Raw genomic sequence first — 54955 nt, forward strand, 5'->3', positions numbered from 1 at the left:
ACTACCAATTTGGATAGATCAGAAGGCGAGGATTTGGCCTCCCTAGCAAGACGTTAAGGTTGCGCTACAATGAAGCTTCCGCGCTATTGCAGGCAAAAGTCATTGAAAAATGGTCGACGCGGATATTTCTTCGAGCCACCAACGTGGGCTCGCAATGAAGGTTGCCCTGTCAGAGCTGAAGCACTGGGAGAAGACTATGCAACCGCTCTCAACAGAACCAAGAATATTCTGCTGCCTGCCTTCGACAGCTGGCGTTCGGGCGGATTGACCGACATGGTCCCGGCGTCTCCTGTGCCCGGCACTTTTGATTGGCTTGTTGGCGTTTTCAAAGCCAACCACCGATGGCGTGAAATCGATTTCAAGACCCAACGCTCATACGACCAAGGCCTGGCGCTATTCGCCAACCACGAATTGAACGACGGTAGCCGCGCGGGCTCGAAACAGATTGCTGATTTTTCCAAAGCATTTGTTGATGCGGTTTATGCAAATCTGCTCGTCGTTCAATACAAGGACGCGGATGGAAACATCGTCAAGCGCGAGCGTCGGCGTTTCGCAAACGCTGCCATGACCGCATGCAGGCGCGCCTGGTTCGTTGGTCAGCGCGCCCAGGAAACGAAAGTGCCAGCCATCAACCCATTCTCGCGGATGGGCTTAAAATCGCGCGCCCCTGGTCAGGCCCTGCGAGAGACGCCTACCGCAACCTGGGAAGAGCTTGTCGCCTTCAGGCAAGCCGCAGAGAGACTGGGGTACCACTCGATCGCAACCGCTGCATTGCTGACCTGGGAATGGCTGCAGCGCGAGGAACATATATTCGGAGTCTTCGAAATCGAGCACTATCGACCGAAAGAACGCCCCAACAGCGTGAGGATTATGCACCCAAAGAATGGCGAAGAAGCCTGGTGGCCTTTGGTCGATGAGAACAGTGTGCTGCTCTTCCCCGAGTTGATGGCGGAGCTTGATGCTCTCAAAGACTCAGTCGCTTCAGGACTGGCGTTTCGCCGCGATCATGCTCATCGCAGGTCGCCTACTCCTCTCCCGTGGATCACCGAGCGCAAGGATCTGCGCTACCTTCGGCATGTCGTTAAAAAGATAATCATAGCAGCGGGACTTCGGAACGAGCTCTCATTTACGTCCTTTCGCCACGGCGGCTTCACCGAAGGCGCAGACAGCGATCTTACGGACGCTGAACTGCGTGCCGCCGGCCGCCATCGCTCGAGACTACAACTGCCCACCTATGCCAAACGCACGCGGAAGCAATTGATCGTGGCCGCCAAGAAGCGCCGCGAGGAGCGAGCCAGGACGACCCTCTTGTCAGAAGGCGTGCTCGCGCCTCATTCTTCAATCGTTTCGAGCAATCGACACGCTTGATTTTCATGATTCACGCCGGCGCGAGATACCGGGCGGAAGACCAGGATTGGGTTTCCACCTAGCGCCCGGTCCAAGTCGGTTTGCGCTTCTCGCCGAAGGCCTTGAGGCCTTCCTTGGCGTCCTCGGTCATCGCGAGCAGCGCGATCTGGCTTTCGGTGTAGGCGATGCTTTCATCGAATGACATCGAGGCGATCGCCCGCATCGCGTATTTGCCGCGACGGATCGCCGTCGGCGACTTGTCGACGATGCGCCCGATCAGCCAATCGACCTTGGCATCGAGCTCGGCTGCCGGCACAACGTAGTTGAGAAGACCCGCAGCCTTGGCCGTCGCGGCGTCGAACGGCTCGCCGGTCAGCGCCCATTCGTTGACGAGGCGCGGCGGGGCGATCGATTGCAGCAGGCTCAGCACCTGCATCGGAAACACGCCGACCTTCACCTCGGGCAGGCCGAAGATCACCTGATCGCCGGCGACCGCCATGTCGGTCATGCACAGCAGTCCCATGCCGCCGGCCATGCAGACGCCACCGACTCGCGCGATCGCGGGCTTGGTCGCATTCTGCGACAGCCGCAACAAATCGGCGTAATCGACATTGGGACGCGAGAAATCCATCGAGAAGGCCGCGCCGCTGTTCTGCAGATCGGCACCGGCGCAGAACGCCTTGTCGCCCGCCCCCGTCAGCACGATGACGCGGACGTCTTTGTCGTCATGCGCCTCGCGATAGCCCTTCGCGATGCCGGCGATCACACCGGCATTGAGCGCGTTGCGCTTGTCCGGGCGGTTGATGGTGATCCAGAACGCCTGCCCGCGCTTTTCGAGAAGAACGCTGTTGTCGGTCATGTTTCCTGCCTGTTTTCTTGGCCAATGTGCCGGTGTCAGCCGACATTTGCGGCAGGATCGGCGCCGACTGCAAGCAGGATTTATGCGGCCACCTATGCCTTCCGGATCCAGACCTTGTTATCGTGGAACGCGGCGCCGCCGAGCGGTGCAACGGCCTCCGCCCCGGTCAGCATGTTGATGCCGCGCCCGCCGATATGGGACTTGTTCGGATGGATCGACTCGGCGATCAGCACGCCACGGCGAACGCCATCGAACAGTTTTGCGGTCAGCGTGGTCTCGCCACGCATGTTGCCGAGCGTCACCGTATCGCCATCGGCGATCGAAAGACTAGCCGCATCCTCGGGGTGAATCATCACGGTCGGCACGCCCTCGCGGGCCTGCGACGACGGCGTTTCGTTGAAGCTGGTGTTCAGGAAGCTGCGCGAGGGTGACGTCGCGAGCCGGAACGGATGCTGTGCGTCCGCCTCCTCGATGATGGTCCAGTGGTCGGGCAGCGAGGGCATCTTGTCCCACGCCCCCATCAGCCCGCCGGTGCCGACGGGCACCTTGCCCCAATCGACCTTGAAGTGGAACTTCTTGTCGGCATGGGCAAAGCCGTCGAGATAATGCGAGGTGCGGAAATCAGGCTGCAGGTCGCGCCACAGCTCGGCTTCGAGCGTCTCGATATCGCCATGCCCGCTCTTCTTCAACGTCGCATCGATCAGCTGGCGCGGCGTCATGTCGAAGCCGGGATGCACGGCATTGAGCCGGCGGCCCAGCCCCTGCATCACCTCGTGATTGGAACGGCACTCGCCTGGCGGATCAATCAGCTTCGGGCCGACCGAAATGTGCTGATGACCGCCACCGTAATAAAGGTCGTCGTGCTCCATGAACATCGTCGCCGGCAGCACGATATCGGCCATCTGGGCGGTCTCGGTCATGAACTGCTCGTGCACCGCGACGAACAGATCCTCGCGGGCAAAGCCCTGGCGCACCAGCGCCTGCTCGGGCGCGACCGTCATTGGGTTGGTGTTCTGGATCAGCATCGCCTTGACCGGCCCGCCGCCCCGCAGCGCCTCGGCATCGCCAGTCAGGATGCGGCCGATCTTGGACTGATCTAGCACCCGCGTCGAGCGATCGATCGCGTCGTGGCCTTCGATGATCGACTCGTCGAAGCGCCAGATTCCGGCGTTGTTGAAGAACGCGCCGCCGCCCTCATATTGCCAGGCACCGGTGACCGCGGGGATGCACGAGGCCGCGTGCATCTGAGCGGCACCGTTGCGGCTGCGGGTGAAGCCGTAGCCAAGACGGAAGAACGAGCGCTTGGTCTGTCCGACCAGCCGCGCGAACGCTTCGATTTCCTCGACCGGCACGCCCGAGATCGCCGAGGCCCATTCCGGCGTGCGAGTCTTCAGATGCGCTTCCAGCTCGTCGGGGCAATCGGTATAGCGCGCGAGATATTCGCGATCGGCAAATCCCTCGCGGAAAAGCACATGCATCACGGCGCAGGCGAAGGCACCATCGGTGCCCGGCCGCAGCAGGATCTTGATGTCGGCCTGCTTCATCGTCTCGTTGTTGTAGACGTCGACCGCCGCGATCTTCGCGCCGCGCTCCTTCCGCGCGCGCGATGCATGCGTCATCACATTGACCTGGGTGTTCACCGGATTGGTGCCCCAGATCACGACGAGGTCGGAGACGCCCATCTCGCGGGGATCGACACCAGCGATCTTGCCGGTCCCGGCCGCAAAGCCGATGCGCGCGATGGTTGCGCAGATCGTGCCGTAGAAGCGCGAATACTTCTTCACATGCGACAGCCGGTTGAGGCCGTCGCGCATCACGAGCCCCATGGTGCCGGCGTAGTAAAAGGGCCAGACCGACTCGGCGCCAAACTCCCGCTCCGCCGCGTCGAAGCGCGCCGCGATCTCGTCCAGCGCCTCGTCCCAAGAGATCCGCGCGAACTGGCCGGAGCCCTTCGGCCCGGTCCGGCGCAGCGGGACCATCAGCCGCTCGGCATGATGAATCCGCTCGGCATAACGCGCGACCTTGGCGCAGACCACGCCGGCGGTGTAGGTCTGCTGTTTGGAGCCCCTGACGCGGCCGATCGAGCGTCCCTCGATCACCTCGACGTCGAGCGCACATGCCGACGGGCAATCGTGCGGACAGGTGGAATGGCGGATGTCGACCTTGGCATGCTGGTTCATGGCCAAATTGGTAACATCAAATATCCCCCCCGCCGAGGGGCATTATTGACCCTGTCCGCGCGAAATCCGGGCACGTGCCATGCGGCAGGCGCCCGGACGGGCAGCTATTGGCCTGAGCCGTCCCATCAGACGCGGAAGATGCGGGTGTAGTGCGATTTGATCGATTCCCCTTCCCGCTCCACCGCCACCGGATCGTCCTTCATCGTCTTGATGTCCTTTAGCGGCCTGCGTCCAGCCTTCTCCTTGGCCTGTGCATGGACGGATCTGAGGCCGCCGATCTCGACATTGAGCTGCTGGCCCTCACGCCCGAGCGCGAACGACTGGAACAGCCTGGCGGCATTCGGATGCGGACAGTCCTTGAAGATCCCGTTGGGGCCGACGATGATCGGTGACCCTTCGGTGGCGTAGACCGGCTCGACCGGGCGGCCGGCCTCTTTCATCTGGAAGATGTTGTATTCGTTGCCGTCGGCCATGACAGCACGCTCGCCGAGATCGAGCTTTTTGGGTGGATCCGTCGAGGACTGCACCTGCATGATGTTCTGCTTGGCGAGCTTCTCGAAAAAGCTCCATCCGAGGTCGCGCTGCATCTGATAGGTCGCGGTCATGATGGTGCCGCTATAGCCGGGATGCGCCTTGACGATCTTGCCCTTCCATTTCGGATCGAGCAGATCGGCAAAGCTCTGGGGCGCCTCCTCGGCCTTCACGAGATTGGTGTTGTAGGCAATGATCGACAGCCAGACCCGGAAGCTTGCGAATTGCCCGTCCGCGTCGCGATGCTCGTCGGGGTAGTATTTTGCGACCTCCTCCGGAACATAGGGCGCGAGAATGCCGTCGCGCTTCCACACGATGAAATGCGCGGCATCGGAGGAATTGACGACGTCGACGGCATGAATGTTGCTGGAATATTCCTGGCCGACCCGCTGGAACACACGCTCCGCGCCGGTGCGTTCGACACGCACGGTGATATCGGGATATTTCGCTTCAAATGCCCTTGCCAGCTTCTCGGCAACCGGCAGATCGGTCGAGGTGTAATAGACGACCTGCCCCTCTTTCTTCGCCGCTTCGATCAACGTCGGCGTCACTGGTTCGGCTGGCGGCGCGGCGGCCATCACGCGCGTTGAAAGGGCGGCCCCAGCCAGCACCGCGCCCGAGCCCTTCAGCATGTCGCGGCGCGATAGCCCAGGATGTTTCCTCATATGATTCCCCGCACGCGATGGCGAAGTTTGAGTACACCGTCCTCCCGCTCTTATTCCGATGCGCGAAAACGGAGTCTGTCGTCGACAGAGGCTTCAGGTTGCAGCTAGACTTCTGATCAAGAAACAAGACTAAAGTTGGGGGATTCAGTCAATGGCAAGCCTGCGATACGCCTTTGTGTTTGTCGCGGCGTTGCTGACCGTGTCCATGTCAGGCTCATATGCTGACGCCGAAGACTATCCCGCGCGGCCGGTCAGGATCATCGTTCCCTTCGGTCCCGGCGGTCCGGCCGACGTCGTCGCGCGACAGATCGGCAGCATTTTGCAGGAAAGCCTCGGCCAGCCCTTCGTGGTGGAAAACCGCACCGGCGCCGGCGGCGTGATCGGCACGCTCGAGGTCGCAAAGGCACCGGCCGACGGCTACACCCTCCTGATGATGTCGAACACCCAGACCGCGAACGAATCGCTGGTACCGCAGCGCAAATATGAGCTGATGCGCGACCTGACGCCGATCGCGTCGTTGAACACTTCGGATCTCGTGATCGTGGTCCACCCCGCCGTACAGGCAAAGACCTTGCAGGAATTCATCGCCCTGGCAAAGGCCCAGCCCGGAAAGCTGAACTATGCGTCGTCAGGTCAGGGCACGCCGTACCACATGGCGGCCGAGCTGTTCAAAGCCACGGCCGGCATCGACGTCGTGCACGTGCCCTACCGCAATAGCGGCGAGGCCCGCGGCGGCGTCATCGGCGGCCAGGTCCAGATGATGATCGATGCCGTTCCCGCGATGGCGCCGAATGTCGCCGAAAAACAGGTGCGAGCGCTCGCAACGACCGGCAAGACTCGTTCGACGGTGCTGCCCAACGTTCCGACGGTGATCGAGGCGGGCGTGTCCGGCTATGAGGCGACGATCTGGCTCGGCTTGATGGTTCCGGCGGGCACGCCGAAGCCGATCGTCGACAAGCTCAACGCGGCGGTGAACGCGGCGATCAGGCGGCCGGAGGTCGAGAAGCTCTGGGCCGCGCAGGGCGCGGCGCCGATGACCATGACGCCGGAGGCGTTCGACGCATTCCTGCGCGCCGATATCGTGAAGTGGGCAGGCGTCGTCAAAAGGCTGGACAAGTCCCAGTAAGCACGCAGCGGCAGACCGCGAGCGAAGGAACAGTGCGCATGAAGACGTTGAACATCCTGAGCGGCGGGGCGGCGCAGGGCCTGGTGCGCAACCTTGCGCCCGCGTTTGAAGCCGAAACCGGCCTCGGCATTGCCGGCGATTTTGGCGCGGTCGGCGCCATGGCCGACAGATTGCGCGCCGGCGTACCGACCGACATCGTCATCCTGACCGCCGCTCTGATCGCGAAGCTTGCCGGCGAAGGGCTGGTTTTGCGCAGCTCGATCACGGACCTCGGCCGCGTTGAAACCGCCCTTGCCGTTCGGGCCGGCGATCCGTCGGTCAGCGCCGACGACGCGGCTAGCCTGCGCGCGGCATTGCTCGCCGCGGACGCGATCTTCGTGCCGGATACCAAGGCATCGACCGCAGGAATTCATTTTGCCAAGGTGCTCGCGCGGCTCGACATCGCTGATGTCGTCGCCGACCGGTTGAAAATTTTTCCAAACGGCGCGACCGCCATGCGACATCTGGCGGAGTCCAGAGACCGGCGGCCGATCGGTTGCACGCAATCGACCGAGATCATCAGCACCAGGGGTGTCGTGCTGTCGGGCACTTTGCCGCCGGGATGCGGGCTCGCGACAATGTATACGGCTGCGATCCCAACGCATGCATCATCGGCATCGCAGGCACAACGCCTGATCGCACTGCTGACGTCGCCGGAAACGTCTGCGCTACGCAGCCAGGCTGGCTTTGTTTCCGACGCAACCTAGCGCGCCAATTGCGTGAGACCGGTCGGCGGTCCGTCGACCGCGGTCCAGCCGCCATCGACAAACAGCGTGCTGCCGCTGACATAGCTCGCCGCGTCCGATGCAAGGTAGGCGACAGCGGTCGCGACCTCGTCGGCGCTGCTCCATCGATTGAACACGGTATGGCCGGCATAGAGGTTGTAGATATCGGGCCGCTGCTTGAACGGGCCGGTTAATGCGGTCTCCGCGATGCTCGGCGCGATCGCATTGACGCGAACGCCGGATCGCCCGACCTCGGACGCGAAACCCTTGACCAGAAGGCCGATCGCCGCCTTGGTCGATCCATAGACTGCAAGCCCCGGTTCGATGGTGACGGCACGCACCGAGGAACATGCAATCAGGCTGCCGCCCTGTTGCTTGACCATGATGCGGCCGAACGCCTGGAAGAACCAGACCGTGCCCTTGACATTGAGGTTGATGACCCGGTCGAGATCTTCTTCGGTGTAATCGAGGACGGTCTTGCGGATATTCAGTCCCGGCGTCGTCACTGCGATGTCGATGCGCAGAAATTCTGCCAGCGCTTTCCTCGCCAAAGCGTCGACGTCGGCACGATCGGCAGCATCGCAGCTGGTTGATGTTGCAGACCCGCCCTGCAGCCGAATTGCAGCGGCCGTTGCCTCCGCGCCCTCTTGCGCTCGATCTGCGCAGAGCACACGCGCGCCGAGTGACGCCAGCGCTTCGGCCGAGGATTTGCCGATTCCCGAGGCCGCTCCCAGCACGACGGCGGTCTTGCCGGCGAGATCGAATAGCTTGCGATAGTCGGTCACGTGAATCCTCCCTGCGGCGACGCATCCCGGAATGCAACACTTTCCCGATTTGCTTCAGGTTCTGTACCGAGAGCAAGCGGCATCTTGCGCTACACGCGCCTGCATTGCGGACAGAAGCGCGCCTGCGTCAGATCCGCCAAGAAAGGCACCCGTCGTGAAGATCATTGACCTGAGCCGAGAGCTCTCGCACGCCGAGCTATCCCGGCCATCCGCCCATCATGCACGGGATGTGGAAGAACCACGACGAAGCCCTGGTGGGATCGAGAAACGTCTATGGCATGGCATCGATGTTCATCTCGATGCCCGACTACGGAGGAACCCACATCGATGGGCCCCCGGCAGGAGATGTTGCGGCCGCCGAATGGCTCGCGGAACAAGGCATCGTCAATTTTGGCATCGATTCGATGCCGGCGAGTCCCGACAGCGACGAGAGGGCTCGCATAGTTCGCTGGCCATCACCGGAACCCTTGGATGCTCCACTATGCCGTGCAGGTCCCCTGAAGTGGTCAGTTTTTGGTCTGATTTTGACTCTGAAGAATATGCATTTCTGCTCGCGCCAAGTGTCGACGAAGTGCGGCAATTGCTTGAAGGCTCACCTCGAAAGCGACGGGGCCCATCTCCTTGGTCTCCAGTCGAATTGCAGCATGTCCGTCGGAACGCAACATCGTCTCCGAACCAGTCACATTCAGGATCACAAGGTTTCGGTCCATTTTCCCTCCCATCGAACCCGTTTCCTCACGAGCACGTTTCCTTGTTGCCTAGACGAGGCAGTGCTAGCGTCGGCTTGGCTTCGGCGTAAGCAGACCCTATTTCCGCCTCGCTTCTTTCATTTTAGCATGAAATCGCCGTTCCGTTCCGCCAACGGAGCAGGCGGCTCCGCCGCACACCGCCGGATCGCGTCGGCTCTTGAGGAAATCCCACTATTCGTCGTTACTAGGAAACTCGTCTTAATTGACCAAACATCTACGCCGCGTTGGCAGCTAGTAAATGCGGTGAAAGCGCAAGGTCAGTGGATCATGAACTAGCGGATGGCGACGGACGGCGGTCTATCGCGGTGGCGGCGCCAATCCGCTCGAAAAGCGCTCGCGAAAGTGGCGATAGTGATCAATGCCGTCACTTGCATGCTGAACGGTGCGGTGCGGTCGTGATATTGGCGTTTGTCGTGTTCGCGGCCTGATCAAAGTCGAGCGAGGGTGACGCATTGCCGATCTGACTGAATACTATCCATTACATGGCGACTTGCCCGCAAACAGCCCGATGGCATGCACAAGCGAATTGCAGACGTAATGCCGCGACATCATCGCAAAGGCGGGGATCAAGCCGGTCTGAGCAGATCAACATTGCGCGACACGCACAGCGTGTGATCTTGCGAGCACTAGCCAGCATCCCTAGGCTCCCGTCCATAACAAAACAACCAGGGAGGCGATCGTCATGACCACAAGGCGGGATTTCCTGAAAGCGGGAGCAACAGCGGCGGCAGGCATCGTGTTCTGCGGCTGCGGGCTCGTCCACAACGCAAATGCGCAGCAATCGCGCCAGCAGTTGCCGGTCACGGTCAACGGCCAACGTGTCAAGACGATCGACATCCACTCGCATTGCCATTTCCGCGAGGCCGGCGCGCTGCTCGGCGCGGACGCCGGAAAATATCAACTGCCGCCGGTCAACGGCGCCGCGGAAGCCTTCATCGAGATCGACAAGCGGTTGGCTGCGATGGACGCGCAGGCCGTCGACATGGAGGTGCTTTCGATCAATCCGTTCTGGTACGACCGCGATCGCGACCTTGCTGCGCAGATCGTGAAAATCCAGAATGAAAAGCTCGCCGAACTCTGTGCCTCGAAGCCCGACCGGTTCGCGGCTTTCGCCTCGCTGACGCTGCAGGCACCGGACCTTGCGGTGCAGGAGCTGGAGACGGCGGTGAAGAAGCAGGGGCTGAAGGGTGCGGCGATCGGCGGTGTCGTCGACGGCGCCGAATTCTCAAATCCGAAGTTTCATCCGGTATGGGCCAAGGCCGAGGAACTCAGCGTTCCCCTGTTCATCCATCCGCAGGGCGTGCCCGAGCTCAACAAGCGGCTCTCCGGCAATGGGTGGCTTGGCAACACGATCGGCAATCCGCTCGAGACGACGATCGCACTCTCCCATTTGATCTTCGAGGGCACGCTCGATCGCTTCCCAGGACTGAAAATCATCGCTGCACATGGCGGCGGTTATCTCGGCTCGTACGCCGACCGCTCGGACCATGCCTGTCTGGTTGGACCCAAGGGATGCAAACCGGAGATCAAGCTCCAGAAAACGCCGGCTGAGTACCTCAAACAGATCTACTTCGACTCTCTGATCTTCACGCCTGAGGCGATCAGGCACCTCGCCGCCCAGGTTGGCGCCGGCCAGATCGTGCTCGGAAGCGACTATCCCTATCCATGGCAACTGGCACCGGTCGACCACATCTTCGCCTCGTCGTCGCTAAGCGACGATGACAAGGCCAATATTCTCGGGCGGACCGCAGCAAAGCTGCTTGGAGTAGCCGCGTGAGGACGGCTTGCTGCTAGAAAAGCGGCTGTCGTCGCGCCTTGCCGCGCGACGACGGCATCAACGATCAGTAGGTCTTCACCGTCCGGATCTCGCTGCCCGGCCGAACCGTTGGTGCCACTTGCGCGATATTGGGTATCGGATCAGTGTAGACGGTGTCGGTTCCGACGAACTCCGCTTGCGCCGCGTCCGATATCCATCTGACTGCCGCCGGATGACTGACCAGCATCCCGATCAAGGCAACGACAACAAGCAGCGGCAACGCGACAAGCTTGATGCTGAAGCTCTGGTAATTGTGCTGTGGGTCCTGCCGCCGCATGCACGCGTCACTTACCGCAGCGCACGCAAGGCCGATGTGAATGGCTTCACAGGCCTGTCCAGCTCACCGTTTCGTGAAATGCGCGACCGACCGGGCAGCCGGCGCGACTATTCGCCGTCGTTCGCCCCGGCGTCGACCAGCTCCTGGAGCGTCTCGGGCTTCAGCACGACGATCGCGCCATGCTCGAGTCTGACCCAACCGCGTATCGCCCACGCGCGGAGCTGCTTGTTGATGCTCTCGCGCGTCATCCCGACCATCTCGCTGATCTCCTGCTGGGTGATCGAGATGGTGCGCCCCTGCGGCTTGTGCTTGTCGCTCAGGCGCAGTAGCGCGCTGGCCAAACGGCCGGGCAAGTTCTGCAGAATGACCTGCTCGACCTGATCGCTGGTCCGGCGAAGTCTTTCGCAAAGCAGCTCGATGAACTTCATCGCAAGCGTCGGCTGACTGCGCACGAACGGAATGAACTCGCGCCGGTCAATGACGAACAGCTCGCAATTGGTGTTGGCGGTGGCATCGGCCGTCCGCGACAAGCCGTCGAGCAGCGCGATCTCACCGAAGATCTCGCCGGCCTCGATCAGGTTCAAAATCGCGTTGCGACCATCCGGCGACGAGATGCTGATCTTGACCGTGCCCGAGATCACCGCAATCAGGCTGGTGCCCGGATCACCCTTGGAAAAGATCGTCGTGCCCCGCTTCAGCGTGGTGTGCTTGGCGTAGCGGCAGAGCTGATCGAATGCTTCGGGCTCGAGATCGGCGAAATAGGGATGCTTGCGCAACACCGACAGCTTGTTGTTCGAAAACAACGGCGCGCCGGAAGTTCGTTCTATGGGCGACGCCCCGGTCATCGTGATCCAGACTGATTGTGTTGCGTTCAATCGGCCCGCCAGCACAGCGGACGCCGACAAAGCCATCGATCAATGAAAGCAGACAGAAGTATAGCCCCCCCGGGGCCCTACAGCAACAAAGGTCCGAGCCGGCGCAGTTGGGGTGGAAGGTATCCAAGGTACAATTTGGAATAAATCTGCGTCGATGCAACGCTCAATTGCGGGCTGCGGGCTGCCCTTGATCTGACATGCCCGGCCCATCCGCGACAATCTCGCCTGGCAAAATCCCGTCGGTGCGAGGGGTCAACGCGGCCGGCTCACAGCAGCTTGCCGTCTGGCCCGAAGAACGGATGCGGCCCGTCAAATTGACCGATCGGGACCTGGTGCGTGACCAACTGTCCAAAATCCGGCCCGGGAAACCACGTGTGCAGGTGAAATGCCGGCGGTTCCACCTTGAACGATGGTTCGCGGAGCTGTCCGAGGTCCAGGTCGACCGCATGGTTCGGCGCGGGGCACAATGTCACGGGAATCCCAGCGAAGGAGGTCAGCATGGCACGATGGACGTGCCCGCAGCCGATCAAACGCACCCGCGGGTGACACCTGACGATTGCTGCCAGTTCTGCGGCATTGAAAAGGTCCTGGCGGTCCATGTGCCAGATGCCGCCCTTGAACGGCGGGTGATGCAGGAAAAGCAGCGCGGGCCGGTCGACTGCTGCCGCCAGTGTCGCGTCCAGCCATTGCAGCGTCGACGGTTCGAGCATGCCATGAGGCTTCCCGGCAACGCTTGAATCAAGCAGCAGCAGATCGAGGCCATTCACCTCGATCTTCTGGTCGAGCGGGCCTGTCGCGTCAACATAGGGTGCGGCAGGAAACGCGGCGCGCATCCACTCACGCGAGTCGTGATTGCCGGGAATTCCGGCAAACGGAACGCGCAGCGGCGCGAGCAGTCGTTTGAGATAGTCGTATTCCTCGACCGACGGCGTATCGACAAGGTCGCCCGAGATGACGACGAAATCGGGCGCCGGCTCGAATCCATTGATCGCCGCCACGCAGCGTTCAAGCGCCTTCGCGGTATCGACCCGGCCATAGGCCAACGCTCCCGGCGGCTTGATGTGGAGGTCGGAAATCTGGGCGATGAGGACCGGTTTCGACGGCATCGATCAATCTCGTGGTTCGGAGGGAAGCAGACGGACAGCGTCGGGCGCAATCGAAAGCCCGACACGATCGCCGATCCTGGCTTGAATCGTGTTGGGAGCGTCGACATTGAGCGGCTTACTCGATGCATCACTCACGACGAGCCGCTGCCGGTCGCCGATGAAGCTGACGGAATCGACGATTCCCGAGAGTATCCCCTCACCCGCCTCCGTCACGCGAATGGTTTCGGGACGGATCATGACGGTCGCGTTCGCGGTCGTCGCGCCACCCTCGATCGGCAGCCGCCCGCCGGGCAGGATCAACACGCCGTTCTCGACCGGAGCCTCCACAATGTTCGCCGCTCCGATGAACTCCGCCACAAACCGGTCCTTCGGAGCGAAGTAGACCTCGCGTGGCGTGCCGATCTGGGCGATTGCGCCTTTCCGCATCACGACAATCCGGTCGCCCAATTCCATGGCTTCGGCCTGATCATGGGTGACATAGATCGTCGTGATCCCAAGCGCGCGCAACAGCCGGTTGAGCTCGCTGCGCAGCCGGTCCCGCAGCGCGGCGTCGAGCGCGGTCAAGGGCTCGTCGAGCAGCAAGATGCCGGGCCGGATCGCGACGGCGCGCGCCAGTGCGACGCGCTGACGCTGGCCGCCCGAAAGCTGGTCGATGCGGCGATTCTCCAATCCCGTGATGTTCGTCAGAGCAACCAGCTCGGCGACGCGCGCGGCACGCTCGTCCCTGGCAACACCGCGGATCTTCAGCCCGTAAGCGATATTGTCCGCCACCGTCATGTTGGGGAACAGGGCGTAGGACTGGAACACCATCCCGACATTGCGCCGCTCGATCGGGACCGAGGTCATGTCCTTGCCGTCGAACAGGACCTTGCCGCCGACATCCGGTAGCTCGAGCCCTGCGATGATGCGCAGCATCGTGGTCTTGCCGCAGCCGGACGGCCCAAGCAGGACCAGCGTCTCGCCGCGCGCAATGTCGAGGGTTGCGGGATCGAGCGCGCGCGTGCCGTCGGCAAAGGTCTTGCCGCACGCCTCGATCCGCACCGCTGCGCCATGCCCGGCCGTACTCATCGCTTGTGATCCCTGTCGGCCAGCAGCTGCATTGCGACCAGCAGCGGAATGATCATCACGAAGAAGATCAGCGTATAGGCCGAGGCCACTTCGAGCCGCATCGAGGCATAGCTGTCGGCGAGCCCGATCGGCAGTGTCTTCGTCAACGGCGTATGCAGCATCCAGGTCAGGTTGAATTCACCGAGCGACAGAGTGACCACCATTAGCGCGCCGGCGAGAATTCCCGGCAGTGCGTTCGGCACGATGACGTCGCGGAAGCGTCGCCATGGCGATGCCCCGAGCGAGGCCGCCCCCTCATCCAGCGTCTTGATGTCCACGGTCGCGAACACCGCCATCACCGACCGCACCATGAACGGCATGGTGAAGATCACGTGGCCGACCAGGATGAACAGCCAGGAACGGCGAAAGTCGCCGAAGCTGCCATACGCGAGCAGCAGTGCAAGCGCAATCGCAAGCCCGGGGATCGCCAAGGGCAGCGTAATGATCTCCTCGACGATGCGCGCAAGCCGCCCTCCCCGCGCATGCAGCGCATAGGCTGCGGGAACGCCGGCGAGCAGCGTGACGGCAAGGGTCGCGAATGCGATCACGAAGGAGAGCAGGATGGTGCCGGCATAGAGCTCCCAGACCTGCGCGACCCATTGCAGGGTCACGCCGGACTGGATGCCCCGGAAGTAGTTCACGGTGACGCCGGCGGAGATCGACAACCCCGCGGGGACGACCAGGAAGGCGGCAACGAGCAGCGTGAAGATGAACTGGCCGGTGAAGATCAAGCGATCACGCATGCATTCACCCGGCCGCCGCGACCGCGCTGCCGCTGAACGAGCGGGCGAGCGCGAGGATGAGCCAGGTGATCAGGCCAAGTCCCACCGACAGCGCGGCCGAGGTCGCGAAATTGGCGGCCAGCGTGAACTCGGTATAGATCAGCATCGGCAGCACATCGATATTCGTCGCCAGCGTAAACGCAGTCCCGAATGCCCCCATCGCGGTCGCAAATGCGATCGCGCCGGACGCAACGAAGGCCGGCGCCAGCGCGGGCAGCACGACGTCACGCTGCACCGCCCAGGGGCTGGCGCCGAGCGAACGCGCGGCTTCTTCCAGACCGACATCGAGCTTTTGCACGGCCGCCATGATGGTCAGGATCACGCGCGGAATCGAGAAGTAGAGATAGCCGAGGAACAACCCGTAGATCGAATAGGCGAACACGAACTTCTCGCCGAAGATCCGGTTCGACAGATCGCCGATCAGCCCCTGCCGCCCCGCCAGCAGAATGATCATGAAGCCGACCACCACGCCGGGAAACGCCAGCGGAAAGGTCAGCATCGCGATCAGCACGGCCCGCCCTGGAAAGCGGTGCCGCTGCAGAAACATTCCGGCTATCGTCGCCACGATCAGCGTGACGACCGTCGTTGCCGCGGCCAGCAACACGGTATTGATCAGCGTCGCGCGATAACGAGCTTCGGTCAGGATGGCGAGATATCCGGCGAGCCCGTGCGGTCCTTCGGCACCCGCAACCACCAGCCGTGCCATCGGCAGCAGGAAGAATGCCGTGGTCACGACCGCGAGCGGCAGCAGGCAGAGCCAAACGAAGGATTTTTGCGACATTGGAAGAATGGTGCCCCGGCGAAGGGCACCATATTGCCTCAGCGAACCTCGGCGAGATAGCGGTCGACGAAGGCTTTTTGCACGTTTTCCATCTCGCCCCAGTCGACGCTCTTGGCGCGGGCATAGTCGCTGTCGGGGAGGAATTTCCCCTTCACGGAAGCCGGCAGCTCTATCGGGCGGGCCGGACGCAGATAGGCATTGGTCCAGATCGCCTGCCCCTTATCGGACAAGAGATAGTCCATCACCTTCTTGGCCTTCTCCTTGTCGGGCGCGTTCTTTACGAGACCAACGACATAGGGAAACACCACCGATCCCTCGCAGGGAATCACAAACTCGAAATTGCCCTTCTCCGAATATTTCGCGCGATAGGCATTGAAGTCGTAGTCGAACAGGATCGGCATCTCACCGGAGACGACGCGGGCATACGACGTCTGCTTGGGTACGATCGGATCGTTCTTGCGCAGCTCCTTGAAGAAGCCGATCGCCGGATCGAAGTTGCCTGGCGAGCCGCCGAGCGCCAGATTGACGGCGACCGCGCCGACATAGCCGACCGCCGCCGACGACGGATCGAGATAGCCGACCATCCCCTTGTAGTCGGGCTTCAGGAGATCCTTCCAGCAGGCCGGCACCGGCTTGCCGCCAAGCGCATCCTTGTTCACGAACAGGCCGAGCGTGCCGGAGTGGATCGTGGTCCAGTAGCCGTCGGGGTCCTTGAGGCCGGCCGGGACCTGATCCCAATGCGCCGGCTTGTAGGGCTCGAGCGCATCCTGGGCCTTGGCCTTCATGCCGAAGGTCACGCCGAAATAGCCGATATCGCCGACCGGATTGCTCTTCTCGGCCAGGATCTGGGCCAGTGCCTGACCCGAATTCTTGTTGTCGTGCGGGATATCGTAGTTGAGGTCCGCCTTGATCGCCTTCAGCATCGAGGCCCAATCCGCCCATTCCGGCGGACAATTGTAGCAGATCACGTCGGCCGCCCTGGCGGATTGCCACGGCGCGATCAGCGTCAGCGCCAGCAACGCAAGGACAAGGCGGACGGTCTTCATGTGAGGCTCCGGTCTGGGAGAGAATGCAAAGAGGATTTCAACATCAACCGGCGACCAAGTATAGGCCGCGTATGAATGTTTTGCGACGCGCTTGCTGCCGTGCAGCAAATGCAACGGCCCCGATGCCGACCATCGGGTGCTCGCGGCAACCACTGGTTTCGCGCTAGGCTGACGGCCGAAAGAGGAAGCCCATGTACCAGCCGCCCGGCGTCAACACATCGCCTGATCTGCCCGTTCCCGGCCTGATGAAGGCCTGGGTCCTTGGTGACCCCGGCCAGCTCCTGCTTCGCGAAAAGCCAACGCCGGTCCCCTCGCGTGCCGAGGTGCTGGTGCGCATCGACGCGGTTGCGATCTGCGCCACCGATCTCGAAATTATCCATGCCGGGTCGCCGGCAAGCATCCAGGGCGGCCTGCCCTTCAACAAGAGCTTTACGCCAGGCCACGAATACATGGGCACGGTCGCCGCACTCGGATCGGACGTTGACGAATTCAGGATCGGTGAGCGAGTCAGCGTCGAGATCCATGCCGGCTGCGGTCAATGCAAACGCTGCCGCCAGGGCATGTACACGTCCTGTCTCAACTATGGAAAGCCGGAGAAGGGCCACCGCGCCAATGGTTTTACGACCGACGGCGGATTCGCGGAGTACGCGGTCAACCACATCAATACGCTGGCGCGCGTACCGGATAGCATGAGCGACGCGGAGGCGACGCTCGTGGTGACCGCGGGCACGTCGATGTACGGCTTGACGGAATTGGGGGGATTGGTGGCCGGCGAGAGCGTCGTGGTGATCGGCCCGGGGCCGATCGGACTTCTCGCAGTTGCTGTGGCCAAGGCGCTTGGCGCAAGTCCGGTGATTCTGACCGGCACGCGCAACAAGCGGCTGGCGATCGGCCAGGAACTGGGGGCCGACCGCGTCATCAACATCAACGACGAAGACGCCGTTGAGGTCGTGAAGCAACTAACAGGGGGAATCGGCGCGGACTATGTCGTCGAATGTGCCGGCACCGAAGCGACACTCAACCAGGCCATTCACATGACCAATCGTGGCGGCAAGATTTGTCTGGCCGCCTTCCCGCACGAGGCCGCGACGCTGGACATCGCGCATCTCGTGCGAAACAACATCTACGCTTACGGGATCCGCGGCGAGGGCCGCAGCGCCACTCGCCGCGCCATGGAATTGATGGCGGCGAAGCGGTTCGACGCGACGAGGATCCACACGCATACGTTTCCGCTGGAAGACCTGCCGACGGCGCTCAGATATGCACGGGATCGCGTGGATGACGCGATCAAGGTCGTCGTCACCACTCGCAAGGCCGACGCGATCGCGCGCGCTGCGGAGTAAGGTCCGTTCGCGCCGGCGGGAGACCGGACAGCCCGCTCATACCGAACAATAGCGTTCCTTGATCTCGTCGTCGGCCAGCAGGGCCTGCGCCGACGCCTGGTGCACCACCGCCCCCTGATCAAGGACGTAGGCACGATCGGCGATGCCAAGCGCGAGCTCGACGTTCTGCTCAACCAGCAGCACCGTCGTTCCCTGCGCCTTCATGTTGCGGAAGAGCTCGAACATCTCGTCGACCAGGACCGGCATGATGCCCTCCGAAGGCTCATCCAGCATGATCAGGTCGGGCTTTGCGATCATCGCCCGCGCGATCGCCAGCATCTGCTGCTCGCCGCCGGACATTGTGACCGCCTCCTGGTCCATGCGCTCGGCCAGCCGTGGGAATATCACCGCGATCTCGTCGATCAGCTCGGCCTCCCGCTTCTTCGCCGGCGACGCCACCAGGCCGAGCCGCAAATTTTCCCGGACCGACAATCCCTGCACAATCCGCCGCTCTTCGGGAACATAGGCAAGTCCCAGCGCGAAGCGCACATGCGCCGGCCGGCTTAGCAGCTCCTTGCCCTTGAAGGTGACCGAGCCGCGCGTTCGTCCCATCAACCCCATGATCGATTTCAGCGTCGTCGTCTTGCCGGCTCCATTGCGACCGATCAGGCAGACGATCTCGCCCTTGGTCACTTCGAGAGTTATGTCCTGCAGCGCGTGACTTGCGCCGTACCAGGCATTGAGCTTGCTGATCTGCAGCATTCGTCAATGCTCCCGCTGGCCGAGATAGACCCGCTTCACCGCCTCGTTCTGCCGGACCTCCTGCGGCGTTCCTTCGGCGAGAAGTTCTCCGTGATGCAGCACGAGGATGCGATCGCTGATCCCGAGCACCAGCTTCATCTTGTGCTCGACGAGGATGACCGTACGCTCCTTTGCGAGCTTCACGATCAGATCCATCATGGTCCGGGTTTCCTCCGGGCTCATGCCGGCCGTCGGCTCGTCCAGCAACAGCAACCGGGGTTGGCTGGCAAGTGCCATGCCGATTTCCAGCGCCCGCTGCTCGCCATGGGCCAGCGTCTTGGCGGCACGTTCGCGAGATTCCCACAATCCGACCAGGGCAAGCAGCTCGTCCGCCCGCTCGACCAGCTCGGTCAGGCGCGCGCGGGGACGCCAGATATCGTATCTCGACACCAGCGCCTGCAGACCGACGCGGATGTTTTCACGCGTCGTGAGCTGCGGAAACACGCTGGTGATCTGAAAGGACTTTGCGATCCCCATATGCGCAAAGCGGTGCTGCGGCAGGCCGGTGACATCCTTCCCCTCGAATTCAACGCTGCCTTTGGTGGGCGCGAACGCGCCGCACAGCAAATTGAAATAGGTGCTCTTACCGGCCCCGTTCGGACCAATAATGGAGGTGACCGCGCCTCGGGAAAACTCCGCCGAGATATTGTTCAGCGCGACAAACTTCCCGAACGTCTTGCCGACGCCCCTGGTGCGCAGAATGATTTCCTTGGTTTGGCCTTCCGCGGCGCTCATCGCCTGCCTCGCGCGATCAGCGTGCCCCAGATGCCGGCGGGGAAGAACAGCACGCAGGCAATGAAAATGGCGCCAACGATCAGTTGCCAGTGAACCGTCCACACGGAGACCACATTCTCCAGGACCAGGAAGACGGCGGCGCCGATCATCGGTCCGAAGAACGTTCCCATACCGCCCAGCAATGCGATCATCACGACCAGGCCCGATGTCTCGTAGTGCAGGATCTCGATCGGAACGATCGACAGATGCAGCGCCTGCAAGGCTCCCGCGAGACCGCAGAAGCCGCCAGACAAGACGAAGGTCAGCAATCGGGTCTTGGTGACGTCATAGCCTGACGCGCGGGCGCGCATCTCATTCTCCCGCACGGCCTCAATGACGGCGCCAAATGGCGAGGCAAGAATGCGCGACATCACGAAAAAAGCGGCAATCACGAAAGCCGCGATGACATAGTAACGGATCATCGGATTGATGAAGTCGAGCCGCAAGCCGAACAGATCGATGGTGCGGACGTTGATGCCACGGAGGCCGTTTTCGCCACCGGTCAGGTCAACCGCCTGATAGAACAGATAGTAGACACATTGCGACAGCGCCATCGTCACCATCGCGAAGTAGATGCCGCGGGTCCTGATCGCGAGCACGCCAATCAATGATGCCATCAACAGGCCGCCGGCGATCCCGGCCGCGATGGCCGCATACCATGGCCAGCCAAAATGCACGATGGCGATGCCACAAAGGTAGGCACCGGTTCCGAACAGCGCCGCGTGACCAAACGACAGCAGACCGAGATAACCAAACACGAGGTTGAAGCCGACGGCGTACAATCCATAGATCAGGATGTTCACCGCGAGGGCGGTGAACGGCATCACCAACGGGAAAATCAGGATCACCGCGGCCACGATGCTGGCGCGATGCCGCGTTGCGAATTCGTACCAACTGCCCGTCGTGGCACGAGACTGTTTGACGGATTCGGTGGCTCCGATCATCCCTGGCTCTCAGCTCATCAGTCCGGCGCGGCCGAAGAAGCCCTGGGGACGGACGATCAGGACGATCGCCATCAGGGCGAAGATCGAAACCTTGGCCATCTCGGGCGCAAACAGCGACGTCATGCTGACCACCACACCAACGAGAAGGCCCGCCAGTACGGCGCCACCGATCGAACCCATGCCTCCTACGACGGTCACCACGAAAGCCTCGGCGAGAATCGTGCCGCCCATCTCGGGAATGACGCCTTGAAGCGGGGCAGCCAACAGCCCGGCAAAGCCAGCAATCGCGGTGCCTATCCCGAACACGATCAACCAGACCCTGGAAACGTCGACCCCGAGGACACGGACGATCTGCGGATCGCGGGCACCGGCGCGGATAATGAGTCCGAAGCTGGTTTTTTCCAGGAACAGCCAGAGCGCTAATAGGACGACGGCCGTCGCGCCGATCACGAACAGGCGGTAGAGCGGAAAATATCCGACACCGATGTTGACGGCCCCCTGCAGCAGCTCGGGCGTATCGAAGGGATAGCCAGTCTTGCCGAAGGCAATGCGCACGCACTCGACCATGACATAACTCAGCCCGAACGTCAGCAGCAGCGGGTAATCGATGCCGCGGCCGTAAAGCGGCCGAATCAGCACGCGCTCGACGGCAAGGCCGAACAGCCCGATCAGAAGCGGTACCGCCAGCAAACAGAGCCAGAAATTGCCGCCGATCGAAATCAGGTACAGCCCGACATAGGCGCCGACCATGTAGAACGCGCCATGGGCGAAGTTGACGACGGTCAACATCCCGAAGATCAGCGAGAGGCCGATCGCAAACAGCACGTAGATCGCGCCGAGCGCCAGCCCGGCGAATAGTTGCAGTGCAATCAGATCAAAGCTCAGGCCCGCCATTTGTCCCCCTCAGCACGACGCGCGCCGCTCCGCGGTGCGCGCCGGCGCATGGCTCAGCTCTTGTGGCCAAGCGTGTCGCAGGTACGCAGGTTCTTCTCGTTGGGCTCTTCGGTCGATAGAACCTCGAACACATCTGACTCGTTCTTCATGTCCTTGGACTTCGACTTGATCACGAGCACCGATTGCACCGATTGGTGATCGCATTTGCGATAGTATTGCGGCCCCTTGTAGTAGTCGTACTTCAGAGCCTCCAATGCCGCGACGACCTTGTCGGTCTCCACGCTGCCCGCGCCCCTGACCGCCTCGAGCACCGTCCGAACACCGCCATAGCCGAGCGCACCGTAGTCGGTAGGCAACTTGCCGTCATACATCTTGCGGAACGCGTCGTTGAACGCCTTGGTCGAGGCGAACTTGTCCTCGATGCCCCAGAAGAACGAGCAACCCCCGACGACGCCTTCGAATGCCTGGGGGCCCGCCGCAACGCGACTGGCATGCGACAGCAGCGGCGCGATGATCTGAATCGATTTCTTGATGCCGAAGTCGGTTGCCTGCTTCAGCGCGATCTGCTGATCGCGGCCGAAATTGCTGATGCAGAGAATATCGGGCTTCAGCGCCTGGAGACGCGGCAGCAGGGTCGAGAAATCAGTCGTTCCAAGCGGATGACGGATGTCACCGAGATTCTCGATGTTGAACTGCTTGCCGATCTCGAGAAAGCCGCGAACCATCTCGTGACCGTAAGCATAGTCCGCCGTGAGAAACGCCACCTTCTTGCCGAATTTGGTGAAGGCGTAGCGACCGACCGCCCCTGACGTCATGTGCGGGTTCAGCGCTTCGTGGAACGTGTATTTGCTGAAATCTGCCGCCTCGTTGATGGCGTCGGACTGGCTAATCGAATTGAAGATGACCCCACGTTCCTTGGTGACGTTGTTGATCGCGAGCTGAACCGCCGCGGACAGACTGCCGACAACGAAATTCACCTTCTCCTTCTCGACCAATTCCAGGGTCCGCGTCGCCGCCTCACCGGGATTCAGCTTGTCGTCACGCACGACGAGCTCGGCCTTGCGGCCGTTGAGACCGCCGGCATCATTGAACTGGGCGACAGCAAGCTGACCCGCCCGCACCTGGTCCTGGGCCTCGGCGCCGTATGGACCGGTTAAAGGAACCGGGAAGCCGATCTTGATCGGCGCTTCCTGGGCCTGAAGCAGATTGATGCGAAAAGGCGAGACGGCGAGAACGGCGCCGGCGCTTGCCGTCGTCAGCAGACGACGCCGTGATATCGATCCAGCTTTGGTGACCTTCTTCGTCATGACTATTCCTCCCCAAGAACTGTCTGCGTTTGCTTATCGTATTATCGTTGCCCGGAACGTCTCCACTCAGATCCGTCCCAAGGCGGTCAGGATAACCTGAGGTGTGAGCGGAATCTCGGTAATTATTGCGCCAAACGGCCGGAGCGCGTCATTGACCGCGTTGGCAACCGCAGCTGCCGCGCCGGCCGTGCCCGCCTCCCCTGCCCCTTTGGCTCCCAGCTCCGATTCCTGCGTCGGAGACACCACGTGGCCGACCTCGATATCGGGCATCTCGCCGGACATCGGGACCAGATAGTCCGCCATATTGGCATTGGTCAGCTGACCGCGTTCGTCGTAGATGCACTTCTCGAACAGCGCCGCGCCGAGCCCCTGCACGACCCCGCCCCGGATCTGCTCGTCGACCAGTTGCGGGTTGATGATGGTGCCGCAGTCTTCGACAACCCAATGCTTCAGCAGCTTAACGAACCCGGTCTCGGTATCGACCTCGAGCCATGAGGCCTGAACGCCGTTGGTGAACGCAAAGGGATATTGGCGCGGAACGAAATGCCGGGTCGCCATCAATTCGGGCTGGATACCGGGCGGCAGGGTGTCCGGTCGAAAATAGACGATCCGCGCAAGCTCGTTCAGTTCGATGCGCGGCGCGCCGTCGGCGGCGTTGACGATACCGTTGTCGACGATATCGAGCTCGGCCGGCGTCGATTGCAGGATGGCCGCGGCAACGTTCAGGATATTCTGTCGCAGGGCCTTGGCTGCCTGCAATGCAGCTTCGCCGCCGATGCCAGCACCGCGCGAGGCCCAGGTGCCACCGCCATAGGGCGTGTGGTCGGTGTCGCCCAGGATGACGCGAACGCGTTCCATCGAAACGCCAAGCACGCTGCCGACGATCTGGGCCGTCAGCGATTCCGACCCTTGCCCCTGTTCCGTGATGCTGGTCTGGCAGATCACCGCCCCTTGCGCGTCGAGCCGGACCGCAACGCCATCCTGCGATGAAATTTTCGCGCCGCCCACGCCGTAAAAGGCAGCGCTGGGATTGGTCACCTCGATGAAGCTCGCGATTCCGATGCCTCGATGGACGTTTCTGGCACGCAGGGCCGCTTGCTCAGCGCGCAACGCGTCGTAATCCATCATCTGAACCAGCTTGGTCAACGAGGCGTGATGCGACAGCTGCTCGAACTTCATGCCCGAGGGTGATGCACACGGATAGGCATCGTCGGCGATCAGATTGCGCCGCCGGATTTCGACGGGGTCCATGCCGATCTTCGCTGCCGCCAGATCGACCAGGCCTTCGGTGACCGAACAGGCGATCGGGTGTCCAACCGCCCGGTACTGGCACATCACGTTCTTGTTCTGGAAGACGACCCGCGCCCGCGCCCGATAGTTCGCCGTGGCATAGGGCCCACCGACCAGATTGACCACCTGATTTGCCTCGATGGCGCTGGTGCGCGGATACATCGAATACGGGCCGATCCCCGTCAGGTCGTCGATCTCGAAGGCTGTGATGGTGCCGTCCGGCCTGACGCCGATCCGCCCCCTGCACCGATGATCGCGGGCGTGGATGTCCGTGTTGAAGCTCTCGACACGGTCCGCCACGAACTTGACCGGCCGGCGCAACAGCTTGGACAGCGCGTAGGTCGCCATTTCGTCGGCGTAGATATGGACCTTGATGCCGAACGAGCCGCCGACATCCTTGCAGACCACCCGGACCTGCGCTTCCCTTAACCCAAGATGCAGCGCTGCGATGTTCTGCACCATGTGGGGCGCCTGCGTGCCCTGATAGATCGTGAGCCGTGCCTCGGCCGCATTCCAATCGGCAACGACGGCCCGCGACTCAAGTGTCACGCCGGTGTGGCGCCCGAATACGAAGTCGGCCTCGACGAGTTCGGACCCCGACAATGCATGATCGACGTCGCCGGCGTCGAGCGTCCGCTCAAAGGCAAGATTGTCGCCAAGCGCAGCATGAATGACGGGAGCTGCCGAATCGAGCGCCGCACGCATGTCCGTGACCGCCTCGAGTTCCTCGTAGTCGACTGAGATGTGCTCCATGGCATCTTCTGCTGCAGCACGGCTGGCAGCCACAATCGCCGCAACGGCCTCGCCCTGCCAGCACACGCGGTCGACCGCGATCGCGTGCTGCGGCGCGGACTTCAGTCCCTTCAGGTGCGAGAGCACCCCGACCCACGGCGTGATGACCGCTTCGAGTTCACGACCCGTGACGATGGAAACGACACCGGGCATGCGCCTTGCCGCGTCGGCGTCGATCGCTGCGATTTTGGCGTGGGCATGTGGCGACCGTAGAAAAACCACATGCGCCATCCGCGGCAATTCGAGATCACTGACATATTGGCCCCGCCCCTGCAGCAACCTGTCGAGGTTCGGCCGCGGTACCGTCTTGCCGATGTAGGAATTCGGGCGATCAAGCACCGAAAGCGTGTCTGCTGGCGCCCGCGTCGCTGTCATGCGCCCCGCTCCGCGCGCGTCATGGCTGTCGCCTCAACCGCATCCACGATGGCCTGATAGCCTGTGCAGCGGCAATAGTTGCCGGAAAGATGCTCGCGGATTGTTCGACGATCAGGCACGGACACGTGCTTCAGCAGGTCCTGCGCCGTGATCAGCATCCCAGGCGTGCAATAGCCACACTGCAATGCATTGCGCTCGCGAAATGCCGCCTGAAGATCGGCTATTTCACCGCTGTCAGACAGCCCCTCGATTGTCTCAACTGACGCGCCCTGCGCCTGGACCGTCAGCACCAGACAGGAGCGAACGATCTCGCCATCGATCCGGACCGTGCAGGCGCCGCAAACGCCGTGCTCGCACCCAATATGGGTTCCGGTCAGCTTGAGATTTTCCCGGAGGAAATCAGCAAGATTGAGCCGCGGCAAGACGAAGGCGTCGATGGGTTCGCTGTTGACCAGAAGCGAGACCGCTACCGGAGCGTTCACTTGCCGACTCCCGTTTCCAGTTCTGGCCGTGCGAGCAATGCTGCCACGCAGCGCCGGAGCAAGACCGTCGCGAGGTGTCGACGCATGGCCGCGGTCGCCTGCTGATCCTCCTGTGGATCGAGCTCATCGGTCAGTGCGGTCGTCGCCTCTGCGAGCAAGGCCGGCGTTACGGTGGCATCGATCAGTTTGCCGGCGGCCGCTGCGAGCAATGGCCGGTCGCCAACAGCGAAGAAGCCGAGCCGAAGAGCTGAGAACCTGCCGGCTGCAACAACAGCACGGGCGGCGAGACCAACGACAGCGTAGTCGCCATGCCGCCGGGCATATTCCTGAAAGAAAAATGTCGAGGCTTGGCCTGCGACCGGCACCTCGACCGCGACAAGCAACTCGTCCGGCAACAGCGCCGTTTCGTAAATTCCCCTGAAAAACTCCGTCGCAGTAATCCGGCGCTCGCCGGCCGAGCCCCGAACAACGATCGTGGCGTCAAGCGCCACAACACAGGCCGGCAGCTCCGACGCAGGATCGGCGTGAGCGAGGCTACCGCCGATCGTTCCGCGATTGCGAATTGCGGGATGGGCAACGTGGGCAACGGCATCGCGCAACAGCCGCGCGTGCAGTGCAACCTCCGGCGATCTGAGCAGATCGACGTGCCGGGTCAGCGCGCCAATGACCAGCAGGTCTCCCCTCACCGTGATGCCGCGCAACTCGGCGAGGCCGCCGATATCGACCAGAATGTCCGGAGACAGGAGCCGCAGGTTCATCGCCGGCATCAGGCTCTGACCACCCGACAGAACCTTCGCCTTGTCGCCGTGCATGGCGAGCAACTCCAGCGCGTTCACGACGCTGGTCGCGCGGGCGTAGGCGAAAGCCGCAGCTTTCATGTGGGCGTGGCCTCCCGGGCCCAATTTTGGTTTGCCCGATTAGAGGGCCGCCCTCTTCAAAGGTCAAGCTTGTTTATCGAGTGATTATTTGTGCGGCGGGGCTTGTCTTCGCCTCGTGAAGGCCGCAGGTTCCTTGCCAACTAAAGTTCAAATCGCGGGGAGGCGGATCATGAAGCTCGGTTTTTTTACGATGCCGATCCATCCTCTCGAGAAGGATTGGCGGCAATCGCTCCGGGAGGATCGCGAGGCTTTTTTGCTCGCGGATGAGCTCGGGTTCACCGAGGCGTATGTCGGCGAGCACGTCACCGACAAGGCCGAGAACATCACCTCCAGCATCGCCTTCATTGCCTGGCTCGCAGCCGCAACCAAGCACATCAAGCTTGGAACCGGCACCATCAACATGCCAAACACCCATCCGGCAGCCATCGCAGCGTCTGTCGCCATGCTCGATCACATGCTTGATGGCCGTTTCATCCTCGGAATCAGCCCGGGTGGATTGCTGTCCGACGCGGAGGTTTTCGGCAATCTCGATGCCGACCGCAATGCCATGTTCCTCGAAGCCATCAATCAGGTTCTTGATATCTGGGCTGGCAAGCCCCCCTATGATTTGCAGGGCAAATATTGGAATGTCTCGGTCAAACGGACCCTGATCGAGGACATCGGCCAGGGAATCGTCGCTCGCCCTTTGCAGGCTCCTCACCCGCCAATCGTGGTGACCGCGGTGGCACCATTCTCAAAGGGCGTCACGGAGGCGGCGGCGCGCGGCTGGGATCCGATCTCGGCAAACTTCCTGATGCCGGCCTGGGTGAAGAGCCACTGGCCGAAATATGTCGAGGGTTGTGCGCGCGTGAACCGGGCAGCCGAGCCTGCCAATTGGCGCGTCGCCAAGAGCGTGTTCGTGGCAAAGGATGCAGCAACCGCGAAGGCCTATGCCACGTCGCCCGACAGTCCGTACGTGTACTATTATCACCAGTTGTTCACGAAGCTGAAGCGCAGTGGCCGGCTCGAGTTGTTCAAGACGCGACGGGATCAACCTGACGCTGAGGTCACACTGGAATCGATCTGCGACAAATTGATCATCTACGGCACGCCCGAAAGCGTGGCTGACCAGTTGCTGGCGTTCCAGGAAGAGATTGGCACCTTCGGAACCCTGCTTTATGCCGGCAAGGACTGGAAAGATCGGGAGCTTGGCCGTCAATCGATGATCCTGATGGCCGAGAACGTCCTGCCGCGGATCAATGCCACCGCTGCCGGATCATTGACGTGAAGGAGGTTCGACATGGCCTTTACTGATCGCATTCCGTACCAGGCGCAGGTCGACCGACCGAAACTGACACTACCTGACGGCAAGAAGCTTGCCGTGTGGGTTATCCTCAATGTCGAGGAATGGCGCATCGACAATGCAATGCCACGCACCGTGCTGAGCCCACCGATGGGCCAGCCCCTGCTGCCCGACGTGCCGAACTGGTCGTGGCATGAATACGGCATGCGCGCCGGCTTCTGGCGGCAGTTCAAAGCTCTGACCGATCGAAAGATACCGGTGACGCTGGCTGCGAACGCCAACGTCTGCAACAGCTATCCGCGTGTGGCGTCGGCGGCGCGCGAGGCGGGCTTCGAATTCATGGGACACGGGTTTGTTCAGGGCCCGATGCACAGGGTCGAGAACCAGGCGGATGCAATCAAGCGCGCGGTCGACACGATTGCTGGATTTACCGGCAAGCCGCCGCGATCATGGGAAAGCCCGGGCCTGACCGAAACCGAAGACACGCTTGATCTCCTGCGCCTCAACGGGATCGAATATGTGGCCGATTGGGTGATCGACGATCTCCCCCAGGACATCGCCACGCCGCACGGCACCTTGACGACGATTCCCTATTCGGTCGAGACCAACGACATCGTCATTCACGCGCTGCAACACCTTCCGTCGGAACAGTTCCTGACGCGCTGCACTGACCAATTCGATCGGCTGTACCTTGAGGGCGCAGAGAATGCGCGTATCATGGCCATCTCGGTGCATCCCTACATCACGGGCGTGCCGCACCGTATCAAGTACCTGGAGGCCCTGCTCGATTACGTCAACGGCCATGACGGCGTCGCCCTCATGACGGCAAGCGAGATCGGAGATTGGTATCGGGGTCAGATGGCGACAATGTAGCGCGGGTCAGCCGACGACCTTGATCGGCGCCCGTCGACGATCGGTCGCACTCTCGGCCATCCTCTCAAATCCCGCGAGGAAGATATCCAGCGCGTCACTGATCATCTGCGCCTTGTCCTCGAGGACAGGCGCTTCGTAGATGTACTTGCGTACGCCATAATAGAAAATGCCGCCGTGAAACACCCAGGCCAGCTCGAGTTCTGCGGCGCTGGGCCTGCCTTGCGTCGCGAGGCCGGCGTCGTGGCGGCATTCCCGGAGAATACGCGTCAGGATCTTGTCCTTGACCATGCCAACATACCAGCGATTGATATCGAGGCCCTTCAGGCCGGAGTAGAGATAGATCCGGAGCCATCTTCGGTTGAAGATCGCGTCGGTATAGATTTCGTAAAATTCCTGGAGCCGCACGCGGAGCGGACGTGACCGATCCGAGAGCACCTTCTCCCAGCCTATTTCAAGCGGTTCGAGATATACCTTGCGGTAGACCTCCTTGATGAGATCGTCCTTGCTCGGAAAGTAACGGTAAAGCAGCGGCTGCGTCACGCCGAGCTTGCGAGCAAGGGCGCGCGTGCCGCCGCCAAATCCCTCCTCCGCAAATAGCTCGGTTGCCTTGGTAACGAATTCACTGCGACGATCGACAGCTGATAGTCGCCTCTGCTTGGCACGAACACGCTTGACGGGCGTCTTTCGATTCATGATGTCTTGCCACCACCGTCAGCCAAAAACCGGCCAAAACCTCCGCGAGCGAACAACAGCGGACTGTTCCGGTTATAGGCGTAGGCTTCCACCGCGCCCAGGAAAATGACGTGATCCCCGCCATAGTAGCGGTTGGCGGCACGGCATTGGAAATTCGCGACCACATCGGCAAGCACGGGAGCATTCCCGAGACCCGGCGTCCAGCTCACACCCGCGAACTTGTCCCCCGACGATCTGGCGAACTGCATCGCCAGCGCCTGTTGCGACGCGTCTAGAACGTTGACTGTAAAATGGCTGGCATTCTGGAAGATCGGAAGTCCCTGCGAAAACATACCCAGGCTCCACAACACCAGTGGCGGGTTGAGCGACACCGATGCAAAGGAATTACAAGTAATTCCATACGGCCGTCCTTCAGCCGACATCGCAGTGACTATCGTCACACCTGTTGCGAACGTACCGAGCGCATCGCGGAAATCACGGGGATCGATCGCCGAACTATCGCTTGCGAGCTCACCGGCGGGATCCAGCGGATGTTTGGGTGAGTCGGACATCCGGCTGACCTCAAAGCGTCAGGTTTTCAGACGGCAGCCCCAGAGCCACCCGCCCGTAATTGGTGCCCGCCGCGTCGAAATTGAACGCGAGATGCGCATTCACCGCATGTGCGTCGCGAAATTGGCGCTGCAACGCTCCCGAGGTGAACAGGCTGCGTGCGCCGCCCGCCGCAAATAGAAGAGACACCGCCTCGGTGCACAAATTGACCGCGAACGCACCGTCGCGCCGAAGCTTCGTCTTCGCTGCAATGCCCGGGATATCGCCACGCCGGACCTCCGCAAGTGCCTCAACGCAGTTCGTGCGCATGATCAGCCGCGCGGCATCTATCTTCGCTGACGCCTCGGCAATCTTGATCTGTGTGCTTTGCAGGTCCCCGATCTTGGCCCGGTTATATGTCGAAGCGCGGTGTCGCGCGATCTCGACATAGTCATCAAGGCAAGCCTGCGCATTTCCCAATCCAACCCCGGACAACACATAGGGAAACAACGAAAAGACCGGAAGCATGTAGAGCGCATTCGGATTGACGATACTGCCCGGCGTCGCACCTCCCGCAAGATCGCTGACGGCAACGGTCATATGCTCGGGAACGAATGCGTCGGTGACCCGCACGTCGTTCGATCCCGTTCCGCGCAAGCCAGCCGCATTCCAGGTGTCGTCGATGCTGTAGTCCCGCCTGTTCAACAGGAATAGCCGATACTCGACACCATCGGCCTCATCATCCGAGGCGACCACGCTCGCGAGCATGTTCCATCCGCAGGATTCCACCCCGGACGAAAACGGCCAATGACCACTCAGAACGTATCCGCCACCTGCCTTCCTCGCACGACCTGCCGGGAAGACGAAGGAAGACGCGATCAGCGCATCCGGATCCTCTCCCCACACCGCGTTCTGCGCTTCGGGCGCGAACATGGCCAGCATCCAGTGGTGACTTGCAAGGTTGGCAAAATTCCAGGAGACCGAGGCGTCTCCCTGCCCGAGGGCATCGGCGCAGTCGACCAGGGCAACATAGTCGAGCTCGCTGCCTCCAACCCGCTTGGGCTGCAGGATCCGGAAAAGGCCGCTGTCAAGCAAATCCCGCTCGGTCTCCGGCGGCAATCTGCGCAGATCTTCGGTCCGCGATGCCCGTTCGCGCAATGCCGGAACAAGCGCCCTGGCTCGCGCGACCATGACCGAATAACGATCCATATCCGGGCCTGGCTGTACCTTCGTGTCGAGCCCGCGGCCAACCTCAACCATGGTCTCTTCCTTCGTTCGATCTCCAAGACATTTGCGCGTGCGATCGAACCGTCAACTCAGTTTATCGATCGATCACCAGAGATCAAGACGCGCAAGCCTGCATTTCGCGAATTCAGCGCTCCGGATCCACGACTGCCGCCGGGTGCCCATTTGAGGAAACGCTTCCGGCGATGCTTCGTTCGCACTGCACAGGCCATTCTAGCATCCCCGCGCCCAAGATTCGATCCCGGCTACGACCGCGGCTTGCCAAGGGGGTTACCCATGGCCAGAAACGCAAAAACCCCGATGGCCGAAGCCACCGGGCGGCTCCACGTCATCGATTGTTCGCAACAAGTCGAACCACGTCGCAGGATCTAGACGAGCTCCCTCCGCCAATACAACGTGTGCTGCCATGCCCAGGGCGAGACAGGCTCGAAGAGCCGATATCCCTGTCGGATAAAATCATTGGCCGAGAAGATGTACTCGCTCGGAGCCGTGTCGCAATCCGGATCAGGATCAGGCAACACCGCACGAAATGCGATCGTGGGAAAGTCCGTCTGCTCGCGTTTGGGATGCGGGCGCGGAATGAACTGGATGTTCTCGGCGCTCATGCAAGCTTCCACAACGCGACGGCAACCAGACCCGCGAGCGCGAGCGATATCAGATAGGCGGTCATGCAAACCTCAGCGCGCGATGCGGCCATGGAATGAATATGCGGCAGATCGCGCAGCGGGCGGCGATCTTTGGGGCGCGAACCTTATTCCTGACGAGTGGGCCGCGGGCGGCGCCGGCTTGCGCCGCGCCGCAGGACCGGCGCGTTCGCGCGCGCCGGTCAATTCGTGATCGCTTCAACGGGTTCGGACGGCAGCGCGCTTGCGACGCTCAGGCGACGGGCTGGGAGGATGTGGCGTCGTGACGGGCGGTCGCCGCCCGATTGGTGAAAAGCCCGCCGCGGATTGCTCCGCGCGGGCTCAACAATTTCTGATTTTCGGATAAAGCTCCTGAGTTGCCCGACGTGTCAAACCCTTTTTTCGGGCTGAATGCGATCGCTAAAATGCGATGCGTCGGCTTCGACGGTGAGAAACCGCCTTGAGCGAAAGTTTGGGCATTGATCCGGAATCGCAACGCAGGCCGACGCCAAGCGCCTATGCTTGCTGCGATGATGTCAGTGTGCCGTTGAGTTGCCCGACGCGTCAAGCGGACAGCTCACAATATTTGGATCGACATCAATACAGTTTCTGGCTTGCGTCGGTCGAACTGACCCGCGCCGCATTTGATTGCAAGGAGGAAGCGTCGATGTATTTCGTTGCTGCCGTGCTCGCGGTCCTGTCCGGCCTGTTCTACGCCGCGGGCCACCATCAGATCGGCTCTCTCGGTGCCACCATGTGCCAGTATGGCGGCATCTTCTGCGACAGCCCGGTGCTGGTTCTCGTCGGTGCGGGATTTGCAGCAGCGTGGGGCATGCTGGTCAGCGTTCGCTGATCATCCCGCGATATTTCCGACGACGATTTTGTGCCGCTGATTTGCCCGACGAGTCAAATTCCTCCGCCCTGCGTGGGGGATGTGATCCCACGGACGCCCGCATCTATCGCGGCGTGCCCGGATTTGCCGGATGAGCGGGCTTTGGGCCGGGTGGATCAGGCTCGATCGGTGCCTTGGGCTCGGTCGGTATGACCTTTGCGCCGGCAGCGCGCGCCGCCTCGCCGGTCGTTGAGTAGTTGGCCGAAGCGGCCGGCTGCACGTTCGGCTTGTTCCACGGACCGTGATCCACGATCAGCATGCCGAGCACGCCGAGGATCGCAACCACGGCCGCGACCAACAGCGGCGTGCCACCATGCCGATTTCGATGCTTGACCGAACCGCCATCCGCAATGCCATGCGCCTGCATTGTCATCATCGTCTCCTCCACGGAAACAAGCCACGACCCGCGCGTAAGTTTCCGGTTCCCCGATGTGAAAGCGAGGCATGTCGGTGGAACCAATCCGCCGCTGCGGAATTTCTCGGATAATGTGGCCGCCACCGCCGTTCAAAACGTGCGGATAGCAAGGACGTCGGCCACCTGACGTCGGTCACCTGGCCTTTAATAAAATCGCGGCACGGCACATGAGCTCCGAAACCCCCGAGTTCCCGCTTCAACCCACACTCGGTGAACGAGCGATCGACACCGCGACGGACGTCTCGCGTACGATCACGGAGGTGTCGGATGGACTTCGAGCCGCCGCCGATCGCCTCAGCGATGCCATCGCGACCTCGCGCCGACCGGGCGGAGCCCTGGCCACGGTGAGTGCGGTCACGCGCGAAGCGCCGCTCGCAAGCCTGTTCGTCGCGTTTCTGCTCGGCGTTGCCGTCGCGCGCCGGCGCTAAAGCGTCGATGGGGCCGCGAGCGCCGTCCTAGAACTTGCCCTTGGTCGCGTCCTTGGTCGCCGACATCACGCTACCGCTGATCTGCCGCATGTGTTCGCCGGCATTGGTGAACTGGCTACGCAGGAATTCCGACTGGATCCGCATCGCCTCCTGCAGATCCGTTGCGTGCACGAGCTTGCGCGCATGCTCGAACGCCGCCTTCATGTTCTGCTCGGTGAACGACAGCGCTTGCTTGGAGATCTCGGTACCGGCGCCCGGCATCGACGTCATCGACTTGCTCGCGGCATCAAAGAACAGGCTGAAGGCCTGTTCGGCCTGGTCGATGGTCTTTTCCGCGAGATCGCGCAACTCGGCGGGAACTTCAAGCTTCGGCTCAATCATGATCGCGCCCCCTGAAATAAGCGTCCGGCGACGTTAGCATAGATTGTGCCGGCGTCAGCGCCGGATCGCGAGCTATGAAGACCCCACCCGCTCCGGCCAATTGAGGAAAAATTACCTAGCCGCGACCGACAGCCGATTCCAATCATGTCAGCACTGTGGCATAGTGATTCGGCTTCTTCGTCGGTCGCGTTCGCGTCTCTGGGGAATAAGGGGATCCGATGCTGCGCGCCGTTCGTCCGACACCGACCTGCACCCGGTTCAAGACCAGCATAGAGATGCCGTGCATGAAGTGCGGCACGCAAATGCGGCTTGCCTTGATCGAGCCGCGCGACCAAGTCTACGACGTGCTGACCTATCAGTGCACGCCTTGCAATTCCGGTGAAAGCTTCCTGAACGCGCGGTAGGCTGCGCGCCTGTTCAATCGCTCAGCAGGGCGGCCCCCGCCTCCGTCAGCCTGGGCTCGTCGTCATGCAGTTCGACCAGACCGAGCTCAGCGAGGATGTGCAGATCCTCGTCGCTGACCGGTGACAATTTGAGCCTGCCGGCCTGGATATCCCGCAAGATCCAGCGCAAGCCGATCGCGCGCTCGAGTGAAAATTCCGCGAATGGATTATCTGCCATCCGCCTCGATTAGTGCGGCATTTGGATCAGACTTTGTCGTTGCCGCGGCGGCTTCATGGACGCCACAGAGAGATGGCCGCTGGCGCGATCGAGGCGCACAATGGCTCGACCGCGCCAACGCTTCATACATTGCTCGCAGCGGCTCAGTAGCGGTAGGGATCGATATCGAGAAGCGGGAATGCGCTGAACACGCTCGGCAGATTGGTCGGCGTCGCCGGATGCAGGTAGGATTTGTCCAGTTCGGCAAAGCTGGTGACGCCGAGCAGACCGAGGCAGCGGATCACCTCGTCCTCCAGCAGTTCAAGCATCCGAACAATGCCGGCCTCGCCGGCCGCGGCGAGCGCCCAGCACTGCAGCCGGCCGATGCCGACAAGATCAGCGCCCGAAATGATAGCCTTCACAATGTCGGTGCCGCGACAGAACGAGCCGTCGACCATGATCTTGGCACGGCCGGCGATCGCCTGAACGATCTCGGGCAGGACATGCATGGACCCACGGCCATGATCGAGCTGTCGGCCGCCATGATTTGAGACGTAAATCCAGTCTACCCCGTGGTCGAGGGCGATCTTGGCGTCTTCGGCGGTGGCGATCCCCTTGAGGATAAGTGGAATCTTGAACTTGTCCTTGATCAACTTCACCGTCCGCCATTCCAGACCCTTCTGGAAATCGCCGCCGGTGGCGCGGATGCGGCTCTCGCGAACATAGCGCTTGGCTATGTCGCGTTCGCGCCGGCTGTAATGGGCGGTGTCGACGGTGAGGCAGAACGCGGCGTAACCGTTGTCGATGCTGCGGCTGACCACATCCTCTACAAAGGCATCGTCGCCACGCACATAGAGCTGGAAGATGCGAAGCGCATCCGGTGCCGCCTTGGCGGTGTTCTCCAGACCAGGCTCGGACACCGAACTCAGCATGTGCGCCGCGCCGAACATGCCCGCTCCGCGCGCGACGGCCGCGCCCGCATCCGGATCGAAGATCTCGAGCGCGCCGACCGGGGCGATCATCACGGGAAGCCGGAGCTTGCGTCCGAATACCTCGGTGGAAGGATCGACGTTGATGACGTTGCGCAGGACGCGCGGCCGGAACGCGATCTCGTCGAGCGCCATTCTGTTGCGGCGCATCGTGGTCTCGGTCTCCGAGGCGCCGACGATGTAGTCCCAGGCGTTCTGATTCAGCTTGGCGCGGGCCTTTCGCGCGAATTCGTGCAGGTTCTGGAATTCCTCGCCGCTGGCGCCGAGTTCGACATTGCGCGCCTGTCGAATGGGGGTCCCGTCATTCATGGTGTTTCTTCTCCCGATTTGGCCGGCACATTAGCCGCAGACAAACCGGAAAAGCTACCACCTTGAGCCACGAATCCTGCCAGCGAAGGCCAGCTATTCGCTCGTGAGATAGATCGGCTTTCGACGCGAAGCGGTCCGCCTCGCCCGAGGCGAGCTAGCTGCCCGAAAACCGGTTTCGGTACTCGGTCGGCGATACGCCGAGGTGGCGCAGGAACGCCCGCCGCATTCGCTCGTCATCGCCAAATCCCGCGCGCTTGGCGACCTCGACCACGCCGCCGATCTGGCGGCTTTCGAGCAGCAAGCGCGCCGTCTCCACGCGCAGCGCCTCGACGCCGCTTGCGGGTGTCATGCCGGTGCGGCTGACATAGGTCCGCGCAAAGGTGCGTGGCGTCATCCCCGCCTTTTCCGCGAGGGTCTCGACCTTGAGGTCGCTCGTGATGTTCTCGATGATCCAGGCGTGCAGCGCGCTGAAGCGTCCCTCGACGTCCGATGCCTGGGCGGCAAGGACGGTCGAGAACTGGCTCTGACCGCCCGGCCGCTTCAGAAACACCACAAGTCTGCGCGCAACATCGAGCGCGATGGTGTGGCCGAAATCCTCCTCGATCATGGCGAGCGCCAGATCGATGCCGGCGCTGACCCCGGCCGATGACCAGACCCGTCCATCCTTGACGAAGATCGCGTTGGGCTCAACCCGGATATTGGGAAAGCTATCCTGCAGACGGGGACAATAACGCCAGTGCGTTGCTGCCCGCTTGCCGTCCAGAATACCGGTCCAGGCCAACGCAAATGCGCCAAGGCAAACCGACGCGATACGGCGCGCCTTCGGCAGCGCCTCCGCGATCCAGTTCATCAACTTCGCGTCGTTGCGGATCTTCCAGATGCCGGGTCCGCCAGGGATCACCAGCGTGTCGACCTCGGCGGGCGCAATACTGTCGATCGGCGCCGTGTCGATCATCATGCCAACATCGGTCGGCACCAACCCGCCGGAGGTCGACAGGTAGGACAGCGAGTAGTCCGGTCCCGGCAGTTCGATCGCTTCCAGTTCTGCAAACACCTGCGCCGGTCCCGAGATGTCGAGCAAGGTCACACCGGGAAAGGCAACGATCGCGATCCGCCGCGTTGCTTTCTTGTCGCGCGGCTCAGGTCGGGGCGCTTTGGCAGTTTTCGAGGGCATATTGTCCTTTAAGCCATTCGAGGCTGCCCTGTATAGCTCGCATTGGAATTCTGGAGTTCTGCCATGTCGCGAAATCTGGGCAGCGGATACGAGGCGATCAAATCGCCTTGGACGGATTACGCGATCTACAGTCTACCCGATGCCTCCCGGGTCGAAGCCTGCGACCGTCAGCCGCTGATGGACGCCATGAACGGCATCATTGCCGTCAACTGGCAGGCCACCGAGCCGCACTGGACAGCAACCTCCTCGCCCTTCGACAAGAAGTATAGCCTGATCCTCGTCTATGATCGGTCCGGCCTCATTGCCTTCTCCGTCTACCGCATCCTGGAGATGTCGGCCGGACTTGGAATCTATCGCAGCGGCACTGAAGTGCTCCCGGCACACCAGGGCCGCGGCTTCTACGGCTTCTTCACATCGGAAGTCCTGAAATGCTCCGGCGCCGCCGCGAGAGCTGAGGGCAACGTGCTCTACGGCTGGCGAACCCGCAACCCGATCGTCTGGGCAGCGAACGCTAAGATTTGCGAAAAAGTGACTCCATCTCTACTCGACGATACGCAGGATCTCGCCCTGCAGGCGGCCTGTATCGAGATGTGCACCTCGCTCTATCCGGGCAAGCCGCTCGAACTGCCCGACATGATCATGCGTGGCGCTTACGGCCACATTAAGCACCATCGGCAGGCCTATCATGGCGCCGCGTCGCTGGTCGATGCCGCGATGTCGCGGAAGATTCCGAATTCTGCGGATGCCCTTTTCTCGGTGGGTTACGCGAGGGTGTGATGTCGATGCTCGGACAACAAGCTGTTTATGCCCCGACGTCGCGCTTCACCGATCGCGCCTATCTCGCGTGGACGGCGGTGGCCATCGCCTACGCCATCGCCTTCCTGCAGCGCGTATCGCCGCAGTCGGTCAGCCTCAGTTTCATGCACGACTTCAACACCGACGCGGCCGGCGTTGCGATGCTCGCTTCAAGCTACTTCTGGGGCTACACCTTGATGCAGATTCCGGCAGGCCTTCTCGTCGACCGTTACGGCGTCAAGCGCGTCGTCCTCGTCAGCATGATCGCCTCCTCGCTCGGCAGCGCCGCGTTCGCCCTGGCACCGAACCTGCTCGACGTTTTTGTTGCGCGCCTGATCGTCGCCTGCGGCGATGCGCTGGTCTTCACCGCACTCCTGAAGCTCGTGGCACAGAGCTTCGCGGATGAGCGGTTCGGCATGATGTCGGGCATCTCGCAGGTCTCCGGCTATGTCGGGGGCGTGATCGCGACCACGCCGCTTGCAGCTGCGGTCTCAGGCTTCGGCTGGCGGGCCTGCTTCCTGTTCATCGCCTGCATTGGCCTCGCCAACCTCGCTTTCGCCAAGCTTGCGCTCAAGCCCGATCCGGCCTCGCACAGCAACAAGACGCTGAAGGGCGTGGTGATCGCCGCGCGGCGATCGCTGGCCCATGTCGCGAACTGGGGCTGCGCAATGACGTTTGCGTCGCACTTCGCGGTCGTGACGACGCTGTCGGGCGTCTGGGGCATTCCGATGGTCGCGCACTTCTTCCATATCTCCCCGACGGCGGCCGGCACGCCCCTGCTCGCCTTCATGATCGGCAATGCGCTCGGCTCGATTTTCCTGGGTCACGCCGCCGATCGCGCCGCGGCGGCGCTCGATCGCGCGCTGATCGGCATTTGCGTGCTGCGCATGCTGCTGATCGCGATGCTGCTGCCACCGATTGCCCAGACGTTTGGTCTCGCCTACGTCACCGTCGTGTTCACTGCCTTGGGGCTCGTCGCCGGCGGCACCGTCCCGCTGGTGCTGAAATGCGTCAAGAAGCTCTACACCGCCGATCTGATCGGTGTGGGCGCATCCGTGAACACCACGGCCGCCGGAATTTTCGCCGGCATCTCGCAGCCCATCATCGGCTTCGCGATGCTCGCCGCCAGCAACGCCTCGGGGACCGACGCCGTACACAACACGGCCGCGATCGGCGACGGCGGCTACAGCGCCTTGATTGTCATTCTGCTTCTCATGTCGCTGCCGGGCATTGCCGGGCCGCTGTTGATGAGAAGGAAGTTGATAGCTCGTTAGTGTCGTTATGAGTGTAGGGGGTGTTATGGAGCGCTTGTTCTTGAGAAAAGGCGAAGTCGCGTCAAACTTTCTGGTCAGCAGCTGGCAGAGCGTGATGTTCTCCGAGTTTGAAGCGCAGATGAGCAGCGAGGCAAGGCCGTTCCCTTGCGTGTTCGGCGTGACCGGACATCGCCAGGATCAGCTCCGCTACCTTTTCCTCGATCCGTATGATGTAGCAGTGCTGGGCGAGCAACTCGGGCAATATGTCTCGCAGGCGCGCTCATTCGGTCCCAATACCTCGTTGATCGTGTTCACGCGGCCTCGCCCGGTGCAGACGCTCGATGCCTATTATCGCAAGATGTGGCTGACGCTCGATCAGCTCGCGCGGTTGGACAAGAACCCGTGGCCAACAGAGATTCCGGAACAGATTGACCACCCGATGTGGGAGTTCTCATTTGCGGGCGAGCCGATCTTCGTGGTCTGCACGACGCCCGCGCATGTGATGCGGCAGAGCCGCCGGTCCAGCGCCTTCATGCTCACGTTCCAGCCGCGCTGGGTGTTCGAGAAGATCCTCGGGACTGAGAAGGCTGCGAACGCCGCGTTCGCGGAGGTGCGCAAGCGCCTGATCCCGTACGACAGCGCGAGCCCCTCTCCGCTTCTTGGCCGCTACGGCGCAACCGACGGCCGCGAGTATCTGCAGTACTTCCTGCACGACGACAACAACGCGAGCTCGGGCTGCCCCTTCGCCAAGCTCGCGCAGAACAAGACACCACCGATCGCGAACAAGGAGCAGGCAGCATGACCCAGATCATCGCAGGCACGAAGACCGAATTTGCCATCGACCCGGAGATCCTGAACCTGCTCCCGGCCCAGGGCTCGGTCGAGCTGCAGCATGATGCGGCCGGCAAGGTGCATCAGTTTCATACCCATCCAGTCGACGAGATCCTGATGATCATCAGCGGCCGGCTGAACTTCATCTGGGATGGCGGCGAGCGGGTGGTCGGCGCCGGCGATACCATCCTGCTGCCAGCCGGCACCCTGCATCAGTCCGAAGCGCTCGAGGGCGGCGCGATCTACGTGATCGCGACGCAACAGCCCGCCAAGCCAATGAACAACTGACGCACAGGAAGATTTGCGAGCACTCAGGACAGTGAGGGATCGCGCGGCGGCTCAACCGCCAAACGTTCGACCAGCTCGATGACCTCGGAACGCTGGTCGGGCGCAAGTCGAAGGAAAGCCTTCAACAGTCGCAGGCTTTCCAGTGTTTCGCTCGATGGAGCTCCGAGCTTCTTCTGCAGCTCCGCAACGTATGTGGGATTTTTCATCTCGCACCTTAAGTGAGGATTACGAATGGCATACCCAGGTAAACGTGAAGGCTTGGCCCAGAAGGTCGACACCGCAGCACAAGAGGCCGAACGCCTCGGCCTGACCACGGCAACCCTCATCCTCCGGATGGCACGCCTCGAGATTGATCGGGCGGAGCCCGAGGAAGTTGAAAGTATGCCAAGGAACAACTTGCGCAGCAAGCCGAACTGAGTTCCCGAAACGGACCGGCTCCAAGGCCGCGGGCGACGCGCCGGGGCCCGTGACGCCTGAAAGACATCTCGCCAGGCGAGAGGCTTTCCTCTCGCCTGCGGTCAAGTTGTTTTGCGAATAGTTGATCTTTGTGCAGGCTGAGCACGCTGGAGCGTTTTCGAGCGAAGCGGATACCGGTTCGCGTCAAGGAAACGCGTCAAACTGGAGCCAGAGTCCCGTTCCGATTCCATCGGAACGGAAAAGGCCCTAACCGGTGTTACCTGCCTTGCCGAACGCGCCGGCCTCGGCCAGCGCGGCGATGCGCCGGTCGTCGTAGCCGAGCGTCCTGCTCAACACGTCCTTGGTATGCTGACCGAGCAGCGGAGCCGCAACAGGATCAACGGTCGGCGTCAGACTCATATTGACCGGCGACTCGATGTTCGGCACCGAGCCGGCGGTTGGATGCGCAATCCTGCTCAGGCGATGCCGGTCGCGCACCTCGGGCGCGTTGAACCCCTCCTCGACCGTCCGCAGATAGCCAACCGGAATGTTGGCCTTCTTCATCTTCGCCATCCAGTTCTCGAGCGTGTCGCCCGCAAACACGCTGGCAATGATCGCGCGCAGCTTCTCCTTGTTGGCCGTGCGCGCCTTGCGGTGAGCAAACTCGGGATCGGTGACGAGATCCGGACGTTCCAGCACGTCGGTGACGAGTCGGCGATAGAGCCGGTCATTGGCGCAGGCCATGTAGAGCGGACCATCTGAGGCCCGGTAGACGCCCACGGTCGGCGAACCGTTCGGAGAGTTGCCGAAACGGCCGGGATTATTGCCATTGATGAGATAGGCCATGCCGTAGAAGCCGGTCATTGACACCGCGGTGTCGATCAATGCGACATCGACCTGCTGACCGCGACCGAGCCGATCGCGCGCAATCAGCGCCAGCAGGATGGCGTTGCAGGCCGACATGCCCGTCGCCATGTCGACGATCGGCGGCCCGGTGCGCACCGGCTCACCATCCGGAAAGCCGTTGAGCGACATGAAGCCGCTTTCGGCCTGCGTGATCGGGTCGAAGCCCGGGCGCAGCGCGAAATCGCCTTTGCGGCCGTAGGCGGAGATCGAGCAATAAATCAGCCGCGGGTTGGTCGGCGCCACCGACGCATAATCGAGACCGAATTTCCTCATCACGCCGCCGGAGAAATTCTCCACCACGACGTCGGCCTTGGCAATCAACGCGCGCGCGACCTCGAGCGCCGCCGGATTGTTGAAATCGAGCGCAATGCCACGCTTGTTGCGGTTGAGGCTCAGATACGCCGCGCTCTCCCCGCCGATTTCGGCGTGCTCATAGGCGCGCGTGTCATCACCGCCGTCCGGATTCTCGATCTTGATGACTTCGGCCCCGAAGTCGGCCAGCGTTTGCGTGCAGGCCGGGCCGGCCACGACACGGGTGAAGTCGACGACCAGCAGGCCGTCGAGCGCCGTCGGAACTCCCTCCTCGCGCGGCGTGCGCCCCGGCAATTCTGGTCTGGTCATGGTCTGACGCTTCCTCTGTTATTTTGTCAGGCGAAATACGACGGTCCCTGCCACGATCGGCACTGCTCGCCTTTTAGCGGAAGCTCGTCAGCAAAACCAAACCCGGATTTTGCAGGGCGGGACCTTCGTCCGACATGGCTGTCGATGGCCCAAAGACGACCCGGCGGCCGCCGACATGGTCGGACGCCTCGCATACGAAGAAAGCCTGCCGGATACCGATTTGTGGGGCGCCGAGCCCATACGCAGGCGGGTGGCGGCACGCCGCCGCCACCCGCTTTCGTGATGGGGAGCCTTCGAGCTATTCGGCGATCATTTCGCCGGAGCCACCGAACTCAGCCGGAAAATCCTTCAACTTCGGCAGGCCATCGCGTATCTGCAGCACTGCCTCGGAATAGTTGACGTGAACGCCTGGGCTGAATTTCAGCGTCGGGATCGTTGCGGTGAACACGTCGACGAGCCCGAGCGTCGGGTGGTTGGTCATCAGGTGACCGCCGCACTTTGTGCAATATTTGCGCTGGCTCATCGCGGTCTTCTCGAATGTCGCGATGTGGTCGGCGCCCTTGGTGACCTCGACCGCCTCGGGCTTCCAGAGGCTGAACGCATTCACCGGACCACCGGACCAGGAACGGCATGAACGGCAGTGGCAATAGCCCATTGCCTCAGGCTCCCCGCTGACCTTGAGTTCGACGGCGCCACAAAAGCAGTTTCCAGTGTGATTCATCGATCGGTTCTCCCTTGGGTTATTTTGATTGGGCTCCGCGTCGGCATCGATCCACGTTGCTCGTGGTGTTCGTGATGCAGAGAAGATGTAGACAGGTGCGTAGCCGCGGCGAACTCCCTTGCGTGGACGTACCAGACCCTTCCCGCGCGAGAGGCCTCGAATGCGGTCGGGTCGTCGACGCGACGGAAGTTACATGAGAGTCTGCGCCGCTGTCGACCATCTTCGACACAGCCTGGCCGCCCCCCTCCCGACCGCGCGCAAATAGTCCTGCCAGCGCCACGTACGCAGTCAGCGCCGCTGTCAAACCTGCTCCATGGTCATGCCGAGGATCAGGACATCGTGAACCAGCCCCGAACCGTCGGCGCCGAGCTGATGCGATTCAGGCGGCAGCGTCGCCTGATGACGTCCCCCCGTAATCGGCTCGCGTCGCAGGCGGCCATCAACATCTGGAAGCTCGCTTCTGACTTCAGATATCACCTTTCATGCTCAATACTTGGCTAGCTCTCAGTCCTACGACGCTGAATGATTTTTTGTGGCAGCAGGGTTGGGGCAACCAGGGCAATCCGCGCATTGTTACTGACGTCGACCACAATGGATCTTCGGACCATCTTGGCAAAAGAGTTTGGGGAGCTTGCGAGCGTACATGCCCGAGCGGTGGTCTCATAAGCGAGCCCACTGCGCTTGGTCATCATCGTGGTGAGTGCAGGTGCTTACAACGTTGTTCAGTCGAGCACTACCTGCCGCTCGGGCCCGTTTTGGCTTGCTTTATTTTGCTTGCTCCCTCGCAAACGCGCTCTACGAGCGACCGAGACAGTGCGTCGAAAGTCTGAAAGCGCTCGATTTTATGGGCCGCGCGCGTGTCCTCAGAAAAAGAGAATACGGGGCTTTTTACCGAAAGCGACGCCGACGGCAATAATAGATAATCCAGGACCGCCTCGTTGTTCTCTCCCATCCTTAACGCAACAACCCACCCCTTCTGCATTGCTACGGGACGAATCATCGCCCAGCGTAGCGGTTGGCGCCCATACTTGCGCCACTTGGCCAATCGGAAGCAGATATTTACAGCGTAATCTATCCGCAAACATTCCATCGACTGGTCAAATGTGGCGCGCCTACCCGCATCCTCAAAGGCTTCGCGAAGACGGTTGGCATTGTCGAGGTGGAAATTGACCCACTTTCTGTGCGCATCAAGCTTGTCGAAGCGGTCTTGGTTGCCCGTGTAGCCGATCAATCGATAGAGATTTCGAAGCGTGCCAAAGTGAACTAGATACGTGGTGAGCGAGGGTAAACCGGGGCTTGCATCAATAATCGAAGCATTGAGCTTGCCGTTCCTCATCAGGACCTTACGAAGGCGCACCAGCATCTCCTTCTCGGAAATACGAACGCAACGCTCCTCCATCGCCTTTTTTGCGCGCAGAAATGCATCACGCTTGATGATTGGCTCGATCGCGCCCTTACGTGTGATCCAGAGCTCTCTCGGATTGTGCGTTCGCTTCGCTCCTAGTTTCGCAGTGTCACGATTGTAGATGGAGTTGCCGATATACGCTTCGTTATGAAGAAGTCCACTTATCGCACTTTGCTGCCATCGGCATCCTCGGTTCGTAAGGACGCCTCTTCGGTTAAGCTCTCGCGCGATTTCCGCCTGCGATTTGCATCGTAGATATTCATCGAATACCCACTTCACGACGTCGACTTGATCTCTTGAGCCTGGCCCGAGTGTGACACGGTCTGTGGTAAGAGAGTTTCGCTCGCCGCTCTTCAGAACACCTTTCGGCCTATATTTATCGTCAACGAGTCGCCTCTCTAGACCATAAGGTGCCGGGGCACCCATCTTGAACCCGCGACTTGCCAGACGCAAAGCTCCTGCAAGAACCTTGGCCGAAAGCTCCCGGCTGAACTCTGCCGCCATGACCCTCTTGATATTCTTAACTATGCTCGAAAGGAGACTGCCGTCATTGTCGAATTGCTCGGCGCAATAGGCAACCTTGACGCCGGCCTTTCGACATATGAACTCGTAATGCGCACTCTCATCAACGTCCTGAAAGCGCCCCCATCGACTGATGTCAAATACCAGCAAATGACCAAACTCAATTCGACCGGACTGAACATCGTCAATCAGTTCGGTCAAGCCAGTTCGATTCTCGATCTTCAGGCCGCTTTCGCCCTCATCGCGATAGGTGCGCACGATCGTGAGTTTATGAAGCTCGGCGTAGGCCGCGATAACCACCGCCTGATTTTCGATAGAGTATTTCTGGTAGTCGGTGGACATGCGGACATATTGTGCCGCTTGATGCATCTTTTGCGGCTGAGGCAGCCGGTCCTTGTGTACAATGAGAGCGTGCACCATAAGGCTGCTCCCGCGCTTCTCTCCGCAAAAACAATAGCAAAGCGCAGCAGCCTCGTCAGCGTGGTTGAGGATGCTAATCACGTGATAGGCAGTTTACCTGACATATCGACCCTAAGCCGTAGCCCCGCTCGCTTTCCCCCTCTATTAGTGCAGTCACAGCTATTGCAGTCACAGCTTTTTTACGAACCACCCAACCATGCGCGTCACGCATTGACCGCTTCGCGCGCTCCGACGGGATCGTACGGCTTCCGGCGCTTGGCTCGCGGCATTAGTAACCTCTAAGATTTCTGATGATAGGCGCGCGGAGGCCTCCGCGCGATCGCGGTTGCGGACCGATGTCCGTCGGTCAGGTGATGAACTGCCTCAACCGGCCCCGATGGCTTGAAGCCAGGCGGCGCTCAATACCGGCCCCGCCGTGGCTTCAGGATCGCTTCAGTGAAGATCTTTGGCCCGTTAAGCAGATCCGGCGTCAGTTCGGCGCGCCCTTCACGCAGCCGCCCGATCCTTGGGAGCTCCGGCAGGGACGGCTCGAGGCTTTCGAGGCCCACCAACCCCATGCGCTGCGCTCGGCTGAGCGCCGCGTTGCGCGTATAGGCCGTATTGAAGGTAGCGTTGATCGTGTCAGCGATTTCCGAATAGGACAAGCCGCGGGCGCGGAGGTCCTGCAAGGCTGCCGAATGCTCCGGCAGCCAGTTCATCGTTTCCATTCCAAATTCCCATTTCTGTCATTCCGCCGGCGCCTCGCATACCTTCCGATATTCCGAAGAAAAAGTCAAGCTTGTTTCTGATAATCGTAACGGATATAGTGTGTCCGGGTTTGGGAAAGGATGAAACATGCTGGACGCGGCACTGATCGAACGAGCACTGGAAAAGACCGGGAAGAGCAAAGGCGGGCTTGCCCGCGCGATGGGGGTTCGGGCTGGGGCCGTCTCCGAAATCCTGTCGGGAATAAGGTTGATCAAGGCATCCGAGATTGCCCCGATCATGGAGTATTTGGAGCTGAATTCGGTGCCGATCGTGGGCCGGGTCGGCGCCGGCGCCTCGATCCAGCCGGAGCTTGAGCAGGTCCCGCCGGAGGGGCTCGGCGAAATCGAGCTTCCGTTCCCGGTGACGGAGGAGACCGTCGCTTTCGAGGTCTCGGGCGATTCGATGCTGCCGAAATACGAGAACGGCGACGTCATCGTGGTGTATCGCGAGCAGCGCTATCCGCTGTCGAGCTTCTACGGAGAGGAAGCCGCGGTCCGGCTGAAGAGCGGCGAGCGGTATCTGAAGACGATCGAACGCGGCAGTTCGTCCGGCACCGTCAACCTCAAGAGCTTTAATGCCAAGCCGATCAACGGCGTAAAGCTCGAATGGATCGGCGAAATCTGCGTCACCCTGCCCCGCGGCCAGATCGAAAGGCTGCGCGGCAAGTCGGCGGCGAAGGGTCGCAAATCTGCCCGGACTCAGGGCGGGCGATCGTCCGAGAAGTAACCGTGTTGCTTCAGGGACCGGCCGGACCGATTCGGACGCCTTCGAGCCGAATCGGTCCGGCTATGCATGCGTGAATTTCGGTTTTCAACAATTCACCTTGACATACTTCCGATTATCGGAAATAATGCCCGGTGACAGTCAGAACATCGAACGATCAGGCAATGCAGTATTTCGTCGTGATGATCGACTATGGCCGCCGTGGCCGCGAGGCGATCGTCGATCCCGAAATGACACGACGCGACGTCGTCTCACGAATCGCCTCGGGAGAATATGCGAACATCAGCTTCATTCACGAGATTGCCGAGCGTTCGGTCGAGGATGTCACGGACGATCTCCTGGCCGAGGCCGCCTTGCCGGAGCTCCCCGTGACCGGCGCGAACCTGCAAGCCAATACGCTCGATCACGCCCGCGACCTGCGCAAACACGAGCCGGTCTGACACCGCTCACGAGTTGATTGCGAAAACGTGATCTTTCTTGAGCCGGCCACTTGGCCGGAACCCGAAACGGACTAGATAGGGTTCACGCAAAGTCTATTCGGACCAGGCGCGGGTTCCCTCTAGATTAGCGATTCGTTTCTCGGGCCGGCAAATTTCAGCTTCAGATGACTTCGACAACAAACGCCGAGATCGCGAAAGCCGATGGCGATCTCAGGATCGCGCTGCTGCTTGGCATCGCAAACTGGTTTCTGTTTCTGGACCATATTCCGCACAACGTTGTCGGCGCGCTGACCATGCGCAACTTCGGCTTCAGCGGCGCAACCGACCTTTTTGTGTTCGTGGGCGGCTACGCCGTGACGCTCATCTACGCCAGGATGACGCTGGAACGCGGATTCCTGGTGGCCGCAACCCGCATCTTCAAGCGCGTATGGCAGCTCTATGCCGCCTATATCGTTCTGTTCGTGATCTATGTCGAGTTGATCAGCTATGTCGCCACCCGGACCGCGGCGCCCGAGATCATCAGCGAGTTCAACATCACCGGATTCATCGACCACCCGATCCGGACGTTGATCTACGGCCTGTTCCTGCAGGCCAAGCCGCTCAATCTCGACGTGCTGCAACTCACCATTGCCTTGATGGCGTTCCAGCCCATCATCGTGTTCGGGCTGTTGTACGTGCCGAACGTGACGGTCGTCGCATCCGTGACCCTCTATGCGGCCGGCCGGCTGCTCGACTGGAACCTGTCGTCATATCCGTATGGCGACTGGTACCTCAATCCGTTCTGCTGGCAATTGCTGTTCGTGATGGGCGGTTGGCTCGCGCTGATCGGCACGCGATATACGCCCGCGATCCGCGCGATGCAGGCGGCTCCCGCGCTGCGCGCCATGGCGTTGCTGTATCTGCTGTTCGCCCTGACGATCGTCTCGAGCAGCGATATCCCGGCACTCGCGCAAATGATGCCGAGCGGGCTGAGCGATATGCTGCCGCCAAACGACCGGGAGGATGTCGCACCTCATCGCATCCTGCACTTCCTGACCCTGACGTTCCTGTTCACGTGGCTGGTGCCGCGCGATTGGGAATACCTGCGATCTCCCGCCTTGCAGCCGATCATCAAGTGCGGCGAGGAATGGCTCGCCGTGTTCTGTGCAGGCGTCTTCCTCTCATTCGCTGCGCACCTGATCTTGATTACGGGCCCATACTCACTGGCAAGGCAGGTCGCGGTCAGCATCGCCGGTATCGCGGCGATGACGGCCGTCGCCTACTACGTCTCGTGGTCAAAGCAGCAGGACGGCAAGTCGGCCGTCGCTCATTCCTGATTCCTGCGGTTAGTCGATCGCCAGCGACCGCCGCAGCCGCGCCTCACTATCGCGCAACATGGCGGTGTCCGGCCCGCCTGCCGACTATTTCCTGCGCGACGCCAGGATCTTCTCGGCGGCGCGCAGATGCGGCTTGTCCAGCATCTTGCCATCCATCTTGGCGACCCCCGACGGGTTATTGGCGAACGCGGCGATCACCCGCTCCGACCATGCAATCTCCTCATCCGTCGGCATGAAGGCCGCGTTGACGACGTCGACATGCTTGGGATGGATCACGGCTTTGGCGAGGAAGCCATCCTGGCGTGCGGCGACCGCCTCGGCCTTCAAGGCATCGAGATCGTTGATGTCGGTCGCGATGGTGTCGATCGCGACGACGCCGGCGGCGGCCGCGCCGATCAGGCAGAGATCGCGCGCCAGGATGAAGGGCGAGTGATAGCGGCCATCGCTGCGATTGCGCGTTGCCCCGAGCGAGGCTGCGAGATCCTCCGCGCCCCACATCATGCCCCATAGCCGCGGGCTCATGTTCTCGAAATCGAGGATTTTCAGCACCGCCCGCGCCGTCTCGGTCGCGACCGTCACGATCCGCGTGGTGCCTTGTGCGATATCAGAGGCTGCCTCGAATGCGTCGAGATAGAGCGCGAGCCGGTTGACATCGGCGGCACCGGCGCACTTCGGCAGCACGATTCCATCCGGTTTGCCGGGCATCACGGCGGCGAGATCGCCGAGCGTCAGGTCGGTGTCGAGCGCGTTGACGCGGATATAGAGCTTCTGCTCTGGGTTGCGCACATCGAGCATCTGGCGCGTGATCTCGCGCGCGACCACCTTCTGGTCCGGCGCGATGGAATCCTCGAGGTCGAGGATCAGCGCGTCGGCTGCGGTCTTCTTCGCGCTTTCATACTTCCGGGTGCTGTCGCCGGGAACGAACAGGAACGATCGCATCGCTTACGCCTTCGGCTTGCAGTGCATCAGGCCGGTGCGGCGGCAGCTCGCCACCACCTCGCCGCGCTGGTTGGTCATGGTGTGCTCGAACTCGACGATGCCTTGGGTCGGCCGCGACTTGCTGGCGCGCTTGCCGATGATCCTGGTGTGCGCCTTCAGCGTGTCGCCGTGAAACACCGGCTTCGGGAACTTGACGTCGGTCATGCCGAGATTGCCGACGGTCGTTCCCAGCGTCGTATCGTACACGCTCATGCCGATCATGATGCCTAGCGTATAGAGGCTGTTGAACAGCCGCTGGCCGAACTCGGTCTTCTCGGAGAAATGCGCGTCGATATGCAACGGCTGCGGGTTCATGGTCAGGAGGCTGAACATGGTGTTGTCCATCTCGGTCACGGTGCGGCTGAACTCGTGATGGAATTCCTGTCCGATCTCGAACTCCTCGAAATACAATCCAGCCATTTAGCGTCCCTTGTAGTTGGGCGTCCGCTTCTCGACGAACGCATTCAGCCCTTCCTGGCAGTCTTCCGTCGATGCGACCACAACAAAGCTTTCCGCCGTGTTTTCCACCGAGCGGCGGAAATCGGCATCGACTGCGCGCATGAAAGCGTCGCGGCCGATCTTCATCACGATCGGCGATTTGGCCGCGAGCTTGCGTGCGATCTCGCGAGCCCGCGCGAGCGCGGTGCCCTTCGGCACCACCTCGCTGAGCAGGCCCATGCGAAAGGCGGTCGCGGCATCAAAGGGCTCGCCAAGGAACAGCGGGCCGAATGCCTGGTGCTTTCCGACCAGCCGCGGCAACTGCACGAAATGGATCGCCGGGATCAGGCCGACATCGATCTCGGGATAGCCGAAGGTCGAGCCGTCGCCCGCGACGATCATGTCGCAGGAGATCGCGATCGTCATGCCGCCGGCGCGTACCGCGCCATCGATCGCCGCAATCGTCGGCTTGCCCATGCGATACTGCGTATCGTTCAACGCGAAGTATAGCCGCTCGAGGAATGTCTTGGTCTCGATCGCGGGCTTGCCCCTGACGATGTCGAGATCGAGGCCGGCGCAAAACACCTTATGGGCGCTGCTGACGATCACAGCCCGCACCGCCTCATCATCGCGCGCCTTCGCCAGCGCCGCCAGCAGCGCGTCGATCAGGGGGATGCTGAGCGCATTCACCGGCGCGCGATCCAGCACGATCTCCGCAATCTGGTCGGTGACCGAGTAACGAACGAGGTCGGTGCTCATGATGTATTGCCTCCCGTTAGCTCTTGGCCTGCCGCGCGGCGCCCGACAGCAGCAGGCCGTCGATCTCGGCGGAACCGAAGCCTGCCTCCGTCAGCACGGCGCGGCTATCCTGCCCGACGTCAGGCGCGGGGCAAAGGTGATCCTCGGACAGGCTCGCGATCCCCGGCGTGCGTGGCGTATAGACCGCGCCGACGCCAGGTGTGTCCTGGCGCACCGATGCCCTGGTCGCCTCGACATGGACATTGCGCAGCCATTCGCCGGGATTGAGGATCCGCTCGGCGATGATATCGGCCGCATGCAGCCGCGTGAGCCAGGCATCCGTCGCCTGGGTCAGGAACACCTCGCGCAATTGCGGGATCAGCGCGTCGGCCGCATCGGCGCGGCTGGCGAAGTCGGCAAAACGCGGATCGCCGGCGAGATCCTCACGGCCGATCACACCGCACAGCCGCTTGTATTGCGGCTCGTTCACCAGGGTGACCATCATCCAGCCGTCATGGGTCTGGTAGGTGCCGGCCGGAACGTTCAGCGCGCGCGGCGCGCCGCCCTCGAGGATGAACTCCGCCACCTTGTGACCGAGCAGCGCCGACGTCGACTGGCAGAGATTGACGTCGATCCAGCGGCCGGTGCCGACGGTCGCACGCGCGAACAGCGTCGTGGCGATGGCCTGGAACGCATAGACGCCGGTGACGACGTCGGAAATCGTGGTGCCGACCCGATGCGGCACGCCATCGGCGCCGAGATTGACCGAGACCAGCCCCGAGAACGCCTGCGCGACCGAATCCGAGCCGGGCCGCTTGGCGTAGGGGCCGCTCTGCCCGAAGCCGCTGACCGACAGATAGACCAGGCCGGGGTTGTCGCGCGACAGGCCTTCATAGCCGAGCCCGAGCCGCTCTGCGACACCCGGGCGAAATCCTTCGATGAAGACGTCGGCCTCGCGCGCCAACCGCTGCGCGATCGCGATCCCGTCCTTGTGCTTCATGTCGAGGCACAGGCTGCGCTTGCCGCGGTTGTAGACCGCCGACAGCGTCGTGTGATTGCCGTAGGTCGTGCCGAGATAGCGCGACCAGTCGCCCTCCGGCGGCTCGACCTTGATGACGTCGGCGCCGTAGACACCGAGCAGCATCGCGCAATAGGGCGAGGCAATCCCCTGCCCGAAATCGAGTACCTTCAGCCCGCGATACGGCGCTTCATGCGTCGGCGTCAGCTTGCCCGCCATTTGTCCTCCCATCGCTGTCGAAGAGCCTTGTCCTTGGGGCATGATCCCCGTGCAAACGCTGCGCGTTTGTCGCGAGGGAAAACCGCTGCGCGCTTTTCCCGGATCATGCCCTACAGCGCCAGATAGCGCTGCCGGATGTTGTCGTTGGCCTTCAGCTCTTCGATCGAGGATGTGTAGACGATCTGTCCCTTGTCGATAACCGTCGCGTGGCTCGCAAGGCCAAGGCAAAAATGCATGTTCTGCTCGGCGATCAATACTGTGGCACCGGTGCCGCGGAGCTGCCGCAGCAGTTCGCCAATGCGCTGCACGATGATCGGAGCCAGCCCCTCGCTCGGCTCATCCAGCAGCAGCAGCACCGGATTGCCCATCAGCGTGCGGGCGATCGCCAGCATCTGCTGCTCGCCGCCGGACAGCCTTCCGGCGATCCGGTGTCGCAACGGCTCGAGCAGCGGGAACACGTCATAGACACGGCGGATCGACCACTCGTCCTCGCCATCGGGCCCCTTCTTCTGGCCGATGACGAGATTGTCCTCGACGGTATGCTCGGGAAAGATCTGGCGGTCTTCCGGCACGAAGCCGAGCCCGGCCCGCGCGATGTGATGCGGCCGCATTCCCGAGACCACCTGGCCGCGCAGGGTCACCCTGCCGCGGTGCGCCGGCGCCAGTCCCATGATGGCCTTCATGGTGGTCGACTTGCCGGCGCCGTTGCGGCCGAGCAGCGCCATGGTCTCGCCCTGCCGCACCGACAGGCCGACGCCGAACAGGATCTGGCTGGTACCGTAATAGACGTCGAGGTCCTCGACCTGCACCACCGGCTGCGCGCTCATGCCACCGCTCCCGCGTGGTCGTCGCTGCCGAGATAGGCCTCGATCACGGCATCGTTCCTGCGGATCGCGTCCGGCGTCCCGGTCGCCAGGATCCGGCCGTAGCACAGCACGACGATTTGGGGCGCGATCTTGAACACGATGTCCATGTCGTGCTCGATGAACACGACGGTGATCTTCTGCTTTTCCCAGAGCTCGCGCACCTTGTCGATCATGCGCCAGCGCTCCTCGGTACCCATGCCCGCGGTCGGCTCGTCGAGCAGCAGCACCTTGGGCTCGAGCACCAGCGCGAGCGCGATATCGAGCAGCTTCTGGTCGCCATGCGACAGCGTCGCCGCGGTCCGGTTGCGCTTACCGGCGAGGCCGAGCAGCTCCATCGCATGCTCGGCGCGGTCGCGCGTCTCGGCCAGCGGAAACCGGCGATGCATCACGCCGGCGCGGCGCTGATCGGCACAGACTGCAGCCAGCATCGTCTCCTCCACCGTCAGCGACGGGAAGATGCTCGCGACCTGAAAGGCGCGGCCGATGCCATGGCGCACGATCTCCGGCGGGGCCTTGCCCGCCATGTCGACGCCGTTGAGCAAGATCTGCCCGGCATCAGGTTGCAGCGCGCCCGTCATCAGGTTGAAAAATGTGCTCTTGCCGGCGCCGTTGGGACCGATCACGGCGGTGAGCGAACCGTCGGCGAAGTCGAGCGAAACGTTGTCGGTCGCCTTGACGCCGCCAAAGGATTTCGAGAGTCCGCGAATCTCTAGCATGGCTAGCCACTCGCCTCCCGTAGACCGCCATACGTGCTCCACGATGTGCCGGCAAGCCAGCCGCAATCGACCGGCACGTTGGCGCCGGTCATCGCCGAGGCCGCGTCGGAGGCCAGGAATGCGACGACGCGGCCGATCTCCGAGGGATCGACGAGGCGGCGAAGTGCTGCATTGGCAGCCAGCGCCGAGACATCCCGCTCTCCGCGATCGATGGCATTCTTTAACGCCGGCGTCAGCGTATAGCCAGGGGACACCGCATTAGCGCGGATGCCGGACGGCCCCCATTCGGCCGCGAGGCATTCGGTGATGGCGATCACCGCCGCCTTGGCGGGCGCATAGGCATGCAGCGGCATCGAGCGCATGCCGGCAATCGAGGCGATGTTGACGATGCTGCCGCGCTTGCGCGCGATCATCTGCCGCGCAAAGGCAACGCAGGCGACATAGGTGCCGCGCTGGTCGACGCGCACGACGTCGTCCCAGGAGGTCATCGGCAGATCGTGCGGCCGGACCGGCACCTGGATGATGCCGGCGCTGTTGACCAGCACCGCGACCGGACCGCAGTCGCGCTCGATCGTGGCCGCACAGGCCTCGACGCTGCGCTCGTCCGCCACATCGGCCGCGAACGCCTTGCCGCCGACTTCCGCCGCAACCGTCTGCGCCTTGGCGAGATCGCGGTCGAGAACGGCGACAAGATCGCCGGCCGCCGCGAGCTCACGCACGCACGCCGCGCCGATGCCGCTGGCGCCGCCGGTAACGACGCTGATCCGCGTCTGTGCACTCATGGCGCGCGCTCCCCGGCTTCTCCGCGACGCTGCGCGAACCATTCGACGACAAAGTCCATCAGGCCCTTTCGCAGGCCAATGGCAAAGAAAAGGATCACGATGCCGAGCACGATGCCGTGATACTCGGTCAGGCGGGTAACGGTATCGTTGAGGATCAGCAGCAGCACCGTGCCGACCATCGGTCCGAGGAAGGTTGTCACGCCGCCGAGCATGTTGATGAAGATGCCCTCGCCCGAGATCGTCCAATAGGCAAATTCGGGATAGGCGCCGGAGACGAACAACGCCATGATGATGCCGCCGGTCGCGGCGAACAGCGCGGCGAGCACGAAGATCGTCAGCTTGGCGCGCCAGACATCGATGCCGATGAAGCTCGCCCGGGTGGCGTTGTCGCGGATCATGCGCAGCGTGTAGCCGAACGGTGATTGCGCGATCTGGCGCATGAGCAGCAGGCCGATCACCAGCAGGGCGCAGCTCGTGATGTAGAGATGCAGATGGTTCGACAGATCGATGCCGAGAAACGGCGGCCGCGGAATCCCGCCGCGCAGGCCTTGGTCGCCGCCGGTCAGCGATTGCCACGACAGGATGGTCGAGTGAATCAGCATCTGGAATGCCAGCGTGACGAATGCGAAGTAGATCTCCTTCAGCCGCACGCAGATCGCGCCGATGACGACGGCAACGACCAGAGTCATCGCCAGCGTGGCGACGAAGGCCACCGGGATCGGCACACCG

59 protein-coding genes and 1 pseudogene (1 of these 60 cut by a window edge) are annotated in these 54955 nt (G+C 62.0%); 18 read left to right on the forward strand and 42 right to left on the reverse strand.

Going from position 1 to position 54955, the window contains the following annotated elements; genetic code table 11:
* The first annotated feature begins 69 nt into the window (after window positions 1–69).
* Window positions 70–1368, forward strand: a complete 1299-nt coding sequence (locus tag PMN64_RS08740; RefSeq protein ID WP_411780409.1) for a hypothetical protein — start codon at window positions 70–72, stop codon at window positions 1366–1368.
* A 58-nt stretch (window positions 1369–1426) separates the two neighbouring features.
* Here PMN64_RS08740 and PMN64_RS08745 read toward each other — a convergent pair whose 3' ends face one another.
* From PMN64_RS08745 to PMN64_RS08755, 3 genes are all read right to left on the reverse strand, one after another.
* On the reverse strand, window positions 1427–2206 hold the full coding sequence (locus PMN64_RS08745) for an enoyl-CoA hydratase/isomerase family protein (protein WP_411780410.1): 780 nt from the start codon (window positions 2204–2206) through the stop codon (window positions 1427–1429).
* 92 nt (window positions 2207–2298) lie between these two features.
* Window positions 2299–4386: a molybdopterin oxidoreductase family protein gene (locus PMN64_RS08750; protein WP_411780411.1), complete on the reverse strand. Its 2088-nt coding sequence runs from the start codon at window positions 4384–4386 to the stop codon at window positions 2299–2301.
* A 125-nt stretch (window positions 4387–4511) separates the two neighbouring features.
* Window positions 4512–5582: an extracellular solute-binding protein gene (locus PMN64_RS08755; RefSeq protein WP_411780412.1), complete on the reverse strand. Its 1071-nt coding sequence runs from the start codon at window positions 5580–5582 to the stop codon at window positions 4512–4514.
* Window positions 5583–5787: 205 nt separating this feature from the next.
* On the opposite strand from PMN64_RS08755, the gene PMN64_RS08760 reads away from it, so the two are divergent.
* On the forward strand, window positions 5788–6708 hold the full coding sequence (locus PMN64_RS08760; RefSeq protein ID WP_411780449.1) for a tripartite tricarboxylate transporter substrate binding protein: 921 nt from the start codon (window positions 5788–5790) through the stop codon (window positions 6706–6708).
* 38 nt (window positions 6709–6746) lie between these two features.
* On the forward strand, window positions 6747–7454 hold the full coding sequence (locus PMN64_RS08765) for a molybdate ABC transporter substrate-binding protein (protein ID WP_411780413.1): 708 nt from the start codon (window positions 6747–6749) through the stop codon (window positions 7452–7454).
* Here the strand turns inward: PMN64_RS08765 and PMN64_RS08770 are convergent.
* Both PMN64_RS08770 and PMN64_RS08775 read right to left on the reverse strand, forming a co-directional pair.
* On the reverse strand, window positions 7451–8257 hold the full coding sequence (locus PMN64_RS08770) for an SDR family NAD(P)-dependent oxidoreductase (protein ID WP_411780414.1): 807 nt from the start codon (window positions 8255–8257) through the stop codon (window positions 7451–7453). The genes PMN64_RS08765 and PMN64_RS08770 overlap by 4 nt on opposite strands.
* A gap of 506 nt (window positions 8258–8763) precedes the next feature.
* Window positions 8764–8967 (reverse strand): hypothetical protein, encoded by a 204-nt coding sequence (locus PMN64_RS08775; protein ID WP_076834276.1) that lies wholly within the window; start codon window positions 8965–8967, stop codon window positions 8764–8766.
* A gap of 721 nt (window positions 8968–9688) precedes the next feature.
* On the opposite strand from PMN64_RS08775, the gene PMN64_RS08780 reads away from it, so the two are divergent.
* Entirely contained in the window at window positions 9689–10783 is a 1095-nt protein-coding gene (locus PMN64_RS08780) for an amidohydrolase family protein (RefSeq protein WP_411780415.1), read from the forward strand.
* Window positions 10784–10847: 64 nt separating this feature from the next.
* On the opposite strand, the gene PMN64_RS08785 is transcribed toward PMN64_RS08780, so the two are convergent.
* The 7 genes from PMN64_RS08785 to PMN64_RS08815 form a co-directional block, all read right to left on the reverse strand.
* Window positions 10848–11099, reverse strand: a complete 252-nt coding sequence (locus PMN64_RS08785; RefSeq protein ID WP_411780416.1) for a hypothetical protein — start codon at window positions 11097–11099, stop codon at window positions 10848–10850.
* Between the two features lie 107 nt (window positions 11100–11206).
* Window positions 11207–11944: a Crp/Fnr family transcriptional regulator gene (locus PMN64_RS08790; protein WP_051002875.1), complete on the reverse strand. Its 738-nt coding sequence runs from the start codon at window positions 11942–11944 to the stop codon at window positions 11207–11209.
* A gap of 296 nt (window positions 11945–12240) precedes the next feature.
* On the reverse strand, window positions 12241–13080 hold the full coding sequence (locus PMN64_RS08795) for a phosphodiesterase (RefSeq protein WP_411780417.1): 840 nt from the start codon (window positions 13078–13080) through the stop codon (window positions 12241–12243).
* A gap of 3 nt (window positions 13081–13083) precedes the next feature.
* Window positions 13084–14148 (reverse strand): ABC transporter ATP-binding protein, encoded by a 1065-nt coding sequence (locus PMN64_RS08800; RefSeq protein ID WP_411780418.1) that lies wholly within the window; start codon window positions 14146–14148, stop codon window positions 13084–13086.
* Window positions 14145–14930, reverse strand: a complete 786-nt coding sequence (locus PMN64_RS08805; protein ID WP_028336858.1) for an ABC transporter permease — start codon at window positions 14928–14930, stop codon at window positions 14145–14147. Before PMN64_RS08805 ends, PMN64_RS08800 begins: the two co-directional genes overlap by 4 nt.
* Window positions 14931–14934: 4 nt before the next feature.
* Window positions 14935–15750 (reverse strand): ABC transporter permease, encoded by an 816-nt coding sequence (locus PMN64_RS08810; RefSeq protein ID WP_018272804.1) that lies wholly within the window; start codon window positions 15748–15750, stop codon window positions 14935–14937.
* A gap of 38 nt (window positions 15751–15788) precedes the next feature.
* Window positions 15789–16796 (reverse strand): ABC transporter substrate-binding protein, encoded by a 1008-nt coding sequence (locus tag PMN64_RS08815; protein WP_411780419.1) that lies wholly within the window; start codon window positions 16794–16796, stop codon window positions 15789–15791.
* A gap of 245 nt (window positions 16797–17041) precedes the next feature.
* On the opposite strand from PMN64_RS08815, the gene PMN64_RS08820 reads away from it, so the two are divergent.
* Window positions 17042–18139 carry a zinc-dependent alcohol dehydrogenase gene (locus PMN64_RS08820; protein WP_411780420.1) on the forward strand — a complete coding sequence of 366 codons (1098 nt, stop codon included), beginning with the start codon at window positions 17042–17044 and terminating at the stop codon, window positions 18137–18139.
* Window positions 18140–18175: 36 nt separating this feature from the next.
* Here the strand turns inward: PMN64_RS08820 and PMN64_RS08825 are convergent, their stop codons facing one another.
* The 8 genes from PMN64_RS08825 to PMN64_RS08860 form a co-directional block, all read right to left on the reverse strand.
* Window positions 18176–18880: an ABC transporter ATP-binding protein gene (locus PMN64_RS08825; protein WP_411780421.1), complete on the reverse strand. Its 705-nt coding sequence runs from the start codon at window positions 18878–18880 to the stop codon at window positions 18176–18178.
* A 3-nt stretch (window positions 18881–18883) separates the two neighbouring features.
* On the reverse strand, window positions 18884–19654 hold the full coding sequence (locus PMN64_RS08830; protein ID WP_411780450.1) for an ABC transporter ATP-binding protein: 771 nt from the start codon (window positions 19652–19654) through the stop codon (window positions 18884–18886).
* On the reverse strand, window positions 19651–20637 hold the full coding sequence (locus PMN64_RS08835; RefSeq protein ID WP_411780422.1) for a branched-chain amino acid ABC transporter permease: 987 nt from the start codon (window positions 20635–20637) through the stop codon (window positions 19651–19653). Before PMN64_RS08835 ends, PMN64_RS08830 begins: the two co-directional genes overlap by 4 nt.
* A 9-nt stretch (window positions 20638–20646) precedes the next feature.
* A complete protein-coding gene (locus PMN64_RS08840; RefSeq protein WP_038377831.1) occupies window positions 20647–21531 on the reverse strand; it encodes a branched-chain amino acid ABC transporter permease in 885 nt (294 codons plus the stop codon).
* A 53-nt stretch (window positions 21532–21584) separates the two neighbouring features.
* Window positions 21585–22838, reverse strand: coding sequence for an ABC transporter substrate-binding protein (locus PMN64_RS08845; RefSeq protein WP_411780423.1), 1254 nt, complete (start codon window positions 22836–22838; stop codon window positions 21585–21587).
* A gap of 66 nt (window positions 22839–22904) precedes the next feature.
* On the reverse strand, window positions 22905–25295 hold the full coding sequence (locus PMN64_RS08850; RefSeq protein ID WP_411780424.1) for a xanthine dehydrogenase family protein molybdopterin-binding subunit: 2391 nt from the start codon (window positions 25293–25295) through the stop codon (window positions 22905–22907).
* Window positions 25292–25777, reverse strand: a complete 486-nt coding sequence (locus PMN64_RS08855; protein WP_411780425.1) for a (2Fe-2S)-binding protein — start codon at window positions 25775–25777, stop codon at window positions 25292–25294. The genes PMN64_RS08850 and PMN64_RS08855 overlap by 4 nt, the downstream gene beginning before the upstream one ends.
* Window positions 25774–26655, reverse strand: coding sequence for an FAD binding domain-containing protein (locus PMN64_RS08860; RefSeq protein WP_411780451.1), 882 nt, complete (start codon window positions 26653–26655; stop codon window positions 25774–25776). Before PMN64_RS08860 ends, PMN64_RS08855 begins: the two co-directional genes overlap by 4 nt.
* 169 nt (window positions 26656–26824) lie before the next feature.
* Between PMN64_RS08860 and PMN64_RS08865 the strand changes: the two genes are divergently transcribed.
* Window positions 26825–27922 (forward strand): LLM class flavin-dependent oxidoreductase, encoded by a 1098-nt coding sequence (locus PMN64_RS08865; protein ID WP_411780452.1) that lies wholly within the window; start codon window positions 26825–26827, stop codon window positions 27920–27922.
* 12 nt (window positions 27923–27934) lie between these two features.
* Window positions 27935–28810 (forward strand): polysaccharide deacetylase family protein, encoded by an 876-nt coding sequence (locus tag PMN64_RS08870; protein ID WP_411780426.1) that lies wholly within the window; start codon window positions 27935–27937, stop codon window positions 28808–28810.
* A 6-nt stretch (window positions 28811–28816) separates the two neighbouring features.
* Here the strand turns inward: PMN64_RS08870 and PMN64_RS08875 are convergent, their stop codons facing one another.
* The 4 genes and pseudogenes from PMN64_RS08875 to PMN64_RS08890 form a co-directional block, all read right to left on the reverse strand.
* Window positions 28817–29503: a TetR/AcrR family transcriptional regulator gene (locus PMN64_RS08875; protein WP_411780427.1), complete on the reverse strand. Its 687-nt coding sequence runs from the start codon at window positions 29501–29503 to the stop codon at window positions 28817–28819.
* Entirely contained in the window at window positions 29500–30054 is a 555-nt protein-coding gene (locus tag PMN64_RS08880) for a flavin reductase family protein (protein WP_411780428.1), read from the reverse strand. The genes PMN64_RS08875 and PMN64_RS08880 overlap by 4 nt, the downstream gene beginning before the upstream one ends.
* Window positions 30055–30064: 10 nt before the next feature.
* Window positions 30065–31240 carry an acyl-CoA dehydrogenase family protein gene (locus PMN64_RS08885; RefSeq protein ID WP_411780453.1) on the reverse strand — a complete coding sequence of 392 codons (1176 nt, stop codon included), beginning with the start codon at window positions 31238–31240 and terminating at the stop codon, window positions 30065–30067.
* Between the two features lie 404 nt (window positions 31241–31644).
* A pseudogene (locus tag PMN64_RS08890) lies at window positions 31645–31743 on the reverse strand (GNAT family N-acetyltransferase); the annotation flags it as partial.
* 616 nt (window positions 31744–32359) lie between these two features.
* Here PMN64_RS08890 and PMN64_RS08895 point away from each other — a divergent pair.
* Window positions 32360–32752: a hypothetical protein gene (locus tag PMN64_RS08895; protein ID WP_411780429.1), complete on the forward strand. Its 393-nt coding sequence runs from the start codon at window positions 32360–32362 to the stop codon at window positions 32750–32752.
* Window positions 32753–32855: 103 nt separating this feature from the next.
* Here the strand turns inward: PMN64_RS08895 and PMN64_RS08900 are convergent, their stop codons facing one another.
* Window positions 32856–33158, reverse strand: coding sequence for a hypothetical protein (locus PMN64_RS08900; protein ID WP_411780454.1), 303 nt, complete (start codon window positions 33156–33158; stop codon window positions 32856–32858).
* A gap of 215 nt (window positions 33159–33373) precedes the next feature.
* On the opposite strand from PMN64_RS08900, the gene PMN64_RS08905 reads away from it, so the two are divergent.
* The gene (locus PMN64_RS08905; protein ID WP_050383887.1) at window positions 33374–33634 is read left to right on the forward strand and encodes a hypothetical protein; all 261 of its coding nucleotides are present in this window, start codon (window positions 33374–33376) and stop codon (window positions 33632–33634) included.
* A 27-nt stretch (window positions 33635–33661) separates the two neighbouring features.
* Here the strand turns inward: PMN64_RS08905 and PMN64_RS08910 are convergent, their stop codons facing one another.
* A complete protein-coding gene (locus tag PMN64_RS08910; protein ID WP_016847366.1) occupies window positions 33662–34015 on the reverse strand; it encodes a phasin in 354 nt (117 codons plus the stop codon).
* Window positions 34016–34233: 218 nt separating this feature from the next.
* Here PMN64_RS08910 and PMN64_RS08915 point away from each other — a divergent pair, with 218 nt between their 5' ends.
* Window positions 34234–34419, forward strand: a complete 186-nt coding sequence (locus PMN64_RS08915; RefSeq protein WP_018272817.1) for a hypothetical protein — start codon at window positions 34234–34236, stop codon at window positions 34417–34419.
* Between the two features lie 13 nt (window positions 34420–34432).
* Here PMN64_RS08915 and PMN64_RS08920 read toward each other — a convergent pair whose 3' ends face one another.
* The 3 genes from PMN64_RS08920 to PMN64_RS08930 form a co-directional block, all read right to left on the reverse strand.
* The gene (locus tag PMN64_RS08920) at window positions 34433–34636 is read right to left on the reverse strand and encodes a hypothetical protein (protein ID WP_411780430.1); all 204 of its coding nucleotides are present in this window, start codon (window positions 34634–34636) and stop codon (window positions 34433–34435) included.
* A 143-nt stretch (window positions 34637–34779) separates the two neighbouring features.
* The gene (locus PMN64_RS08925; protein ID WP_411780431.1) at window positions 34780–35913 is read right to left on the reverse strand and encodes an alpha-hydroxy acid oxidase; all 1134 of its coding nucleotides are present in this window, start codon (window positions 35911–35913) and stop codon (window positions 34780–34782) included.
* 154 nt (window positions 35914–36067) lie between these two features.
* Window positions 36068–37087, reverse strand: a complete 1020-nt coding sequence (locus tag PMN64_RS08930; RefSeq protein ID WP_018272820.1) for a GlxA family transcriptional regulator — start codon at window positions 37085–37087, stop codon at window positions 36068–36070.
* Window positions 37088–37129: 42 nt separating this feature from the next.
* On the opposite strand from PMN64_RS08930, the gene PMN64_RS08935 reads away from it, so the two are divergent.
* From PMN64_RS08935 to PMN64_RS08950, 4 genes are all read left to right on the forward strand, one after another.
* Window positions 37130–37864 (forward strand): hypothetical protein, encoded by a 735-nt coding sequence (locus PMN64_RS08935; protein WP_411780432.1) that lies wholly within the window; start codon window positions 37130–37132, stop codon window positions 37862–37864.
* Entirely contained in the window at window positions 37864–39156 is a 1293-nt protein-coding gene (locus tag PMN64_RS08940; protein ID WP_411780433.1) for an MFS transporter, read from the forward strand. The genes PMN64_RS08935 and PMN64_RS08940 overlap by 1 nt, the downstream gene beginning before the upstream one ends.
* Window positions 39157–39250: 94 nt before the next feature.
* The gene (locus PMN64_RS08945) at window positions 39251–39937 is read left to right on the forward strand and encodes a YqcI/YcgG family protein (RefSeq protein WP_411780434.1); all 687 of its coding nucleotides are present in this window, start codon (window positions 39251–39253) and stop codon (window positions 39935–39937) included.
* Window positions 39934–40254 carry a cupin domain-containing protein gene (locus PMN64_RS08950; protein WP_411780435.1) on the forward strand — a complete coding sequence of 107 codons (321 nt, stop codon included), beginning with the start codon at window positions 39934–39936 and terminating at the stop codon, window positions 40252–40254. Before PMN64_RS08945 ends, PMN64_RS08950 begins: the two co-directional genes overlap by 4 nt.
* A gap of 23 nt (window positions 40255–40277) precedes the next feature.
* On the opposite strand, the gene PMN64_RS08955 is transcribed toward PMN64_RS08950, so the two are convergent.
* Window positions 40278–40460, reverse strand: a complete 183-nt coding sequence (locus PMN64_RS08955) for a hypothetical protein (protein ID WP_016847357.1) — start codon at window positions 40458–40460, stop codon at window positions 40278–40280.
* 52 nt (window positions 40461–40512) lie between these two features.
* On the opposite strand from PMN64_RS08955, the gene PMN64_RS08960 reads away from it, so the two are divergent.
* A complete protein-coding gene (locus tag PMN64_RS08960; protein WP_225645895.1) occupies window positions 40513–40671 on the forward strand; it encodes a hypothetical protein in 159 nt (52 codons plus the stop codon).
* 246 nt (window positions 40672–40917) lie between these two features.
* On the opposite strand, the gene PMN64_RS08965 is transcribed toward PMN64_RS08960, so the two are convergent.
* The 4 genes from PMN64_RS08965 to PMN64_RS08980 form a co-directional block, all read right to left on the reverse strand.
* Window positions 40918–42177 carry a CaiB/BaiF CoA transferase family protein gene (locus tag PMN64_RS08965; protein WP_411780436.1) on the reverse strand — a complete coding sequence of 420 codons (1260 nt, stop codon included), beginning with the start codon at window positions 42175–42177 and terminating at the stop codon, window positions 40918–40920.
* Between the two features lie 298 nt (window positions 42178–42475).
* Window positions 42476–42898 (reverse strand): GFA family protein, encoded by a 423-nt coding sequence (locus PMN64_RS08970; RefSeq protein ID WP_026193083.1) that lies wholly within the window; start codon window positions 42896–42898, stop codon window positions 42476–42478.
* A gap of 733 nt (window positions 42899–43631) precedes the next feature.
* Window positions 43632–45245 carry a recombinase family protein gene (locus PMN64_RS08975; protein WP_411780437.1) on the reverse strand — a complete coding sequence of 538 codons (1614 nt, stop codon included), beginning with the start codon at window positions 45243–45245 and terminating at the stop codon, window positions 43632–43634.
* Window positions 45246–45643: 398 nt separating this feature from the next.
* The gene (locus PMN64_RS08980; protein WP_411780438.1) at window positions 45644–45952 is read right to left on the reverse strand and encodes a GcrA family cell cycle regulator; all 309 of its coding nucleotides are present in this window, start codon (window positions 45950–45952) and stop codon (window positions 45644–45646) included.
* Window positions 45953–46079: 127 nt separating this feature from the next.
* Between PMN64_RS08980 and PMN64_RS08985 the strand changes: the two genes are divergently transcribed.
* The 3 genes from PMN64_RS08985 (at window position 46080) to PMN64_RS08995 (ending at window position 48471) form a co-directional block, all read left to right on the forward strand.
* Window positions 46080–46718, forward strand: a complete 639-nt coding sequence (locus tag PMN64_RS08985; protein ID WP_304496288.1) for a helix-turn-helix transcriptional regulator — start codon at window positions 46080–46082, stop codon at window positions 46716–46718.
* Window positions 46719–46879: 161 nt separating this feature from the next.
* Entirely contained in the window at window positions 46880–47155 is a 276-nt protein-coding gene (locus PMN64_RS08990; protein WP_038383504.1) for a hypothetical protein, read from the forward strand.
* Window positions 47156–47319: 164 nt separating this feature from the next.
* Entirely contained in the window at window positions 47320–48471 is a 1152-nt protein-coding gene (locus tag PMN64_RS08995) for an OpgC domain-containing protein (protein ID WP_028343186.1), read from the forward strand.
* A gap of 84 nt (window positions 48472–48555) precedes the next feature.
* On the opposite strand, the gene PMN64_RS09000 is transcribed toward PMN64_RS08995, so the two are convergent.
* The 8 genes from PMN64_RS09000 to PMN64_RS09035 all read right to left on the reverse strand — a co-directional run.
* Window positions 48556–49410 (reverse strand): HpcH/HpaI aldolase/citrate lyase family protein, encoded by an 855-nt coding sequence (locus tag PMN64_RS09000; protein WP_411780439.1) that lies wholly within the window; start codon window positions 49408–49410, stop codon window positions 48556–48558.
* 3 nt (window positions 49411–49413) lie between these two features.
* On the reverse strand, window positions 49414–49869 hold the full coding sequence (locus PMN64_RS09005; RefSeq protein ID WP_016847346.1) for a MaoC family dehydratase: 456 nt from the start codon (window positions 49867–49869) through the stop codon (window positions 49414–49416).
* Complete coding sequence (locus tag PMN64_RS09010; protein ID WP_411780440.1) at window positions 49870–50646, reverse strand: enoyl-CoA hydratase/isomerase family protein; 777 nt, start codon at window positions 50644–50646, stop codon at window positions 49870–49872.
* Between the two features lie 16 nt (window positions 50647–50662).
* A complete protein-coding gene (locus tag PMN64_RS09015) occupies window positions 50663–51862 on the reverse strand; it encodes a CaiB/BaiF CoA transferase family protein (protein ID WP_411780441.1) in 1200 nt (399 codons plus the stop codon).
* A 110-nt stretch (window positions 51863–51972) separates the two neighbouring features.
* Window positions 51973–52689, reverse strand: a complete 717-nt coding sequence (locus PMN64_RS09020) for an ABC transporter ATP-binding protein (RefSeq protein ID WP_075968245.1) — start codon at window positions 52687–52689, stop codon at window positions 51973–51975.
* A complete protein-coding gene (locus tag PMN64_RS09025) occupies window positions 52686–53444 on the reverse strand; it encodes an ABC transporter ATP-binding protein (protein WP_411780442.1) in 759 nt (252 codons plus the stop codon). The genes PMN64_RS09020 and PMN64_RS09025 overlap by 4 nt, the downstream gene beginning before the upstream one ends.
* A gap of 2 nt (window positions 53445–53446) precedes the next feature.
* Window positions 53447–54226 (reverse strand): SDR family NAD(P)-dependent oxidoreductase, encoded by a 780-nt coding sequence (locus tag PMN64_RS09030; protein WP_411780443.1) that lies wholly within the window; start codon window positions 54224–54226, stop codon window positions 53447–53449.
* On the reverse strand, window positions 54223–54955 hold the 3' portion of the coding sequence (locus PMN64_RS09035) for a branched-chain amino acid ABC transporter permease (protein ID WP_069275404.1). Its footprint extends 296 nt past the window's final position; only the last 733 of its 1029 coding nucleotides appear in the window; its start codon lies off the right edge, out of view; it ends in the stop codon at window positions 54223–54225. Before PMN64_RS09035 ends, PMN64_RS09030 begins: the two co-directional genes overlap by 4 nt.

This window comes from Bradyrhizobium sp. UFLA01-814 (assembly GCF_046718885.1).
Lineage (GTDB): Bacteria > Pseudomonadota > Alphaproteobacteria > Rhizobiales > Xanthobacteraceae > Bradyrhizobium > Bradyrhizobium elkanii.

What these genes read in the sequence shown, in the direction of transcription:
- PMN64_RS08740 (WP_411780409.1), top strand. Translation starts at nt 70, where the DNA reads ATGAAGCTTCCGCGCTATTGCAGGCAAAAGTCATTGAAAAATGGTCGA.
- PMN64_RS08745 (WP_411780410.1), bottom strand. Translation starts at nt 2,206, where the DNA reads ATGACCGACAACAGCGTTCTTCTCGAAAAGCGCGGGCAGGCGTTCTGG.
- PMN64_RS08750 (WP_411780411.1), bottom strand. Translation starts at nt 4,386, where the DNA reads ATGAACCAGCATGCCAAGGTCGACATCCGCCATTCCACCTGTCCGCAC.
- PMN64_RS08755 (WP_411780412.1), bottom strand. Translation starts at nt 5,582, where the DNA reads ATGAGGAAACATCCTGGGCTATCGCGCCGCGACATGCTGAAGGGCTCG.
- PMN64_RS08760 (WP_411780449.1), top strand. Translation starts at nt 5,788, where the DNA reads ATGTCAGGCTCATATGCTGACGCCGAAGACTATCCCGCGCGGCCGGTC.
- PMN64_RS08765 (WP_411780413.1), top strand. Translation starts at nt 6,747, where the DNA reads ATGAAGACGTTGAACATCCTGAGCGGCGGGGCGGCGCAGGGCCTGGTG.
- PMN64_RS08775 (WP_076834276.1), bottom strand. Translation starts at nt 8,967, where the DNA reads ATGGACCGAAACCTTGTGATCCTGAATGTGACTGGTTCGGAGACGATG.
- PMN64_RS08780 (WP_411780415.1), top strand. Translation starts at nt 9,689, where the DNA reads ATGACCACAAGGCGGGATTTCCTGAAAGCGGGAGCAACAGCGGCGGCA.
- PMN64_RS08785 (WP_411780416.1), bottom strand. Translation starts at nt 11,099, where the DNA reads ATGCGGCGGCAGGACCCACAGCACAATTACCAGAGCTTCAGCATCAAG.
- PMN64_RS08790 (WP_051002875.1), bottom strand. Translation starts at nt 11,944, where the DNA reads ATGACCGGGGCGTCGCCCATAGAACGAACTTCCGGCGCGCCGTTGTTT.
- PMN64_RS08795 (WP_411780417.1), bottom strand. Translation starts at nt 13,080, where the DNA reads ATGCCGTCGAAACCGGTCCTCATCGCCCAGATTTCCGACCTCCACATC.
- PMN64_RS08800 (WP_411780418.1), bottom strand. Translation starts at nt 14,148, where the DNA reads ATGAGTACGGCCGGGCATGGCGCAGCGGTGCGGATCGAGGCGTGCGGC.
- PMN64_RS08805 (WP_028336858.1), bottom strand. Translation starts at nt 14,930, where the DNA reads ATGCGTGATCGCTTGATCTTCACCGGCCAGTTCATCTTCACGCTGCTC.
- PMN64_RS08810 (WP_018272804.1), bottom strand. Translation starts at nt 15,750, where the DNA reads ATGTCGCAAAAATCCTTCGTTTGGCTCTGCCTGCTGCCGCTCGCGGTC.
- PMN64_RS08815 (WP_411780419.1), bottom strand. Translation starts at nt 16,796, where the DNA reads ATGAAGACCGTCCGCCTTGTCCTTGCGTTGCTGGCGCTGACGCTGATC.
- PMN64_RS08820 (WP_411780420.1), top strand. Translation starts at nt 17,042, where the DNA reads ATGAAGGCCTGGGTCCTTGGTGACCCCGGCCAGCTCCTGCTTCGCGAA.
- PMN64_RS08825 (WP_411780421.1), bottom strand. Translation starts at nt 18,880, where the DNA reads ATGCTGCAGATCAGCAAGCTCAATGCCTGGTACGGCGCAAGTCACGCG.
- PMN64_RS08830 (WP_411780450.1), bottom strand. Translation starts at nt 19,654, where the DNA reads ATGAGCGCCGCGGAAGGCCAAACCAAGGAAATCATTCTGCGCACCAGG.
- PMN64_RS08835 (WP_411780422.1), bottom strand. Translation starts at nt 20,637, where the DNA reads ATGATCGGAGCCACCGAATCCGTCAAACAGTCTCGTGCCACGACGGGC.
- PMN64_RS08840 (WP_038377831.1), bottom strand. Translation starts at nt 21,531, where the DNA reads ATGGCGGGCCTGAGCTTTGATCTGATTGCACTGCAACTATTCGCCGGG.
- PMN64_RS08845 (WP_411780423.1), bottom strand. Translation starts at nt 22,838, where the DNA reads ATGACGAAGAAGGTCACCAAAGCTGGATCGATATCACGGCGTCGTCTG.
- PMN64_RS08850 (WP_411780424.1), bottom strand. Translation starts at nt 25,295, where the DNA reads ATGACAGCGACGCGGGCGCCAGCAGACACGCTTTCGGTGCTTGATCGC.
- PMN64_RS08860 (WP_411780451.1), bottom strand. Translation starts at nt 26,655, where the DNA reads ATGAAAGCTGCGGCTTTCGCCTACGCCCGCGCGACCAGCGTCGTGAAC.
- PMN64_RS08865 (WP_411780452.1), top strand. Translation starts at nt 26,825, where the DNA reads ATGAAGCTCGGTTTTTTTACGATGCCGATCCATCCTCTCGAGAAGGAT.
- PMN64_RS08870 (WP_411780426.1), top strand. Translation starts at nt 27,935, where the DNA reads ATGGCCTTTACTGATCGCATTCCGTACCAGGCGCAGGTCGACCGACCG.
- PMN64_RS08875 (WP_411780427.1), bottom strand. Translation starts at nt 29,503, where the DNA reads ATGAATCGAAAGACGCCCGTCAAGCGTGTTCGTGCCAAGCAGAGGCGA.
- PMN64_RS08880 (WP_411780428.1), bottom strand. Translation starts at nt 30,054, where the DNA reads ATGTCCGACTCACCCAAACATCCGCTGGATCCCGCCGGTGAGCTCGCA.
- PMN64_RS08885 (WP_411780453.1), bottom strand. Translation starts at nt 31,240, where the DNA reads ATGGATCGTTATTCGGTCATGGTCGCGCGAGCCAGGGCGCTTGTTCCG.
- PMN64_RS08900 (WP_411780454.1), bottom strand. Translation starts at nt 33,158, where the DNA reads ATGCAGGCGCATGGCATTGCGGATGGCGGTTCGGTCAAGCATCGAAAT.
- PMN64_RS08905 (WP_050383887.1), top strand. Translation starts at nt 33,374, where the DNA reads ATGAGCTCCGAAACCCCCGAGTTCCCGCTTCAACCCACACTCGGTGAA.
- PMN64_RS08910 (WP_016847366.1), bottom strand. Translation starts at nt 34,015, where the DNA reads ATGATTGAGCCGAAGCTTGAAGTTCCCGCCGAGTTGCGCGATCTCGCG.
- PMN64_RS08915 (WP_018272817.1), top strand. Translation starts at nt 34,234, where the DNA reads ATGCTGCGCGCCGTTCGTCCGACACCGACCTGCACCCGGTTCAAGACC.
- PMN64_RS08920 (WP_411780430.1), bottom strand. Translation starts at nt 34,636, where the DNA reads ATGGCAGATAATCCATTCGCGGAATTTTCACTCGAGCGCGCGATCGGC.
- PMN64_RS08925 (WP_411780431.1), bottom strand. Translation starts at nt 35,913, where the DNA reads ATGAATGACGGGACCCCCATTCGACAGGCGCGCAATGTCGAACTCGGC.
- PMN64_RS08930 (WP_018272820.1), bottom strand. Translation starts at nt 37,087, where the DNA reads ATGCCCTCGAAAACTGCCAAAGCGCCCCGACCTGAGCCGCGCGACAAG.
- PMN64_RS08940 (WP_411780433.1), top strand. Translation starts at nt 37,864, where the DNA reads ATGTCGATGCTCGGACAACAAGCTGTTTATGCCCCGACGTCGCGCTTC.
- PMN64_RS08945 (WP_411780434.1), top strand. Translation starts at nt 39,251, where the DNA reads ATGTTCTCCGAGTTTGAAGCGCAGATGAGCAGCGAGGCAAGGCCGTTC.
- PMN64_RS08950 (WP_411780435.1), top strand. Translation starts at nt 39,934, where the DNA reads ATGACCCAGATCATCGCAGGCACGAAGACCGAATTTGCCATCGACCCG.
- PMN64_RS08955 (WP_016847357.1), bottom strand. Translation starts at nt 40,460, where the DNA reads ATGAAAAATCCCACATACGTTGCGGAGCTGCAGAAGAAGCTCGGAGCT.
- PMN64_RS08965 (WP_411780436.1), bottom strand. Translation starts at nt 42,177, where the DNA reads ATGACCAGACCAGAATTGCCGGGGCGCACGCCGCGCGAGGAGGGAGTT.
- PMN64_RS08970 (WP_026193083.1), bottom strand. Translation starts at nt 42,898, where the DNA reads ATGAATCACACTGGAAACTGCTTTTGTGGCGCCGTCGAACTCAAGGTC.
- PMN64_RS08975 (WP_411780437.1), bottom strand. Translation starts at nt 45,245, where the DNA reads ATGGTGCACGCTCTCATTGTACACAAGGACCGGCTGCCTCAGCCGCAA.
- PMN64_RS08980 (WP_411780438.1), bottom strand. Translation starts at nt 45,952, where the DNA reads ATGGAAACGATGAACTGGCTGCCGGAGCATTCGGCAGCCTTGCAGGAC.
- PMN64_RS08985 (WP_304496288.1), top strand. Translation starts at nt 46,080, where the DNA reads ATGCTGGACGCGGCACTGATCGAACGAGCACTGGAAAAGACCGGGAAG.
- PMN64_RS08990 (WP_038383504.1), top strand. Translation starts at nt 46,880, where the DNA reads ATGCAGTATTTCGTCGTGATGATCGACTATGGCCGCCGTGGCCGCGAG.
- PMN64_RS08995 (WP_028343186.1), top strand. Translation starts at nt 47,320, where the DNA reads ATGACTTCGACAACAAACGCCGAGATCGCGAAAGCCGATGGCGATCTC.
- PMN64_RS09000 (WP_411780439.1), bottom strand. Translation starts at nt 49,410, where the DNA reads ATGCGATCGTTCCTGTTCGTTCCCGGCGACAGCACCCGGAAGTATGAA.
- PMN64_RS09005 (WP_016847346.1), bottom strand. Translation starts at nt 49,869, where the DNA reads ATGGCTGGATTGTATTTCGAGGAGTTCGAGATCGGACAGGAATTCCAT.
- PMN64_RS09010 (WP_411780440.1), bottom strand. Translation starts at nt 50,646, where the DNA reads ATGAGCACCGACCTCGTTCGTTACTCGGTCACCGACCAGATTGCGGAG.
- PMN64_RS09015 (WP_411780441.1), bottom strand. Translation starts at nt 51,862, where the DNA reads ATGGCGGGCAAGCTGACGCCGACGCATGAAGCGCCGTATCGCGGGCTG.
- PMN64_RS09020 (WP_075968245.1), bottom strand. Translation starts at nt 52,689, where the DNA reads ATGAGCGCGCAGCCGGTGGTGCAGGTCGAGGACCTCGACGTCTATTAC.
- PMN64_RS09025 (WP_411780442.1), bottom strand. Translation starts at nt 53,444, where the DNA reads ATGCTAGAGATTCGCGGACTCTCGAAATCCTTTGGCGGCGTCAAGGCG.
- PMN64_RS09030 (WP_411780443.1), bottom strand. Translation starts at nt 54,226, where the DNA reads ATGAGTGCACAGACGCGGATCAGCGTCGTTACCGGCGGCGCCAGCGGC.